53 protein-coding genes and 1 pseudogene (1 of these 54 cut by a window edge) are annotated in these 56,233 nt (G+C 67.6%); 37 read left to right on the top strand and 17 right to left on the bottom strand.

All coding sequences use genetic code 11. The annotated features are described in order from the left end of the window. Positions 1-478 carry the 3' portion of a malonic semialdehyde reductase gene (locus tag AC5RWD_RS16745; RefSeq protein ID WP_494021088.1) on the top strand. 128 nt of this gene lie to the left of the window's left edge, so 478 of the gene's 606 nt are visible here — the last part of the coding sequence; the start codon falls outside the window, past its left edge; the stop codon is at positions 476-478. Between the two features lie 267 nt (positions 479-745). On the opposite strand, the gene pgm is transcribed toward AC5RWD_RS16745, so the two are convergent. Beyond that, on the bottom strand, positions 746-2,407 hold the full coding sequence (pgm, locus tag AC5RWD_RS16740; RefSeq protein ID WP_494021087.1) for a phosphoglucomutase (alpha-D-glucose-1,6-bisphosphate-dependent): 1,662 nt from the start codon (positions 2,405-2,407) through the stop codon (positions 746-748). A gap of 404 nt (positions 2,408-2,811) precedes the next feature. On the opposite strand from pgm, the gene AC5RWD_RS16735 reads away from it, so the two are divergent. Beyond that, a complete protein-coding gene (locus AC5RWD_RS16735; protein ID WP_494021086.1) occupies positions 2,812-3,699 on the top strand; it encodes an NERD domain-containing protein in 888 nt (295 codons plus the stop codon). Between the two features lie 88 nt (positions 3,700-3,787). Then, positions 3,788-4,336, top strand: a complete 549-nt coding sequence (locus AC5RWD_RS16730) for a DUF4190 domain-containing protein (protein WP_494021085.1) — start codon at positions 3,788-3,790, stop codon at positions 4,334-4,336. Positions 4,337-4,351: 15 nt separating this feature from the next. Here AC5RWD_RS16730 and AC5RWD_RS16725 read toward each other — a convergent pair whose 3' ends face one another. Continuing rightward, a complete protein-coding gene (locus AC5RWD_RS16725; RefSeq protein ID WP_494021113.1) occupies positions 4,352-5,782 on the bottom strand; it encodes an amidase in 1,431 nt (476 codons plus the stop codon). Between the two features lie 139 nt (positions 5,783-5,921). On the opposite strand from AC5RWD_RS16725, the gene AC5RWD_RS16720 reads away from it, so the two are divergent. From AC5RWD_RS16720 to AC5RWD_RS16710, 3 genes are all read left to right on the top strand, one after another. Continuing rightward, positions 5,922-6,248, top strand: coding sequence for a rhodanese-like domain-containing protein (locus AC5RWD_RS16720; protein ID WP_494021084.1), 327 nt, complete (start codon positions 5,922-5,924; stop codon positions 6,246-6,248). A gap of 71 nt (positions 6,249-6,319) precedes the next feature. Beyond that, positions 6,320-7,300 carry a prephenate dehydratase gene (pheA, locus tag AC5RWD_RS16715; protein WP_494021083.1) on the top strand — a complete coding sequence of 327 codons (981 nt, stop codon included), beginning with the start codon at positions 6,320-6,322 and terminating at the stop codon, positions 7,298-7,300. A gap of 92 nt (positions 7,301-7,392) precedes the next feature. Continuing rightward, on the top strand, positions 7,393-7,617 hold the full coding sequence (locus tag AC5RWD_RS16710) for a hypothetical protein (protein WP_494021082.1): 225 nt from the start codon (positions 7,393-7,395) through the stop codon (positions 7,615-7,617). Between the two features lie 36 nt (positions 7,618-7,653). On the opposite strand, the pseudogene AC5RWD_RS16705 reads toward AC5RWD_RS16710, so the two are convergent. Then, a pseudogene (locus AC5RWD_RS16705) lies at positions 7,654-8,676 on the bottom strand (diacylglycerol/lipid kinase family protein); the annotation flags it as partial. A gap of 55 nt (positions 8,677-8,731) precedes the next feature. Between AC5RWD_RS16705 and serS the strand changes: the two are divergent. Together serS and AC5RWD_RS16695 are read left to right on the top strand one after the other, a co-directional pair. Further along, on the top strand, positions 8,732-10,012 hold the full coding sequence (serS, locus tag AC5RWD_RS16700) for a serine--tRNA ligase (RefSeq protein WP_494021081.1): 1,281 nt from the start codon (positions 8,732-8,734) through the stop codon (positions 10,010-10,012). Between the two features lie 123 nt (positions 10,013-10,135). After that, entirely contained in the window at positions 10,136-10,981 is an 846-nt protein-coding gene (locus tag AC5RWD_RS16695; protein ID WP_494021080.1) for an HAD family hydrolase, read from the top strand. A gap of 27 nt (positions 10,982-11,008) precedes the next feature. Here AC5RWD_RS16695 and AC5RWD_RS16690 read toward each other — a convergent pair whose 3' ends face one another. Continuing rightward, positions 11,009-11,608: a hypothetical protein gene (locus AC5RWD_RS16690; RefSeq protein WP_306926627.1), complete on the bottom strand. Its 600-nt coding sequence runs from the start codon at positions 11,606-11,608 to the stop codon at positions 11,009-11,011. 217 nt (positions 11,609-11,825) lie between these two features. Continuing rightward, a complete protein-coding gene (locus AC5RWD_RS16685) occupies positions 11,826-12,314 on the bottom strand; it encodes an inorganic diphosphatase (protein WP_494021079.1) in 489 nt (162 codons plus the stop codon). Between the two features lie 154 nt (positions 12,315-12,468). On the opposite strand from AC5RWD_RS16685, the gene dacB reads away from it, so the two are divergent. From dacB to AC5RWD_RS16610, 15 genes are all read left to right on the top strand, one after another. After that, the gene (dacB, locus tag AC5RWD_RS16680) at positions 12,469-13,977 is read left to right on the top strand and encodes a D-alanyl-D-alanine carboxypeptidase/D-alanyl-D-alanine endopeptidase (protein WP_494021078.1); all 1,509 of its coding nucleotides are present in this window, start codon (positions 12,469-12,471) and stop codon (positions 13,975-13,977) included. A 92-nt stretch (positions 13,978-14,069) separates the two neighbouring features. Beyond that, positions 14,070-15,188: a zinc-dependent metalloprotease gene (locus tag AC5RWD_RS16675; protein ID WP_494021077.1), complete on the top strand. Its 1,119-nt coding sequence runs from the start codon at positions 14,070-14,072 to the stop codon at positions 15,186-15,188. A gap of 145 nt (positions 15,189-15,333) precedes the next feature. Next, positions 15,334-16,383 carry a tRNA lysidine(34) synthetase TilS gene (gene tilS, locus AC5RWD_RS16670; protein ID WP_494021112.1) on the top strand — a complete coding sequence of 350 codons (1,050 nt, stop codon included), beginning with the start codon at positions 15,334-15,336 and terminating at the stop codon, positions 16,381-16,383. Positions 16,384-16,412: 29 nt separating this feature from the next. Continuing rightward, positions 16,413-16,964, top strand: a complete 552-nt coding sequence (gene hpt / locus AC5RWD_RS16665) for a hypoxanthine phosphoribosyltransferase (protein ID WP_111903204.1) — start codon at positions 16,413-16,415, stop codon at positions 16,962-16,964. A gap of 281 nt (positions 16,965-17,245) precedes the next feature. After that, positions 17,246-19,312 carry an ATP-dependent zinc metalloprotease FtsH gene (gene ftsH / locus AC5RWD_RS16660; protein ID WP_494021076.1) on the top strand — a complete coding sequence of 689 codons (2,067 nt, stop codon included), beginning with the start codon at positions 17,246-17,248 and terminating at the stop codon, positions 19,310-19,312. 10 nt (positions 19,313-19,322) lie between these two features. Beyond that, a complete protein-coding gene (gene folE, locus AC5RWD_RS16655) occupies positions 19,323-19,961 on the top strand; it encodes a GTP cyclohydrolase I FolE (RefSeq protein ID WP_494021075.1) in 639 nt (212 codons plus the stop codon). A gap of 10 nt (positions 19,962-19,971) precedes the next feature. After that, complete coding sequence (gene folP / locus AC5RWD_RS16650) at positions 19,972-20,892, top strand: dihydropteroate synthase (RefSeq protein WP_494021074.1); 921 nt, start codon at positions 19,972-19,974, stop codon at positions 20,890-20,892. A 24-nt stretch (positions 20,893-20,916) separates the two neighbouring features. Further along, entirely contained in the window at positions 20,917-21,276 is a 360-nt protein-coding gene (gene folB, locus AC5RWD_RS16645) for a dihydroneopterin aldolase (RefSeq protein WP_494021073.1), read from the top strand. 44 nt (positions 21,277-21,320) lie between these two features. After that, a complete protein-coding gene (gene folK, locus AC5RWD_RS16640) occupies positions 21,321-21,887 on the top strand; it encodes a 2-amino-4-hydroxy-6-hydroxymethyldihydropteridine diphosphokinase (protein WP_494021111.1) in 567 nt (188 codons plus the stop codon). Then, positions 21,884-22,411 carry a DUF3180 domain-containing protein gene (locus AC5RWD_RS16635; RefSeq protein WP_494021072.1) on the top strand — a complete coding sequence of 176 codons (528 nt, stop codon included), beginning with the start codon at positions 21,884-21,886 and terminating at the stop codon, positions 22,409-22,411. The genes folK and AC5RWD_RS16635 overlap by 4 nt, the downstream gene beginning before the upstream one ends. Continuing rightward, positions 22,392-22,904 (top strand): PH domain-containing protein, encoded by a 513-nt coding sequence (locus tag AC5RWD_RS16630; RefSeq protein WP_494021071.1) that lies wholly within the window; start codon positions 22,392-22,394, stop codon positions 22,902-22,904. Before AC5RWD_RS16635 ends, AC5RWD_RS16630 begins: the two co-directional genes overlap by 20 nt. Beyond that, positions 22,901-24,451: a PH domain-containing protein gene (locus AC5RWD_RS16625; RefSeq protein WP_494021070.1), complete on the top strand. Its 1,551-nt coding sequence runs from the start codon at positions 22,901-22,903 to the stop codon at positions 24,449-24,451. The genes AC5RWD_RS16630 and AC5RWD_RS16625 overlap by 4 nt, the downstream gene beginning before the upstream one ends. Beyond that, a complete protein-coding gene (locus AC5RWD_RS16620; protein ID WP_494021069.1) occupies positions 24,444-25,370 on the top strand; it encodes a Rossmann-like and DUF2520 domain-containing protein in 927 nt (308 codons plus the stop codon). The genes AC5RWD_RS16625 and AC5RWD_RS16620 overlap by 8 nt, the downstream gene beginning before the upstream one ends. Positions 25,371-25,403: 33 nt before the next feature. Beyond that, positions 25,404-26,333 carry a 4-phosphopantoate--beta-alanine ligase gene (locus AC5RWD_RS16615; RefSeq protein WP_494021068.1) on the top strand — a complete coding sequence of 310 codons (930 nt, stop codon included), beginning with the start codon at positions 25,404-25,406 and terminating at the stop codon, positions 26,331-26,333. Positions 26,334-26,460: 127 nt separating this feature from the next. Continuing rightward, positions 26,461-27,993 carry an MDR family MFS transporter gene (locus AC5RWD_RS16610; RefSeq protein WP_494021067.1) on the top strand — a complete coding sequence of 511 codons (1,533 nt, stop codon included), beginning with the start codon at positions 26,461-26,463 and terminating at the stop codon, positions 27,991-27,993. A gap of 35 nt (positions 27,994-28,028) precedes the next feature. Here the strand turns inward: AC5RWD_RS16610 and AC5RWD_RS16605 are convergent, their stop codons facing one another. Together AC5RWD_RS16605 and AC5RWD_RS16600 are read right to left on the bottom strand one after the other, a co-directional pair. Then, the gene (locus AC5RWD_RS16605) at positions 28,029-28,865 is read right to left on the bottom strand and encodes an alpha/beta fold hydrolase (RefSeq protein WP_494021066.1); all 837 of its coding nucleotides are present in this window, start codon (positions 28,863-28,865) and stop codon (positions 28,029-28,031) included. A gap of 43 nt (positions 28,866-28,908) precedes the next feature. Next, positions 28,909-29,838 carry an alpha/beta fold hydrolase gene (locus tag AC5RWD_RS16600; RefSeq protein ID WP_494021065.1) on the bottom strand — a complete coding sequence of 310 codons (930 nt, stop codon included), beginning with the start codon at positions 29,836-29,838 and terminating at the stop codon, positions 28,909-28,911. Between the two features lie 140 nt (positions 29,839-29,978). Here AC5RWD_RS16600 and lysS point away from each other — a divergent pair, with 140 nt between their 5' ends. The 6 genes from lysS to AC5RWD_RS16570 all read left to right on the top strand — a co-directional run bounded on the left by lysS (position 29,979) and on the right by AC5RWD_RS16570 (position 38,004). Next, the gene (gene lysS / locus AC5RWD_RS16595) at positions 29,979-31,517 is read left to right on the top strand and encodes a lysine--tRNA ligase (protein ID WP_494021064.1); all 1,539 of its coding nucleotides are present in this window, start codon (positions 29,979-29,981) and stop codon (positions 31,515-31,517) included. Positions 31,518-31,519: 2 nt separating this feature from the next. Further along, positions 31,520-31,705 carry a hypothetical protein gene (locus AC5RWD_RS16590; protein ID WP_494021063.1) on the top strand — a complete coding sequence of 62 codons (186 nt, stop codon included), beginning with the start codon at positions 31,520-31,522 and terminating at the stop codon, positions 31,703-31,705. A gap of 137 nt (positions 31,706-31,842) precedes the next feature. Next, a complete protein-coding gene (locus AC5RWD_RS16585) occupies positions 31,843-32,169 on the top strand; it encodes a histone-like nucleoid-structuring protein Lsr2 (protein ID WP_307099115.1) in 327 nt (108 codons plus the stop codon). 488 nt (positions 32,170-32,657) lie between these two features. Further along, on the top strand, positions 32,658-35,150 hold the full coding sequence (locus AC5RWD_RS16580; RefSeq protein WP_331570872.1) for an ATP-dependent Clp protease ATP-binding subunit: 2,493 nt from the start codon (positions 32,658-32,660) through the stop codon (positions 35,148-35,150). Between the two features lie 189 nt (positions 35,151-35,339). Beyond that, positions 35,340-37,460: a prolyl oligopeptidase family serine peptidase gene (locus AC5RWD_RS16575; protein WP_494021062.1), complete on the top strand. Its 2,121-nt coding sequence runs from the start codon at positions 35,340-35,342 to the stop codon at positions 37,458-37,460. Between the two features lie 34 nt (positions 37,461-37,494). Further along, positions 37,495-38,004 carry an amino-acid N-acetyltransferase gene (locus AC5RWD_RS16570; RefSeq protein WP_003799763.1) on the top strand — a complete coding sequence of 170 codons (510 nt, stop codon included), beginning with the start codon at positions 37,495-37,497 and terminating at the stop codon, positions 38,002-38,004. Between the two features lie 257 nt (positions 38,005-38,261). Here the strand turns inward: AC5RWD_RS16570 and AC5RWD_RS16565 are convergent, their stop codons facing one another. After that, positions 38,262-39,593: a glycosyltransferase family 2 protein gene (locus tag AC5RWD_RS16565; protein ID WP_494021061.1), complete on the bottom strand. Its 1,332-nt coding sequence runs from the start codon at positions 39,591-39,593 to the stop codon at positions 38,262-38,264. 415 nt (positions 39,594-40,008) lie between these two features. On the opposite strand from AC5RWD_RS16565, the gene dhaK reads away from it, so the two are divergent. Genes dhaK through dhaM form a run of 3 tightly spaced genes read left to right on the top strand, consistent with a single transcriptional unit; the run spans position 40,009 to position 42,376 of the window. Continuing rightward, on the top strand, positions 40,009-41,010 hold the full coding sequence (dhaK, locus tag AC5RWD_RS16560; protein ID WP_494021060.1) for a dihydroxyacetone kinase subunit DhaK: 1,002 nt from the start codon (positions 40,009-40,011) through the stop codon (positions 41,008-41,010). Positions 41,011-41,012: 2 nt separating this feature from the next. Beyond that, positions 41,013-41,639, top strand: coding sequence for a dihydroxyacetone kinase subunit DhaL (gene dhaL / locus AC5RWD_RS16555; protein ID WP_494021059.1), 627 nt, complete (start codon positions 41,013-41,015; stop codon positions 41,637-41,639). Then, positions 41,636-42,376, top strand: a complete 741-nt coding sequence (dhaM, locus tag AC5RWD_RS16550; protein WP_494021058.1) for a dihydroxyacetone kinase phosphoryl donor subunit DhaM — start codon at positions 41,636-41,638, stop codon at positions 42,374-42,376. The genes dhaL and dhaM overlap by 4 nt, the downstream gene beginning before the upstream one ends. 16 nt (positions 42,377-42,392) lie before the next feature. Here the strand turns inward: dhaM and AC5RWD_RS16545 are convergent, their stop codons facing one another. The 3 genes from AC5RWD_RS16545 to AC5RWD_RS16535 all read right to left on the bottom strand — a co-directional run bounded on the left by AC5RWD_RS16545 (position 42,393) and on the right by AC5RWD_RS16535 (position 44,543). Further along, positions 42,393-42,869 carry a hypothetical protein gene (locus tag AC5RWD_RS16545; protein ID WP_494021057.1) on the bottom strand — a complete coding sequence of 159 codons (477 nt, stop codon included), beginning with the start codon at positions 42,867-42,869 and terminating at the stop codon, positions 42,393-42,395. Positions 42,870-43,033: 164 nt separating this feature from the next. Continuing rightward, positions 43,034-43,870: an HhH-GPD family protein gene (locus AC5RWD_RS16540; protein ID WP_494021110.1), complete on the bottom strand. Its 837-nt coding sequence runs from the start codon at positions 43,868-43,870 to the stop codon at positions 43,034-43,036. A gap of 226 nt (positions 43,871-44,096) precedes the next feature. Next, positions 44,097-44,543: a hypothetical protein gene (locus AC5RWD_RS16535; RefSeq protein WP_494021056.1), complete on the bottom strand. Its 447-nt coding sequence runs from the start codon at positions 44,541-44,543 to the stop codon at positions 44,097-44,099. Between the two features lie 161 nt (positions 44,544-44,704). Between AC5RWD_RS16535 and AC5RWD_RS16530 the strand changes: the two genes are divergently transcribed. Next, positions 44,705-45,469 carry a hypothetical protein gene (locus AC5RWD_RS16530; protein ID WP_494021055.1) on the top strand — a complete coding sequence of 255 codons (765 nt, stop codon included), beginning with the start codon at positions 44,705-44,707 and terminating at the stop codon, positions 45,467-45,469. Between the two features lie 71 nt (positions 45,470-45,540). Here AC5RWD_RS16530 and disA read toward each other — a convergent pair whose 3' ends face one another. Continuing rightward, a complete protein-coding gene (disA, locus tag AC5RWD_RS16525) occupies positions 45,541-46,617 on the bottom strand; it encodes a DNA integrity scanning diadenylate cyclase DisA (protein WP_306920444.1) in 1,077 nt (358 codons plus the stop codon). 329 nt (positions 46,618-46,946) lie between these two features. Between disA and AC5RWD_RS16520 the strand changes: the two genes are divergently transcribed. Together AC5RWD_RS16520 and AC5RWD_RS16515 are read left to right on the top strand one after the other, a co-directional pair. Then, positions 46,947-48,560, top strand: a complete 1,614-nt coding sequence (locus AC5RWD_RS16520; protein WP_494021054.1) for a peptide chain release factor 3 — start codon at positions 46,947-46,949, stop codon at positions 48,558-48,560. A gap of 129 nt (positions 48,561-48,689) precedes the next feature. Next, a complete protein-coding gene (locus AC5RWD_RS16515; RefSeq protein ID WP_494021109.1) occupies positions 48,690-49,874 on the top strand; it encodes a beta-ketoacyl-[acyl-carrier-protein] synthase family protein in 1,185 nt (394 codons plus the stop codon). Positions 49,875-49,876: 2 nt separating this feature from the next. Here the strand turns inward: AC5RWD_RS16515 and AC5RWD_RS16510 are convergent, their stop codons facing one another. Both AC5RWD_RS16510 and AC5RWD_RS16505 read right to left on the bottom strand, forming a co-directional pair. Then, a complete protein-coding gene (locus AC5RWD_RS16510) occupies positions 49,877-50,641 on the bottom strand; it encodes a YcnI family copper-binding membrane protein (protein WP_494021053.1) in 765 nt (254 codons plus the stop codon). 113 nt (positions 50,642-50,754) lie between these two features. Then, positions 50,755-51,423, bottom strand: a complete 669-nt coding sequence (locus tag AC5RWD_RS16505) for a hypothetical protein (protein ID WP_494021052.1) — start codon at positions 51,421-51,423, stop codon at positions 50,755-50,757. A gap of 209 nt (positions 51,424-51,632) precedes the next feature. Between AC5RWD_RS16505 and AC5RWD_RS16500 the strand changes: the two genes are divergently transcribed. Next, positions 51,633-52,253: a hypothetical protein gene (locus AC5RWD_RS16500; RefSeq protein WP_494021051.1), complete on the top strand. Its 621-nt coding sequence runs from the start codon at positions 51,633-51,635 to the stop codon at positions 52,251-52,253. Positions 52,254-52,396: 143 nt separating this feature from the next. Beyond that, complete coding sequence (locus tag AC5RWD_RS16495) at positions 52,397-53,176, top strand: YcnI family copper-binding membrane protein (RefSeq protein ID WP_494021050.1); 780 nt, start codon at positions 52,397-52,399, stop codon at positions 53,174-53,176. A 90-nt stretch (positions 53,177-53,266) separates the two neighbouring features. On the opposite strand, the gene radA is transcribed toward AC5RWD_RS16495, so the two are convergent. From radA to AC5RWD_RS16480, 3 genes are all read right to left on the bottom strand, one after another. Next, positions 53,267-54,646, bottom strand: a complete 1,380-nt coding sequence (gene radA / locus AC5RWD_RS16490; RefSeq protein WP_494021049.1) for a DNA repair protein RadA — start codon at positions 54,644-54,646, stop codon at positions 53,267-53,269. Positions 54,647-54,748: 102 nt separating this feature from the next. Further along, a complete protein-coding gene (locus AC5RWD_RS16485) occupies positions 54,749-55,873 on the bottom strand; it encodes an FUSC family protein (RefSeq protein ID WP_494021048.1) in 1,125 nt (374 codons plus the stop codon). A gap of 144 nt (positions 55,874-56,017) precedes the next feature. Continuing rightward, on the bottom strand, positions 56,018-56,233 hold a 216-nt coding region (locus AC5RWD_RS16480; protein WP_494021047.1), incomplete at its 5' end, for an aldehyde dehydrogenase family protein.

Raw genomic sequence — 56,233 nt, 5'->3', positions numbered from 1 at the left:
GACCAAGTTCGGCCCCACGGCCTTCAACTCCCAGCCGCTGCGGGTCACCTATGTGCGCTCGGAGGAAGCCCGCGCCAAGCTCGTGGCCGCGCTGTCCTCGGGCAACCGGGCCAAGACGGCCTCGGCACCCCTGGTGGCAATCCTTAGCTACGACACCGCCTGGCAGGAGCAGTGGGACAACTTCCTCCCCGGCTACAACGCCCCCAAGGCCATGTACGACGCCTCCCCGGACCTGGCCACCTCCACGGGCAACAACAACGCCCACCTGCAGGCCGGCTACTTCATCCTGGCCGTCCGCTCGCTCGGCTTCGCGGCCGGCCCGATGACCGGAGCGGACTTCAACGCCATCGATGCGGAGTTCTTCCCGGCAGGCGACCAGAAGAGCTTCCTGGTGGTGAACATCGGCCAGCCAGGCCCCGAGGCCTGGGGTGAAGCCAAGCCCAAGTTCGCTTACGAAGACGTCGTCCGCACGGTCTAAGCGTCTCGGGTATCGCGCGTCGCCGGTACTACCCTGCTAATTGCCGCGGACACGGAATGCCTCCGGCAATATGGGGGACATTCCGGAGGCATTCGGGACAGTATTTTTGCAGTTCAGAACCGCAAGGCATGCATCCGGGCCACTTCCAATATTAGTCCTGTTTGGACCTGTTGGCCCGTCCGACCTGAGGCAACATGCGGCTCGGACAGCAGCAGAAAAGCGCCAGATGGCTGAGGCCATCCGGCGCTTTTCCGGTCCCTGGCGGGGTTAGGAGATGACCCCGTCCACCAGCGCCTTGGCTTCGGCCTGGACCTGCTTGAGGTGGTCGGCGCCCTTGAAGGACTCCGCGTAGATCTTGTAGACGTCCTCGGTGCCGGAGGGGCGGGCCGCGAACCACGCGTTCTCGGTGACCACCTTCAGGCCGCCGATCGAGGCGCCGTTGCCCGGCGCCTTGGTCAGCTTCGCCGTGATGGTCTCGCCGGCCAGCTCAGTGGCAGTGACGTCCTCCGGCGACAGCTTGCCCAGCGCGGCCTTCTGGTCCCGCGTGGCGGCGGCATCGATCCGCGCATAGACGGGCGCGCCGAACTGGTCGGTGAGCCCCTTGTAGAGCTGGGACGGCGACTTGCCGGTGACAGCAGTGATCTCCGAGGCCAGCAGCGCCAGCAGGATGCCGTCCTTGTCCGTGGTCCACACGCTGCCGTCGCGCTTGTTGAACGAGGCGCCGGCCGATTCCTCGCCGCCGAACGCACCTTCGCCCGAGAGCAGGCCGGGGACAAACCACTTGAAGCCCACGGGCACCTCCACGAGCTTGCGGCCCAGGCCGCCCGCCACGCGGTCGATGATCGAGGAGGAAACGAGGGTCTTGCCCACGACGGAGTTCGGGTTCCAGCCGCTGCGGTTGCGGTACAGGTAGTCGATGGCCACAGCGAGGTAGTGGTTGGGGTTCATCAGGCCGCCGTCAGGGGTAACGATGCCGTGCCGGTCGGCGTCGGCGTCATTCCCGGTGGCGACGTCGAAGGCGGCGGAGCCGTCCGCACCAACAGACATCCGGTTGATGAGCGAGGCCATGGCCGACGGGGAGGAGCAATCCATCCGGATCTTCTCGTCCCAGTCCAGGGTCATGAAGGCCCACTGCGGGTCCACCGTGGGGTTGACCACCGTGAGGTTCAGCTGGTGGCGTTCACCGATCTCGCCCCAGTAGTCCACGGACGCGCCGCCCATGGGGTCGGCCCCGATCCGCACTCCTGCGTCGCGGATGGCGTCCAGGTTCAGGACGGAGGGCAGGTCGTCCACGTAGCTGCTCAGGAAATCGAATTTTCCGGTGGTTTCGGCCTCGAGGGCCTGGGCGAGCGGAATCCGCTTCACGCCGCGCAGGCCGTTCTCCAGCAGTTCGTTGGCGCGGTTGGCGATCCAACCTGTCGCGTCGGTGTCGGCCGGGCCGCCGTGCGGAGGGTTGTACTTGAAGCCGCCGTCGGCCGGCGGGTTGTGGCTCGGCGTAACAACAATGCCGTCAGCCTGTGGGGCTCCGGCCGGGGCGTTGCGGTTGTATGTGAGGATGGCGTGGCTCAGTGCCGGGGTGGGGGTGTAACCGTGCCGCGCGTCGATGAGGACGTTAACGCCGTTGGCGGCCAGCACCTCAAGGGCGGAGTTCTGCGCCGGTTCGCTCAGCCCGTGGGTGTCCTTGGCCAGGAACAGTGGCCCGGTGATGCCCTGTCCGGCGCGGTACTCCACGATCGCCTGCGTGATCGCCACGATATGCCCTTCGTTGAAGGACGCTTTCAGGCTTGATCCGCGGTGCCCGGAGGTACCGAAGGCCACGCGTTGGCCGGGATCCGCCAGGTCAGGCTTGACGTCGTAGTACGCGTCGAGCAGTGCGGTCAGGTCGACAAGGTCTTGGGGTTGGGCAACTGTGCCCGCTCGGCTAGCCATGGCACCAGCATGCCAGACGACGGCGGGGGGCAACACGGAGTGTCCGGATTCCGGCCCCTGTGACGCAGAATGTCATCAATTTCCGGGACTACTTGCATTTAGCTGGACAAAAAACTGAGTAGTGCCGGAAAAGTACTTATATACCCGCCCCTGAGGGGGCTGTTACGTTCAAACGGCAGGAACCCGGCCGGTGCCATGTACGACGCCGGGCGGCCGGACCAGCGGAAACGTCCCGGAAGCCTGTGGCTGAATTTCAGCCGAACCATCAGTTGGCCGGAAATTCGGCCCGTTTGGACGGGCAATTTTGTCCGGCTTTCCGGGCCGGGCATTTACGGCCGCATGATTTGGCCCGGTTGAATTGCGCCGGTCATTTGGAAGACGAGCGAGCTATGCAGAGGTGAACAATGGGGGCTGGAGATGCAGCATTCGAACGGACGAGGCTCGCCTCTGAACGGATCGCGCGGCTGAAGCGTGACCTCGCGCCCATCGGCGGCGGCTCCGTTGACGGCTCTGGCCACGCTGGCAGGGGCGGCCCTGGCCACGGTGCCGGAACTTCCGGTACGGATCCCGTCGGTGCGGAGCAGAGCAGCCATCTTGTGGCCGAGAGGCTTGCCCAGCTTGGGCCTCACGGCTGGTTCCTCCTGCACGATGTCCATTGGCCCGGCCGCCCGCTGGCCCGGCTTGAGCATGTCCTGGTGGGCCCCGGCGGAGTGGTGGTGGTCAGCGCCAAGAACTGGTCCGGCCGCGTCGACGTCGTTGACGGCGTCCTTCGGCAGAACGGTCATGACCGGTTCCCGGCGGTGGAGACGGCGCTGTCGCAGGCAGCCGCGGTGGCTGCGGTCCTTCCGGCGCAATGGCGGAGGCTGGTCCGCTCCCTGATCTGCCTCACGGCCCAGCCGGAACTGCGGGGCACCACCGGTTCGGGCATCGAGGTGCGGGGGATCGACTGCATCGCGGCCGCCGTGGCCGACTTGCCGGACACACTGGACGCACCCGCGGTTCTGTTGCTCTATGCCCAGCTTGGGCAACTCCTCACCCGCCCGCAGGTGCCGGAGGCCGGCACCGTCCGGAACCCTGCGTACCGCCCCGACGCGGGGAGCCCAGCCCCGGGTCACCCGATTCACAGGAACCCAGTCCACAGGCGTCCCGTTCCACCGCACTACCTGTACGGCCGGGACCGGCGGCCAGGCACCGTGCTGCGTGTGGTGGGAAGGTCCCTCGTCGCGGGCGTCGTTTCCGCGGCGTTGCTGGCGCCGCCTCTGTGGCTGCTGTGGGAGCTGCTTCCCAAGTGAGCCGGGCAACCCAAATGATCCGCCTTCCCGGACCATTGCCCTGGTGGCGGCGGTAATGTTCTGTTGAGGACCACATGAGGGGATTTCCATGACAGAGCAGCGTCCCGGACCCGGCGACGAGCCGACACCGGACACCCGCCACCATTCGCCGTACGGTACCCAGGGCCCGGACATCCCGGCTCCGCCACTGTACGATCCAGCCCAGTACACCAAGCCGCTGAATGCGCCGCCCGGCCAGCAATATGGCGGCCAGTATGACGATGCCGGCCAGCAATACAACCAGCCAGCCAGCCCCTATGGCCAGCAGTACGGCTACCAGTATGGCCAGCAATACAGTCAGGCGTATGCCAGCCCCTACGGCCAGCCGTCGTACTACGGCGCACCGCCGCAGCCGAAGGGCCTGAGCATTGCCAGCCTGTGCTGCGGGATCGCTGTCTACCTGGGCTTTGGATTCTTCATCCTGCCGCAGTTGGCCGCAGTGATCCTTGGCCACCTGGCCCTGCGGCGTGAACCGTCAGGGCGAGGCTTCGCCATTGCCGGCCTGGTGATGGGGTACCTGGGTTTGGTCTTGACCGTCCTCGCCATCGTGGGGATCACCATCCTGGCGAGCGTCGCCAGCACGTCCAGCACGATCTGAGCGGCCAGTACTGACCTAGAACCCCAGCTGGGCTGCCACCTGCAGGAGCAGTGCCTCCGAGCCGGGCCGCCCAATCAGCTGGATGCCCATCGGCAGTCCAGCTCCGGGGCTGCCGCCGGTCCAGTGCACAGGGATGCTGACGGCCGGCAGGCCGCACACATTGACCATGGACGACCACGGTGCGAACTCGCACTGCCTCCGGTAGTCGCCGTCGGCGTCGCCTGCCCATTCCGGGGACGGCCACCTGGCGTCCCCGTGGCCCGACCCGGTGAACCAGCCCACCGGGCGCGGTGTCTGGGCCAGTGCCGGAGTCAGGATCAGGTCCCACGCCGAATACTGCGCCAGTGTGTCGCGCTCAAACTGCCGCAGGAACGCGAGGCATTCATTGAGTTTGGCCGCGCTCCGCTGCTGCGCGCGCCGCCGGAAGGTGCGGGTCAGCGGCGTCAGCAGGGCCTCGCGGTGAGGTGGGATGCGGGCCGCGCCCACGCCCGCGGTCCAGGCGGTGGTGAACGCGTCGGGGTAACGGTTGTCGTACCGGATGTCAGCCTCGGCCACGTGGTGGCCCGCCTCGGTGAGCAGCCGGATGCCGGCCTGCAGCGCGTCCAGTGCCTGCGGATCCGGGGTGAACGGGAAGATCGCGCCCCACGGGCTGTCCAGGCTGACGCCGATCCGCAGCGAAGCAGGCGCGCGGCCAACGGCATCCAGGTAGCCCGCCCCGTCCTGTTGTCCTGGGCCGTTGGTGGCCAGGACATCGAGCAGCAGTGCGGCGTCAGCCGAGGTGCGCGCCAGTGGTCCGGCCACCACCAGGCCGGCGGGATCCCCGCTGCTTTCCCCTGCCGGGACCACGCCCCTGCCGGGCTTCAGGCCCAGCAGGCCGCATGCTGCTGCCGGGATCCGGATCGAGCCGCCGCCGTCGGTCCCGGGCGCGAACGGCACCAGCCCCGCCGCCACGGCAGCGGCGCTGCCGCCGGAGGAACCGCCCGACCCCCGGCTCAGGGCATATGGATTGCGCGACGGCGGTGCGATGCGGTTTTCGCTGTAGGCCGTCAGCCCGAACTCAGGTACCTGCGTCTTGCCGAGGGAGATGGCGCCGGCGCTCCTGAGCGCTGCCGCGAGGGCGCCGTCGGTCGGTGCGGGACGCCGGTCCAGCGCTGCGCTGCCGTGGGTGGTGACCACGCCGGCAACATCGGTGAGGTCCTTGAACGCTACCGGCATCCCGTGCAGCGTAGGCAGCGGCTGGTCCGCACGACGCCGGGCGAAGAGGGCGTCTGCGGCAGCAGCCTCGGCCATCGCCCTCGGCCCGGTGACGGTAATGAAGGCGCCCAGCCTCGGGTTAGATTCTTCGATCCGCGCCAGGAAATGAGCGGTGACTTCGCGGGCGGAGACCTCGCCGGAACGCAGCGCTGCCCTCAGCTGCACCGCCGGCAGGCGGTGGATGTCAGCCAGGTGGTGTGGGGCGGACACTGTGCTCCTTTGCGGCGGCTCGCAGGCTTCGGACCAGCGTAACCTGTGCCGGCGAGGGGTGCGGCGTGCTGCGCTGGCGATACGCTGGAGCTAAGAGCTTGAGGCCAAGGAGAGGACTCCCATGAGCGATTTCGATACTGTCACCGTGAAGGACGTCCCCGCGGACGCCACCATTTTGGACGTGCGGGAGGACTACGAATGGGCGGCAGGTCACGCTGAGGGCGCCCTGCACATCCCGCTGGACCAGCTGCCCGGGCGCCTGGACGATCTGGACCCGGACCAGGACCTGTACGTCATCTGCCGGACCGGCGGGCGCTCCTTCCGGGCAGCGCAGTGGCTGGTGGGCCAGGGCTACTCCGCGGTGAACGTGGCCGGCGGCATGGACCAGTGGCTGGAATCCGGCAAGCCGCTGGTGTCCGACAACGGCCTCAAGCCGGTGATCCTGTAGCAGTTTCCCGCCGAGGCCGTTCCGCCGGCCAGCGTTAGCTCTGCCCGTCCCGTACCCGCAAAGGAATATCCATGCCGTCCGCCCGCCGCACCTACACCTTCCTCGGCCCGGAGGGCACGTTTACGGAGGCGGCGCTCCTGCAGGTTCCGGATGCTGCCGAATCCGTTCGGATCCCCTCCTCCAACGTCAACACGGCCCTGGACAGGGTGCGGGACGGATCGGCTTACGCAGCAATGGTGCCCATCGAAAACTCGGTGGAGGGCGGCGTCACGGCCACCCTGGATGCCATTGCCACGGGAGCGGAACTGAGGATCATCCGCGAGGCCCTCGTGCCCATCAGCTTCGTGCTGGTGGCGCGGCCCGGCGTCGAGCTTTCCCGGATCCTTCGGATCTCCACGCACGGACACGCCTGGGCGCAGTGCCGCCTGTGGGTGGACGAGCATATTCCCAACGCCGAATACATCCCCGGTTCGTCCACGGCAGCTGCCGCGATGGGGCTGCTGGAGGACGACGCGCACTACGATGCCGCCATCTGCGCGCCAATAGTCGCCGCGGAGCAGCCGGGGCTGCACGTGCTGGCCGAGAACATCGGTGACAACCCCGGTGCCGTCACCCGGTTCATCCTGGTCAGCCGCCCGGGCGTCCTGCCGGCCCGGACCGGCGCGGACAAGACAACGGTGGTGGTACCCCTTCCCGAGGACCGGCCGGGTGCCCTGATGGAAATCCTGGACCAGTTCGCCACCCGCGGCGTGAACCTGAGCCGCATCGAGTCCCGGCCCACCGGGCAGTACCTGGGGCACTACTTCTTCAGCATCGACGCCGACGGCCACGTAGGCGATGCGCGGGTGGCCGACGCCCTTGCCGGCCTGCACCGGATCAGCCCCGCCACGCGGTTCCTTGGTTCGTACGGACGCGCCGATGCGCAGGCTCCCGTGGTCCCGGACCACACGTCCGACGAGGCATTCCAAGCGGCGCATGCATGGGTCGAGGGGATACTCGCCGGCAACTCTCTGGACTCGGAGGCACCGGTGGAAGCTTCGCCGTCAGCGTAGATAAATGCCCCGGGGGGCACTTCCCTGCCCCTGTTGCTGTGCGTATGCTTGCATGATCAATAAAGGGATGGCCCCAACGAGAGGAGCGGGTCATGTCGGACAAGAATGACAATGACGGCCAGGGAATGATCGTCAATCCCAAACCCACAGCTGAGAACCAGGACTGGGACGGGGACGATGCCGACCGTGCGGACCGGCTGCGTTTCGAAGAGGAACAGGCCATGATCCGCGAACAGTCCGAAGCCCGGGCAGCCGCCAAAGCCGCTGCCGAATCCGCCAAGGCTGCCGAATCCGCGAAGCACGCACGGTCAGCCTAAGCGAGCGGCTTCTTCCCTGACCCGCACCAGCAGCGATCTCGGCTCCACCTGGACTGTCACCTTTGTGGCGTCACCCGACGTGTCGCCGTCGAGCTGGGTGGGCATCGGTTCGGGGCACTTGATAACCACCTTGCCGGAGCGGTACACGCTCATGACGGGCAGATGCCGCTTGTGCTTGAACAGGATCTTGGCGTACATCGCCAGCCAGCCCACGGCGCTGCGGGGGCTCATGACCACCACGTCCAGCATGCCGTCGTCGATCATGGCCTGCGGGATGAAGTCGATCCCGCCCGGAACCAGGCCGCAGTTGGCAAACAGGACGCTGCGGATCTTCCTGGACTGGTCCGGCTGGTCATCCAGTGAGATGGCCACCTTTTTCCTGCGCCCGGGAAGGTGGCGGACGCCTGCCTCCGTGTAGGCAAGCCAGCCGACGAAGCGCTTGAGCTCATCGTTCGTGTCGCCCACCACCTCGGCGTCCATGCCGATGCCGGCGATGACGAGGAACAAGTGGCTCGAGGAGTGGCCAGTGCGGGAGTTTTCGATTTCCATCCGCGCCGTGTCGATGAAGCGCTGGTGGCCAAAGAGCGCAATCTGGATGCTGCCGTACAGGTCGTAGACGTCCAGGTCCACGTTGCGGGCCAGCAGGTTCCCGGTGCCGAGGGGGATCAGGCCCATCGCCACCCCGCTGTGGGCGAGGGCTTCGGCCGCCACGCGCACGGTCCCGTCGCCGCCGCCCACCAGAACGACGTCGGCCCCGTACTCCAGCGCCGCCCGGACCTGCGTGTGGCCCGGGTCCTCCGGCGTTGTTTCGAAGAAGCGGGGCTCCTCCCAGCCAGCGGCAAGGCAGGCGCGCTGGATGGTGGCGCGGGCTTCACCGGCCTTGGCCTTGATGGGGTTGAGGATGACGGCGACGCGCTGGCGTTCCAGGCCGTGTTCGTGGGCCTCTTCCCGCACCGCGCTGCGGACGTGCAGGGCCTTCAGCCGGCGCACGCCCCACCAGCTGGAGACGGCGAAGGCCAGTGCTACAGCGATCAGGACGTAAAGAAGCAGGTCGCTCATGGTGCTCCCACACTATCCCGCCCGGAGTGCCCCGCAGATTCGATACCCTTGTCTGGTGATCGACGTAAAAGACCTCAGCGAAAATCCGGAGAAGTTCCGCGCCAGCCAGCGCGCCCGCGGTGCGGACGAAACCCTGGTGGACGCGATCATCGACGCCGACGCCGCGCGCCGCACGGCACTGATCAGCTTCGAGAACCTCCGCGCCGAACAGAACGCGTTCGGCAAGAAGGTGGCGCAGGCCAAGGGCGAGGAAAAGCAGGCGCTGCTCGCCGAGGTCCGCGAACTGGCGGGTGCTGTGAAGGCTGCCTCGGCCGAGGCCGACGCCGCCCAGGCCAAGCAGGAAGAACTGCTGCGCACCATTCCCAACCTCATTGAAGAGGGCGTTCCGCCCGGCGGTGAGGACGACTACGTTGTGGTCAAGACCGTGGGCACGCCCCGCGAATTCCCGGACTTCGAGCCGCGTGACCACCTCGAGATCGGCGAGCTGATCGGTGCGATCGACATGGAGCGCGGCGCCAAGGTCTCCGGCGCGCGCTTCTACTTCCTCCGCGGCGTGGGCGCCCGGCTGGAAATGGCCTTGCTGCAGATGGCCATGGAGCAGGCCATCGAGGCCGGCTTCATCCCCATGATCACCCCAACGCTCGTCCGCCCGGAGACCATGCAGGGCACCGGGTTCGATGTAAAGCACGACGCCGAGATCTACCGTCTCGCCGAGGACGACCTTTACCTGGTGGGCACCTCGGAGGTGCCGCTTGCGGGATACCACGCGGACGAGATCCTGGACCTCTCCGCCGGGCCCATCCGTTTCGCCGGCCAGAGCTCCTGCTACCGCCGCGAGGCCGGTTCGCACGGCAAGGACACCCGCGGGATCATCCGCGTCCACCAGTTCAACAAGGTGGAGATGTTCATCTACACCACGGTGGAAGAGGCTGCGGCAGAGCATGAGCGCCTGCTGGCATGGGAAGAGCAGATGCTGGCCAAGTGCGAGCTCCCGTACCGCGTGATCGACACCGCCGCGGGGGACCTCGGCATGTCCGCGGCCCGCAAGTTCGACTGCGAAGCCTGGGTCCCCACCCAGGGCGCGTACCGCGAGCTGACGTCCACCTCCAACTGCACCACCTTCCAGGCGCGCCGCCTGAACATCCGTGAGCGGGTGTTCAGCGAGGACGGCAGCCCGAAGGGGACCCGTGCGGTGGCCACGCTCAACGGCACGCTGGCAACAACCCGCTGGATCGTGGCCCTCCTGGAACACCACCAGAACGCTGACGGCTCAGTCAACGTACCGGCGGCCCTGCAGAAGTACCTCGGCGGGCTTGAGGTCCTTCCGGTTCTCTAAGCGATTCCATCCACCGGGTAAATACTCACACCGGGGACAATCTGTGAGTATTTACCCGGTGTTCACACGCTGCTGTGCTCTGCGTCCTAGCTGGTGTCAGGGGCATCTGCTCTACTAGGAGGCATGACTACACTGACTGAATCCTCAGCAGCCGGCATCGAAGACCGGCGAGAAGCACAACAGAAACTCATGATCGCCCTGGACGTGGACGGCACCCTCGTGGACCACGACGGCCATATGTCCGCTCCGGTCCGCGACGCCGCACAGGCTGTGGTGGCGGCCGGGCACGAGGTTATGATCGCCACCGGACGTTCACTCAACGCCACGCTGCCCATCATCGAACAGATCGGCCTGGACCGCGGTTACACCGTCTGCTGCAACGGCGGCGTGACGCTGCGCCTGGATCCCGGACTGCCCAACGGCTACGACATCATCCACAAGGCCACCTTCGATCCCGGCCCGGCGCTCCGCGCCCTCCGCAAGCGCCTGCCGGCAGCCAAGTACGCGCTGGAGGATGAGGACGGGAACTTCCTCTCCACCGAACGCTTCCAGGATGCGAGCTTCGGCGTCGAGGCCATCGGCGTGGACTTCCAGACGATGCTTGAGGCCACGGCCGTGCGCGTCGTCGTCTTCAGCGCGGAGAACACGCCGGAGGAGTTCAACGAGGCCATCGAGCATATCGGCCTTGCCGGTGTGACTTATTCCGTCGGCTGGACCGCGTGGCTGGACATCGCGGCGGCCGGGGTCACCAAGGCCAGTGCACTGGAGAGCCTCCGCAGCCGCCTTGGCGTTGATCCGGCCGCCACGGTTGCCATCGGGGACGGCCGCAACGACATCGAGATGCTCGCCTGGGCGGGCCGCGGGGTGGCCATGGGGCAGGCCCCGGAGGAAGTGGTCGCCGCCGCGGACGAGGTCACCAAGTCGGTTTACGACGACGGCGCCGCCCACGTGCTGCGCGGCCTCCTCTAGCGGGCGGCCGCACGGCATGGGCCGGGGCTAGCGTACGTCGAGAATCAGCGCGAGCAGCCTGGCCGCCGCAGGCCGGGCTGAGTGCTCCTCATTCCACTGCGACCTCGCCACGGCCTTGCTGACAGCCTGGGAGGTGATGCCGAGTTCGGCGGCCACGGCCTTTTGCTGGCCGCGCACTCCGGGGGTCATCAGGTCAAGCACGCGCCACTCGGCCTCGCTCCTGTCCCGGACTATGTGGCCCAGCAGGCGCAGCACAGACTCCGACTCGGCTGCCACGTCCGCCAGGGGACCCTCCACGGCCACCGGGATGCGCTCTTTGCTGTTGCGGAGGCGGTCCACCGCCCGGCGGGCGTAGATGAGGCCATGCCCGCTGGCGTCCTTGATCTGGTTCGGCAGCGGCTCATTGACCGGACCTACCCCGATCCCCACGTACCAGCTTCCGCAGCGGAGCGCGATCAGGGCGGCATCCACCGCCTGGTGCGGGCAATCCACGATCCCTTGCACCTCGTCCTCAACGGAGCGGTCGAAGTCCAGTCGCGCCGGGATATGCCGTAGGTCCTTGAGGAGATGCGGGACCCGGTCGCCGTCGCGCCGGCTGTCTGTTTGATTGATAGTCAGCGTGAACATGGTGGAAATCAGACTACCGGGTGCCCGTGGCGAGGCAAGCCGGGAGCCTACGCGACGTTACGGATCTCACGGCCGGTGAACAACAGGAGAATACGACGGCGGCCGGTGCGGTTCGTTGTGAACTGCACCGGCCGCCCCACCGCCGCCCTAACCTCGCTGCGCTCGGCCAGGGAACCCTGGCGGCGTGGGCCCAGTCGAAGCCATGCGCCGGGCTGTGTCAGTGCGCTGCGGGCACGTAACGCTTGATTGATGCCTCAAGTTCGGCTTCGGCAGCAGCGCGGTCGGCCCAGCCTTCGGCCTTGACCCACTTGCCCGGCTCCAGGTCCTTGTAGCGGGTGAAGAAGTGCTCGATTTCCTTGATCAGGAATTCGTTGACGTCGCTGACTTCCTGGATGTGGTCGAACCGCGGGTCGGCCGGGACGCAGAGGACCTTGGCGTCTCCGCCGCCGTCGTCGGTCATGTTGAAGACGCCGATGGGGCGGGCTTCGACGATCACGCCCGGGACCAGGTCGAAGTCCTGCAGGAGCACCAGTGCGTCCAGCGGGTCACCGTCTTCGCCGAGGGTGTTCTCGAAAAAGCCGTAGTGGGTGGGGTACTGCATGGAAGTGAAGAGGACACGGTCCAGGCGGACTCGGCCGGTCTCATGGTCGACTTCGTACTTGACGCGCGATCCCTTGGGGATCTCGATGGTCACGTCATGCTTCATGGAATGCTCCTCGACGATTGCTTGGTGTTCGCGGCACACGCGATGATCAACCAAAAATGGACTGTCGGTGCCGCCGACTACTATTGAGGATATAGCGAGAGGCCCAGGTTTCAGGAACTAATGGGGTAATTTCAGGACTTTGAGGACCAGCAGCATGAGCGGCACCAGGGGCACGGCGAGCGGCCGCGGCAGGCTTTCCACTGTGGTCCGCAGCTGGCCAACCCTCCTGATCACAGTGCTCCTACTCGCCCTGGCCCTGCCCGCCGGGATGCTCATTGCCCCCGCGCTCACCGGTCCGGGCCGGTCCACGGCCGAACCCGCCCGGACCCCGGCCTGGCAGCTGGTCCCGGAACGCCTGTCCGTCCCGCAGGGCATCGATCCGCTCAGCAGTGCCGCGCCGGTGCCGGTTCCCGCCAATGTTGCGGCCCGGCTGGACCCCGTGCTCAAGACCGACGGCGGGGGCTCCTTCACGGCCGTTGTCCAGGATGCCCTCACCGGCAAGGTCCTCTATGACCGGGAAGGCGCCGCCAACAGAATCCCGGCCTCCAACATGAAGCTCCTCACGGCCGTGGCCGCGCTGCGGGGGATCGGCCCCGAGGAACGGTTCAGCACCAAGGTGGTCGCCGGCGCAGTTGTCGCAACGCCTGGAGCAGCTACGGCGGCCGCCACGAGGTCAGTCGTGCTGGTGGGTGGCGGCGACGTGCTGCTCGGCGCCGGCGACTCCGCCGAGTCCAAGGTCCTCGGCCATGCCGGGCTCGCCACGCTGGCCAAACAGACTGTGGAGTCACTGCGGAAAGGCGGTTTCAAGGGGCAGGTCCAGGTGCTGGTGGATGACTCCCTTTTCACCGGTCCGGCGCTGAACCCGGCCTGGAACCCGGCTGACGTTGCGGCCGGGGAGACGGCCCCGCTGTTCCCGCTGGCCCTGAACTCGGCGCGGTTTGACCCCGCAGACACCACGGCTCCGCGGCCCCAGGACTCCGCCATCGCCTCGGGGGAGGCGTTCGCCGCCGGCCTTGAAGCGGCAGGTACCGCCGCCGGCATCCAGGTGGCACCCGCCGTCGTACGTCTTGACGGAAAGCCGGCGGCGGACGCCAAAGTCCTCGCCGAGGTGCAGTCCGCCACCGTCAGCCAGCAGGTGGACCTGATGCTTCAGACCTCGGACAACTACCTCGCGGAAACCCTTGGCCGCCTGACAGCTGTGGCGGGCGGCCAGCCGGGAACGAACGAGTCGGCCAAGGCTGCCGTCCTTGAGCAGCTCTCCGGGCTGGGAATTCCCACGGATGGCATGGTCGCCGCGGATGTCTCCGGGCTGGCCCTGGCCAACCAGGTTTCCGCCCGCCAGTTCTCGGAGGTGGTTCGCGCCATCACCAACGGCAAGGACACCCGGCTCAGGGCTGCCCTGGCGGGGTTCCCCGTGGCGGGGCTGACGGGCACGCTCGGCGACAGATACATCGACGAATCCACGGCCGAGGGCGCCGGCCTGGTGCGGGCCAAAACAGGAACCCTGAACACGGTCATTGCGCTGAGCGGGTATGTGGTGGACGCCGACGGCAGGCTCCTGGTGTTCTCCTTCATCGGCAACGGCCTGACGCCGGGAGCCGAGGGCAACAAGCCTGCCCTGGACGCAGCGGCCACGGCGCTGGCCGGCTGCGGCTGCGGCTAGGGCTGTCGCCGGCTTCGCGTGCGGTGCCCTGCAGGTTCGCCGGTCAGCGAACTTAAGGCGCGCTGCAGGGCACGTATGTTCTGATGGAGCGTATGGAGTCCACTGCAAGCCAGTCATCCGCACCTGAGCAGACCCTCATCAACTGGGACCTTGCCGCGTCCGCCGCAGCACGGCTGGCTCCCCCCGGTCCGTCGCTGACTGCCGCCGAGATCGGCGACGCCGTCTCCCAGCTGCGGGAGCTGGCAGATGCCTCCGTTCCGTACGTCCATCAGATCACCGGGCTGGAGGCTGCACGGGATCTCCGTGACTCCTCCGTCCTCGTTGTGGACCGTGCCTCGTGGGCGAAGGCCAACACGCAGAGCTTCGCGGTGATGCTGAAGCCCGCCATCGAAAAGATGCTGGAGAACCGCCGCGGCACCATCAGCCCCGGAGCCGCGACGGTCAGCGGTGCCATCACCGGCAGCCAGCTCGGCGCCGTGCTCGCGTTCCTCTCCAGCAAGGTCCTGGGCCAGTATGACCCCTTTGCCGCGCTCGCCGAAGGATCGCAGGCGCCGTCGGGCGGGCGCCTGCTGCTCGTGGCGCCCAACATCATCGCCGTGGAGCGCGAGCTGAATGTGACCCCCACGGATTTCCGGCTCTGGGTATGCCTGCACGAGCAGACGCACCGGGTGCAGTTCGCTGCGGCACCGTGGCTCCGGCACCACATGCTGAATGAGATCGACAACCTCAGCGGGCACCTGCTGGGCAACGTGGACTCCCTCATGGAACGCGCCTCGGCGGCAGCACGCTCGCTCAAGGACCGTGCCGCCTCCGGTTCCACCCCGGGCCGCGGCGCCATCCTCGATCTCCTGCAGGATCCCGAGGAGAAGGCCTCGCTGTCCCACCTCACGGCGGTCATGAGCCTGCTCGAAGGCCACGCCAATGTGGTGATGGATGCCGTGGACGCCAGCATCGTCCCCTCTGTGAAGACCATCCGGCAGCGGTTCAACGCCCGCGGCAAGGACAGGGGTGTCATCGAGAAGTTCATCCGCAGCATGCTGGGCCTGGACGCCAAGATGAAGCAGTACAGCGACGGCGCCAAGTTTGTCCGCGCCGTGGTGGACGTGGCCGGGATGGACGGGTTCAACCGCGTCTGGGAGGCGCCGGCGAACCTGCCCACCGAAGAGGAAATCCACAACGCCAGGATCTGGCTCGACAGGATGGGTTTCTAGGTTTTTCGTGCAGCACCTCCCCAACACTGCAGCCGGCTCTGTGACCGGCGGTGCCGTTCCCGGCGGACCTCTTCCCAGCGGATCTCTTCCCAGTGGAAGGCGGCGGCCGGGCCGGCTGGCGCCGGTGCTCGGCACGGCACGGAAAATGCTGCAGGATGCGCTGGCCGAAGCCGGCTATCCCGAACGCGTCCTGGTGGCCTGCAGCGGCGGCCCCGACTCCCTGGCCCTGGCAGCGGTGGCCGCCTACTTTGCGCGCCGCGGCCATGTGGACGGCCGGCCGGTGACCGTGGGCGCCGTGATAGTAGACCATCAGCTGCAGCCCGGCTCCGCCGATGTTGCGGCGAAAACCGCTGGGACCCTCCGGGACCTGGGCCTGGACCCGGTGCAGATACGGACCGTCAATGTCGCCTCCACCGGTTTCGGGCCGGAGGCAGCAGCCCGCGATGCCCGCCATGCCGCACTTGAGGCGGCGGCAGGGGAGTGGGACGCCGGCGCCATCCTCCTGGGGCACACACTCGATGACCAGGCCGAGCAGGTGCTGCTGGGCCTGGCCCGCGGCTCGGGCACGCGGTCCCTGGCGGGGATGCGCCCTGCCAGGGGAAAGCTGCTCCGGCCGTTCCTTGGCCTGCGCCGGGCGGACACCCTGGAGATTTGCCGTGCAGAGGAGCTTGAGCCCTGGCACGATCCCAGCAACGGCGACCCCTCCTTCGCACGTTCGCGGACCAGGGTGGAGGTCATGCCGGTGCTGGAGGAAAAGCTCGGCCCGGGTGTTGCCGAGTCCCTTGCGCGCACCGCCGCCATCCTGCAGTTGGATGCCGACTATCTGGAGGACGTGGCCAACAGCACTTACAAGTCACTCGCTGAGCACGACGGCCCGGACATCAGCCTCCCGGAGGCTGCCCTGGCTGACCTGGCCCCGGCCATCAGGTTCCGGGTGATCGCAAAGGCCGCCGCCGGCGTCGGCGGTCAACAGCCCAGCTACCAGCGCCTTCTGGCGGCGGAAGCACTGCTGCGGCGGAAAGGCTCTGCCGGTCCGGTGGAACTGCCTGGCGGGGTCAGCGTATACCGCCTCTCGCTTGCCGAGCTGCAGGACCGGGAGCGTGCCCGCGGGCTGGGCGGGGCAGAAGGCGTTCCCCGCGAGGCCGCCCGCTGTGGGAAGCTTGTATTCCGGCTTCACAAACCGTCCCGCAAATAGTCGCACCCGCATCTACACAGGAGCAATTGGTGGATTCATCCGACGTCCAGGCAGACCTCAAGCACGTTCTCTACACCAAGGAACAGATCCAGCAGCGCATCACCGAGCTCGCGGCCCAGATCGACAAGGACTACGAAGGGCGCGACCTGCTCATCGTCGGTGTGCTGAAGGGCGCTGTCATGGTTATGGCCGACCTCGCGCGGGCACTCCACAGCCACGTCTCCATGGACTGGATGGCTGTCTCCTCCTACGGCTCCGGCACGCAGTCCTCCGGCGTGGTGCGGATCCTCAAGGACCTCGACACGGACCTGATGGGCAAGGACGTGCTCATCGTCGAGGACATCATCGACTCCGGCCTCACCCTGTCCTGGCTGAAGACCAACCTCGAATCCCGCGGCACCGCCTCGGTGGAAATCTGCACCGCGTTCCGCAAGCCGACCGCCGCCAAGGTGGAGATCGACGTCAAATACGTCGGCTATGACATCCCGAACGAGTTCGTGGTGGGCTACGGCCTGGACTACGCCGAGAAGTACCGCAACCTGGACTTCGTGGGCACCCTGGCCCCGCACGTCTACGAGTAAACGCCTCCGCCGAAGCTGGCCCGCATTTTTGCGCCGCTTTCGCCGGCCGCGCCGCGGTCGAACCTGACAACACGGGTTCGACGGCGGCGCGCGCTGGTTAAGAGGGGCCGAAAGTGTCCGTTCGCGCTCCCACCAGCCACTACGCCCTGAGGGAACTTTTGTATTACACCGTGCGTGAATTAGTCCTGACGGTGTATAGCTAGAAACGACGCAGCACCACACGCGCGCAGTCCTCGCGCCGTGCAGCACTACCAGGAGGGACGGGGCCAGCCCCCGAACAGATGAAAGCTAAGAGTTTCTTCAAGGGCCCGGGCATTTGGATCATTGTTGTGGTCGGCATGCTTCTGCTGGCCTTTGCAACATTGGCTCCGGGCGGCTCGACGCGCATCGACACACAGCCGGGCCTCGAGCTCCTCGCCGAGAGCGGCAAGGTGGAACAGGCCAAGATTTTCGACGGCGAAAACCGCGTCGACCTGGTGCTGAAAGACAACCTCGTCATCGACGGCCAGGACAAGGGCAAGAACGTCCAGTTCTTCTTCGTCAATGACCGCGGCCCGGACGTCGTAAAGGCCGTGACTGCTGCGAACCCCTCCAAGGGCTACACGGACCAGCCGGTGGAGAGCAACTGGCTCTCGGGACTCTTCTCGCTGCTGGTGCCTGTGCTGCTGCTGGGTGTCCTGTTCTGGTTCCTGCTCTCCCGCATGCAGGGCGGCGGCTCCAAGGTGATGCAGTTCGGCAAGTCCAAGGCCAAGATGGTCAGCAAGGACATGCCGCAGGTGACGTTCGCTGACGTTGCCGGTGCTGATGAGGCCGTCGAGGAGCTCCAGGAAATCAAGGAGTTCCTCGCAGAGCCTGCCAAGTTCCAGGCCGTGGGTGCCAAGATCCCCAAGGGCGTGCTGCTGTACGGCCCTCCGGGTACCGGCAAGACCCTGCTGGCCCGCGCCGTCGCAGGCGAGGCGGGCGTGCCGTTCTTCTCCATCTCGGGCTCGGACTTCGTCGAAATGTTTGTCGGCGTCGGCGCCTCCCGCGTACGTGACCTGTTCGAGCAGGCCAAGTCCAACGCGCCCGCCATCATTTTCGTCGACGAAATCGACGCCGTCGGCCGCCACCGCGGTGCCGGCATCGGCGGCGGCAACGACGAACGCGAGCAGACCCTCAACCAGCTGCTCGTCGAAATGGACGGGTTCGATGTCAAGACCAACGTCATCCTGATCGCCGCCACCAACCGGCCCGACGTCCTGGACCCGGCACTGCTCCGCCCCGGCCGCTTCGACCGCCAGGTCTCCGTGGAAGCCCCTGACCTCGTGGGCCGCGACCAGATCCTCCAGGTCCACGCCAAGGGCAAGCCGATCGCCCAGGGCGTCGACCTCAAGGCCGTCGCCAAGAAGACCCCCGGCTACACGGGTGCAGACCTGGCCAACGTGCTCAACGAGGCCGCGCTGCTGACCGCCCGCTCCAACGCCAACCTCATTGATGACCGCGCACTGGACGAAGCCATCGACCGCGTCATGGCCGGGCCGCAGAAGCGCAGCCGCGTCATGAAGGAGCACGAACGCAAGATCACCGCGTACCACGAAGGCGGTCACGCCCTCGTCGCCGCCGCGCTGCGGAACTCCGCGCCGGTCACCAAGATCACCATCCTGCCCCGCGGCCGCGCCCTGGGCTACACCATGGTGGTCCCGGAAAACGACAAGTACTCCGTCACCCGCAACGAGCTGCTGGACCAGATGGCCTACGCCATGGGCGGCCGCGTGGCCGAGGAAATCGTCTTCCATGACCCGTCCACCGGCGCCTCGAACGACATCGAAAAGGCCACCGCCACGGCCCGCCAGATGGTCACCCAGTACGGCATGAGTGAGCGCGTGGGCGCTGTGCGCCTTGGCCAGGGCGGCGGTGAGCCGTTCCTCGGCCGCGACGCCAGCCACGAACGGAACTACTCCGACCAGATCGCCTACATCGTGGATGAGGAGGTCCGCCGCCTCATCGACCAGGCCCACGACGAGGCCTACGCCATCCTCACCGAAAACCGGGACGTCCTGGACCGCCTGGCCCTGGAACTTCTGGAACGCGAAACCCTGAACCAGGCCGAAATCGCCGACGTCTTCCGGGACATCCGCAAGCGCGACTTCCGCGAGATCTGGCTGTCCAAGGAAACCCGGCCCGTCCAGATGGCCGGCCCGGTGGAGTCGCGGCAGGAGCGTGCGGAACGCGAAGCCCAGGAAGAAGCCAAGGAAGCCCGCCTCGAGGAACCGCTGGACGCGATTCCGCCGCACCCCCAGGGTGTTCCGGAGGACGCCTCCTTCCAGGGCGGAGTAACGGAAGCGGGACCAGACGGCCACCACGGCTAAGCTCTTTGGTGTGACTCACTTCGACGACGACGACCTCACCGCCCCCGCCGACCATTCGGCGGTGGACGGAGCGGGCCACCACCACAAGGTGGACAAGCCCCGGATTGAAGCAGCTGTACGGGAAATCCTGCTGGCCATAGGCGAGGACCCCGACCGCGGCGGCCTGCAGGACACACCCAAGCGCGTGGCCAAAGCCTACGCCGAGGTGTTTGCCGGCCTGCACCAGAATCCGGGCAGCGTGCTCGGCACCACCTTCGACCTCGACCACGAGGAACTGGTGCTGGTGAAGGACATCCCCTTCTACTCCACCTGCGAGCACCATCTGGTGCCCTTCCACGGCGTCGCGCACGTGGGGTACATCCCCTCGCACGACGGCAGGGTGACGGGCCTGAGCAAGCTGGCCCGCCTGGTGGACATCTACGCCCGCCGCCCGCAGGTGCAGGAGCGCCTGACCACGCAGATCGTTGAAGCGCTGGTCACATTCCTCAAGCCGCGCGGAGCCATCGTGGTGGTGGAATGCGAACACATGTGCATGTCCATGCGCGGCATCCGCAAGCCCGGAGCCAAAACCGTCACAAGCGCGGTTCGCGGGCAACTTCATGACCCGGCCACCCGTGCCGAAGCCATGAGCCTCATACTCGGAAGGTAAAAAACAGACTATGGATTCCCTAGCTGCAGCACCTGGAACCGGCCCCGCAACCTCACCCCTGCCCATCCTGCGCAAACCGCGGCCGGCAGCCAAGTTCGACGACCTGCCCACAGACCGCACGCTCGTAATGGGCATCCTCAACGTCACCCCCGATTCGTTCAGCGACGGCGGCAAACACGCGACGGCGGACACCGCCATCGCCGCCGGCCTCCGGATGTTCTACGCCGGGGCCGACATCATCGACGTCGGCGGTGAATCCACCCGCCCCGGCGCCGATGAAGTCAGCCCGGAGGAAGAGCAGCGCCGGGTGGTGCCTGTCATCGAAGCCCTCGTGAAGGCCGGCGCGCTGGTCAGCATCGACACCACCCACGTCTCCACCGCGGAGGCCGCGCTGAACGCCGGCGCCGCCATCATCAACGACATCTCCGGCCTCACCATCGAACCCGGCATGGCCGAGCTCGTGGCGAAGTCCAAGGTGCCCTACGTCCTGACGCACCGCCGCGGCGATGCCAAGACAATGACCTCCCTGACTGATTACGAGGACGTCGCTAACGACGTCGTCTCCGAACTGAACGGCGTCCGCGACAAGCTGTATGCGGCCGGCGTCCTGCCCGAGCAGATCATTGTGGACCCGGGCATCGGGTTCTCGAAGACGGACGTGCAGAACTGGGAGCTGCTGCGGAACCTGGACCGGCTCGATGCCATGGGCCACAAAGTGCTTGTGGGCGCGTCCCGCAAGCGCTTCCTGGGTACGCTCCTGACGGTCGCCGGCAAGGCTGCGCTCCCTGAAGAGCGCGACGCCGCCACGGCCGCCATCACCGCCATCAGCGCCGCCCGCGGCGCCTGGGCTGTGCGAGTGCACGACGTCGGACCCAGCCTTGACGCCGTCAAGGTGGCCGCCCGCATGGCGGCCCCGGACCACGGCCGCTGACCAGGAAGGCCTAGCAGAACAGCCATGGACAGGATCTCGCTGACCGGTGTCACCGCCACCGGCTACCACGGGGTGTTCGATTTTGAGCGCCGCGAAGGGCAGCCGTTTGTGGTGGACGCAGTGCTGCACCTGGATTTCAGCCAGGCCGCGGAGTCGGACGACGTCCGCGACACCGCCCACTACGGTGAGGTGGCCGGTCGGATCACGGAATGGATCACCGGCGAGCCCCTGAACCTGATCGAGGGACTGGCTGTGCGGATGGCCGAGGGCCTGCTCAAGGAATTCAGGATCCAGGCCGTGGAGATCACGGTGCACAAGCCGAAGGCGCCCATCGAGGTGCCCTTCGGCGACGTCGCTGTCAGCGTCTACCGGGAGCGGACGTGAATCCGGCACCCGCACTGGATGAGAAGCCGGTGCACGAGCAGCAGGTGGATGAGAAGCCGGCACCGGCCAAGACCGGCTACACGCGCGCGGTGCTGGCACTGGGCAGCAACCTCGGGGCACGGAACGAGACGCTGTCCGAGGCTGTGGCGGACCTTGTGGACCGCCCGGAGGTGCGGCTCCTGGCCGTCTCGCCGATAGTGCAGACCAAGGCCGTCGGCGGCCCCGCCGGGCAGCCGGACTTCCTCAACATGGTGATTTCGGTCGAGACATCGCTGGAACCGCTCGAGCTTCTCAAACACTGCCAGTCGGTGGAGAACAAGCACCACCGTGTGCGCGAGGTCCACTGGGGTCCGCGCACGCTTGACGTCGACGTCATTGTCTACGGGGACCTCGAGAGTTCCGATCCGGTGCTCACCCTGCCCCACCCGTTTGCGGCAGTGCGGGCCTTCGTGCTCTACCCCTGGGCCCAGATGGACCCCTCCGCGACCCTGAACGGGCAGCCGGTGGGGGAGCTGGCCGCCAGGGCCGCCGACTTCCCGGACCTGAAACCGTTCGACGGTTTCGGGGAATTCGACGGCGTTCCCGACGGCGGGGCGGTGGAACAGCCGTGAAGCCCGTGAGTCCGCTGGTGCTCGCAGTCGTGGGCATTGCCCTGGCCGTCGCCGGCTGGTCCGCTGCCGTCCTGACCGTCCGGTACGGGATGGCCACGCCGGTCCTGCCGGCCACAGCGCTGGTCACCATGGGCGTGATTGTGGCCCTGACCCTGGTGCTGGGCATCCGGGTGCTACGCTGGCGGAACGGCAAGAAGAAGAAAATGCTGAACCCCATCCTGGCGGCGTGGACGCTGGTCCTCGCCCAGGCCTGCGCCTACACCGGCGCGATGCTCCTGGGCTGGCACGCCGGGATCTTCCTGGACCAGCTCCGGTTTTGGAGCATCCGCAGCGGGCTGGACGTCACCTGGCTCGCCCTCGGAATGGCCGGCGGCGGGCTGGTCATGATCGTGGTGGGGCTCGTCGTCGAACGCTTCTGCAAGATCCCGCCGGAGGACGGCGAGACTGACGCCAGCGAAGGCCTGCCGGGCCACGGCCGGGGCAAGGCCAAGGGAGAAGGCGAGTATGCCTACCGCGGCGATTGATCCTCCCGGGATCACCTGGCTGCGCGTGTCCCCGAAATACGTCACGGTCCGGCTTGTGGAGTGGGCCCTCGGCAACCTGCTCATGGTGGCCGTGCTCAGCCTTCCGCTGGTGTTCGTCCGGCTCGGCTGGTGGCGGTGGCCGCCGCTGTGGCTCGCCATCGGGGTTCCCGCTTTCATGCTGCTGCTGGCCCTGTGGCGCCTGGTCCTGATCCCGCGGCAGGTGCGCGCCATCGGCTACGCCGAGCGCGACGACGACCTCCTCATCCGCGGCGGCATCTTCTTCCAGCGCGTCATGGTGGTGCCGTACGGCCGCATGCAGTACGTGGACATCAGCGCGGGCCCGGTGGAACGCGGGCTGGGGCTCTGCACCCTGAAGCTGCACACCGCGTCCGCCGGAACCAATGCCGGCATTCCCGGACTTCCCGCCGAGGAAGGCGCCCGGCTCAGGGAACAGCTCTCGGCGCGCGGCGAAGCCAGGCTGGCCGGGCTGTGAGCGCCGGCGGCCTCGCTTCCGGAAAGCCCGACGGCGAGTGGCTGCGTGTGCACCCGGCGACACCTTTCGTGCGTGGCTGGGTTGCGCTGGCGGCCATCGGCTACTTCTTTGGGCGTGACAGCTTTGAACGGATGCTCCAGGGCCAGCCGCTGATCGATGACCGCATCGCCGGGCGCGCACCGTGGCTCCTGGGCGGCGGTGCGCTGATGCTGGTGCTGGCGGTCCTGGGCTTCATCCTCTCCTGGTACTTCACCCGGTACCAGGTGGCGGAGGGCTACGTCCGGGTCAACACGGGCTTCCTGTTCAAGCAGCAGCGGCAGGCGCGGCTGGACCGCGTCCAGGCCATCGACATCGTCCAGCCGCTGCTTGCCAGGATCTTCGGCCTCGCGGAACTCAAGTTCGAAGTTGCCGACGCCGGCGAATCCGCCGTCCGGCTGGCCTACCTGCGCATCGGCGACGCCCGCCAGCTGCGTGCCACCATCCTCGCCCGCGCGTCGGGAATCCGGCTGGACCCGGCACACCCCGAGGTGCCTGCCCCCGAGGCGCCCGAGCAGCAGGTGCTGCAGGTCCCGCCGTCGCGCCTGGTCGGTTCGCTCCTGCTCAGCGAGCAGAGCGTCTTTGTGGTTCTGGGTGCCGGGGCATCCGTGATGTTGTCCGCGCTCACCGAGAACAGGGCCTTTTTCCTGTACCTCATTCCGGCGGCCCTCGGCCTCATTGCCGCGTACTGGACCTCGTTCACCAGGGGCTACAACTTCACGGCGGCAATCTCCCCGGACGGCATCCGGCTCCGCTACGGGCTGCTCGACACCCAGGCGCAGACCCTGCCGCCGGGCCGGATCCAGGCGCTGAAGGTGGCCCAGCCGCCGCTGTGGCGCCTCTTCGGCTGGTACCGGATGCAGGTCAACGCCGCCGGATACGGGGCCGGAGCGGACAACGGCGAGGGCGGGTCACGCACCACGCTGCTGCCGGTGGGAAAGATGGTCGACGTCCTGAACATGCTGGCCCTCGTGCTGCCCGATCCGGGGACGACCGATCCGCTGCGCGTATTCCACCAGGGCGTGAACGGGCTGGATTCCGACGCCGGATTCGTCACCACGCCGCGCCGGGCGCGGCTGCTGGCGCCGCTGGGCTGGCGGCGCAACGCCTTCGCGGCAACGGACACCGCATTGCTCATGCGGTCGGGCCGCTGGTGGCGGCAGCTTGTGGTGGTGCCGCACCAGCGGACGCAGTCGATTGCGCTGCAGCAGGGACCCCTCGCGCGCCGGTTCGGCCTGGCTGACCTCGTGCTGCATACCACCGCGGGGCCGGTGGCGCCACGCGTTATCCAGGCGGACATCCGGGAGGCGCAGGCCCTCTTCGACGCCCAGGCCGCCCGGGCCCGTGCCGCCCGCCGCCGCCAGACGAGTGAACAGTGGCTGGCCCAGGTCGCTCCGGCCGGGCTGGCTGAGCCGGCGCCGCTGGTTGAGCCTATCGAAACCCGGGATCTCGACAAGCTCGATCAACGACCCACCCCAGCACCCGAACAGGAAGGCCAGCAACGTGGCTAAGCCAGGACGCCTCGGCGTCGGAATAATCGGTGCCGGGAAGGTGGGCGCCGTTCTCGGTGCGGCGCTCCGCGCGGCCGAGCACGCCGTCGTCGGGGTTTCCGCCGTGTCCGACGCGAGCCGGGAGCGGGCAGAAACCCTGCTGCCCGGCGTTCCCGTCCTGGAGATCCAGGACATCGTGGAACGCGCGGAGCTGGTGCTGCTGGCCGTTCCGGACGATGCCCTCGGCGGGCTCGTGGAGGGCCTTGCCAAGCTCCGGGCGTGGCAGCCCGGGCAGCTCGTGGCACACACGTCGGGCCGCTTCGGGGTCGGCGTGCTGCATCCGGTCCGTGCGGCCGGTGCCGTGCCGCTGGCGCTGCACCCCGCCATGACCTTCACCGGCATGAGCCTGGACCTGACCCGGCTGCTGGACTGCACGTTCGGGGTCACGGCGGACGCCGCCATGCTCCCCATCGCCCAGGCACTCGTCGTCGAAATGGGCGCCGAACCGGTGGTCATCGCCGAGGGCGACCGCATCATCTACCACGCGGCACTTGCCCACGGTTCGAACCACCTGGTCACGCTGGTGGCGCAGGCCTCGCAGCTGCTCGCCGAGGTGGGCGTGGAGGCGCCGGACCGCATGCTCGGGCCGCTGCTGCGGGCCACGCTGGAGAACGCGCTCGCCTCCGGCGAGACGGCGCTGACCGGCCCGGTGGCGCGGGGGGACGCCGGCACGGTGGAGGCGCATGCCCGCGCGCTGCGCGAGCACGACGGCGGGACCGGCGGCGACATCCTCGCGGCGTACCTGGCCATGGCGCGGGCCACCGCCAGACGTGCCGAAGCGCGGGGCCTGCTGAAGCCGGATCAGGCGGACAATATTCGTACCGCACTTGAGGGCACGGATGACGATGGCACAGACGACGATGGCCCCGGCCGCCGATGAAAACGGCCGCAGGGCCCAAGGGAGGACACTGACATGGCAATCCGACTCGTAACCACGGCCGACTCCCTCCGGGCACAAAGCCGTTTGCTGCTGACGCAGAAGAACGGCTCGTCCCTGGGGCTCGTTCCCACCATGGGCGCCCTGCATGCGGGCCACGGGCAGCTGGCGCGTGCCGCCGTCCAACAGAACGACGTCGTGGTGGCCTCCATCTTTGTGAACCCGCTGCAGTTTGGCGAGGCGCAGGACCTGGACCGGTACCCGCGGACCCTCGAAGCGGACATGGCGCTGCTGGAGGAACAGGGCGTCGACCTGGTCTTTGCGCCGGGCGTGGAGGAGATGTACCCGGGCGGACAGCCGATGGTGCGGATCACCTCCGGTCCGCTGGGGGAGAAGTGGGAGGGTGCGTCACGTCCCGGCCACTTCGACGGCGCACTGACCGTGGTGGCCAAGCTGCTGCACCTGGGCATCCCCGGCACTGGGCTTCCCGGCGGCAACGCCTTCGTTGCCGGTTCCGGCGGCGGACTCCCGGCGTACCGCGCCTATTTCGGGCAGAAGGATGCGCAGCAGCTCGCCCTGGTGCGCCGGATGGTGGCGGACCTGAACTTTCCCGTGGAGATCGTGGCCGTGCCAACCGCCCGCGCCGCCGACGGCCTGGCGCTGTCCAGCCGGAACCGCTTCCTCTCGGATGAGGAGCGGGAGGCCGCTCTGGTCCTGTCCCGCGCGCTGCGCCTCATCGAGGAGCGGGCGAACGCCAATGAGCCGCTTGATGTCGACTCGGCGAGGGCCCTGATCGAGTCCCAGCCGCTGGTCCAGCTCGATTACCTCGACGTCGTGGATCCCGTCACGCTGGAGCCGCTCGCCGAGAACTGCCGCGAGACGCCCTTCCGCGGTGAAGGGCTGGCGCTGGTTGCCGCGAAGGTGGGCGCCGTGCGGCTGATCGACAACGTGCCGCTCAGTTCCTGACCAGTGGTGACCTGCGTCGCAGGTGGCTCAAACCCCCTGTGCGGGGAATGTGTCCGGCCACTACACTGTTGGAGTCTGCAGCGGCGCTGACCGCCAGCCACCACTCCAACTCCCTGAGGGCCTCGCCATGTCTACCAAAGTCACGTCCAATTCGTCTGGCGAACCTGCCCAGTCTGGCGAACCCGCCCAGGAGCCGGCCGCTCCCGCTGCATCCCCAGCCGCAGCACCTGTAACCCAGGCGGCTGCGCCGCCGTCGGACAGGATGTCCCGCGAGTCCGTGACGGTGATCGTCACGCTGCTGGTGGCCACCTTCGTGGTGATCCTGAACGAAACCATCATGAACGTTGCCCTGCAGCGGCTGATGGTGGACCTGCGCGTGGATGCCCCCACCGTCCAGTGGCTCTCCACCGGGTTCATGCTGACCATGGCCGTGGTGATTCCGATCACCGGCTTCATCCTCCAGCGGCTGTCCACCCGGTCCGTCTTCCTCCTCGCGATGGGCCTGTTCGCCGGCGGCACGGCGCTCGCCGCCGCGGCGCCGGGCTTTGAAATCCTCCTGCTGGCGCGGATCGTCCAGGCGGGCGGCACCGCCATCATGCTTCCGCTGCTGATGACCACCATTCTCACACTGGTGCCGCTGGCCCGGCGCGGCGCCGTGATGGGCAACGTCAGCATCGCCATATCTGTTGCACCGGCCATGGGACCCACGGTTTCCGGTTTCATCCTGCAGCACTTCTCCTGGCGCTTCATGTTCATCTTTGTCCTGCCCATTGCCCTCGCGGCACTGGCAATCGGTGCCAAGTACCTGACCAACGTCGGCGAGACCGAAAAGTCCAGGTTCGACTTCCTCTCCGTGGTGCTGACCGTCCCCGCCTTCGGCGGCCTCGTCTACGGCCTCAGCCAGATCGGCGGCGGCCACGGCGGCGGCAGCGGCCCGAGCACGCTGGCCGTGGTGGCGCTGGTTGTTGGCGTGGCCGGCCTGGCCGCGTTCACGTTCCGGCAGCTCCGGCTGCAGAAGTCCGAGTCCCCGCTGCTGGACCTGCGGGCCTTCAACTTCCGGATGTTCACGGTGTCCGTGCTGCTGATGGTGGTGTCCATGGTGGCCCTGTTCGGTGCCGTAATTCTGCTGCCGCTGTACCTCCAGGAGATCCGCGGCCTGCAGTCGCTTGAGACCGGCCTGGCCCTGCTGCCCGGCGGCCTGGCCATGGGCCTGCTCGGCCCGGTGATCGGACGCCTGTTCGACAAGGTCGGTCCTCTGCCGCTGACGGTCACCGGATCCTTGCTCATGGTTCTGACGCTCTGGCAGTTCGCAATGCTCGACGCCGGCACTCCGGTCTGGTGGATCGTCACCCTGCACGTGGGGCTCAGCTTTGGGCTCGCGCTGCTCTTCACCCCGGCCTTCACCACCGGCCTGAACCCGCTGCCGCCGCACCTGTACTCGCACGGCTCGGCCATCATGAGCACCCTGCAGCAGGTGGCCGGCGCGGCGGGAACGGCACTGCTCGTGTCCATCTTCGCCTTCGTTTCCGCGGGCTCCGGCCTCGTTGCGGGCATGAATGCCGCATTCCTGACGGCAACCGTGATAGCCGTTGCCGCCGTCGTACTCTCCACCATGATGCGGAAGACGGCAGGCGCCGAAGGCACACCCGCCGCCCACTAACCCCTGCCCACTGTGGTTTTTTTTGGGGGGGGGGGTTAGCCGGCGAAGAACTCGCTGAGCTCGGTGATGAGCTTGTCCGGCGCGCGGTTGACGCCGTCGTGCCCGAAGCCCGGCAGGATGGTGTAGCTGGAGCCGGAGAGGACGTCGTGGATCTGGCCGCACGCGACGCCGAAGTAGGCCGGGCTCTTCTCGCCCACGATGATGAGTGTCTCCAGCGGCAGCGCCAGGAACGGTTCGGCTGGCATGTCCGCGGCGATGATCGCCTTGATCTCCCGGACGCCGGTGCGCATCATTTCGCGCATCTGCTTGCCCACAGTCGTTCCCGCCGTGAGCTTGTTGGCGAGGGTCATCATGGACAGCGGCATGCGTGAGGAGAAGGCGCTCTCGGCCTCGAGCCCGCGGAGCAGGACCGCGAGGGCGCGGTCGTCGTCTCCGGCCGCCGTCGCCCGTTCATATTCGGTGGTCCAGTCGGCCGTGACGCTGTGGTTGACGGAGACAGCGGGATCGTAGACGGCCAGCCGTTCCACCGGGAGGGTCCGCGCCGCGTGGAGGGCAACGGCGCCGCCGAAGCTGTGGCCGAAGACGTCGGTGCTGGACGTGTGCTTCATGACGGTGTCGAGGTCGCGGATGTCGACGTCCAGGGTGTAGTCCCCGGCCTGTTCGGAGGAGGCGCCCCGGCCGCGGCGGTTGAACGTGTGCACCGGCCGGCCAAGGGAAGCGCTGAGCTTCTGCGCGAAGCGGGTGTAGTCCGCTGCCGTCACCATGGAGGCCGTAACCACAACCACGCCGGAGCCGGCCGTGGCCAACTCAGCGCCCGTGCTGAACAGCTCGAGCTTGCCGCCGTCGGGTGTGCTGATGATCTCGCGAGTCATGGTCCGAGCCTATCGGAGGCAGGCCTGTGCTGACAGCCAGCGGCTACCGGCGCCGGCCTTTCCTGCTCAGCGGCCGGATGGTTCCGTCGGTGCCGTTCAGGAAGCGCGCGATCCGGACGGCCAGGCGCTTGCCAGGCCGGATCGGCCCCTCGTGCAGCTGGCCCGGAACCACCGCGAAGTCGATCGCCGGCACGGCCGCCGCCAACTGCCGGCCGGTGTCGGCAAAGTATCCCGGACTCCAGCCGCCGCTGAGCATCAGCGTGGGGGTGGCCACCTCCTCGAAATCCGCGAGCTCGGCGTCGGCGTCGAGCACCGCCCGCATCTCCTTAACCGCCGTCGGCAGCAACTCCCGCATTTCCGCGCCGACGTTGGTCCGGGCCGACATGATGCTCAGCATCCGCAGCGCGCCGAGGGGCAGGTACGACAACGGCCCGGCCGTGGCCAGCCCCTGCACCAGATGCGCCCAGGCATGGTTGAGCTGCCCATCCGTCACGGCCTGCTCCAGTTCGGGCCGCCAGCGGTGGTTCAGGTTGCCGGAAAGGGACACCGCGGCGTCGTAGGTGACGAGCCGGCGCAGCGGCATGCCGCGCGCCGCCTGGAGCGCCACGAAGCCGCCGAAGCTGTGCGCCACGACGTCCTCCGACCCCGTCGCCTTCATCACGGCGGCCAGGTCCCGGATCTCGGTCTGCACTGAATAGTCGTCCGGCTGGGGGGCGGAACGGCCGCGGCCGCGGCGGTTGTAGCAGTGCACCGGCCGGCTCAGCAGGAGGCTCAGTTTGCGGGCGAACGGCCGGTACAGCGCGTCGGTCACCAGTGTTCCGTGGATAACGACGACGCCGGGTGCCGTCACCGGCGCCGGATCACCTTCCGCGGCGGTGCTGCCACCGTTGGCGGGGGTGAGTGCGGCGGGCCTGAAGGAGTGCACCTCAAGCCTGCTGCCGTCGTCGTCCGCCTCAACTGTCCACGTCTCCACAGCCCGAGTCTATGCCCCGCCCCCTCCAGGAGTTTTTGTCCGGATATCGCGCCCAAAGGGCGCCGGAAGTCCGAATATCTGGACAAAAACTCCTAGGTGGGGGCTCCCGAACTCCGATGCGGGAAGTCCCGGTAAACTTGATGACTGTGACTTCCCAAAACACCCCCGCCCCCAAGAACGCCCCAGAACCGCTCGACGCCAGCGAACAGATGCGCATCCGCATGGACAAGCGTGCCAAGCTGATCGAACGCGGGTCGGAGGCGTACCCGGTGGGTGTTGAGCGCACACATTCGCTCAGCGAGATCCGCGAAAAGTACGCCCACCTGCAGGCCGACGAGACCACCGGGGACGTCGTCGGCGTCACCGGACGCGTGGTGTTCGTCCGGAACACGGGCAAGCTGTGCTTCGCCACTCTGCAGGAAGGCGGCACGGACGGCAAGGGCACCCGGCTGCAGGCCATGCTCAGCCTGGCGAACGTGGGCGAAGAGGCCCTCGCGGACTGGAAGGCCCTGGTTGACCTGGGTGACCACGTCTTCATCAAGGGCGAAGTCATCTCCTCCCGCCGCGGGGAGCTTTCCGTCATGGCCGACTCCTGGTCCATGGCCTCCAAGGCGCTGCGCCCCCTGCCTGTGCTGCACGCCGAACTTAATGAGGAAACCCGCGTTCGCCAGCGCTACGTGGATCTGATGGTCCGCGACGAGGCCCGCGAAATGGTCTACACCCGCGCCGCCATCACCCGCTCGATCCGCGAGACTCTGTTCCGCCACGCCTACGTCGAGGTGGAGACGCCCATTCTGCAGCTGGTCCATGGCGGCGCCCTGGCCCGGCCGTTCGAAACGCACATGAACGCGTTCGACCAGAAGATGACGCTGCGCATCGCCACCGAGCTGTACCTCAAGCGCGCCGTGGTGGGCGGCATCGACCGTGTCTACGACATGGGCCGCGTGTTCCGAAACGAGGGCGTGGACTCGACCCACAGCCCGGAGTTCACCACGCTTGAGTGCTACGAGGCGTGGGCCGACCAGTTCGTGATGGCCGAGCGCATCAAGGAGATCATCCTGGACGCCGCGGACGCCGTGGGGGCCGGACGCACGCTGCATACCGAGGCCGGGGAGATCAACCTCGACGGCGACTGGGCCTGGGTGGCCGTGTACCCGGGACTTTCCGAAGCAGTGGGCCAGGAGATCACCCCGGACACCACACTCGAGGAACTGCGCGCCGTGGCCGAGAAGCACGACGTCAAGGTGGACCCCAAGTGGGACGCCGAGAAGCTGGCCGTGGAACTCTTCGGCGAAATCGTGGAACCCACCCTGCTTAACCCCACGTTTGTCTATGACTACCCGCCGTCCGCCCAGCCGCTGGCCCGCCCGCACCGCGAGGACGGCCGGCTGATCGAGGCCTGGGACCTGATCATCGGCGGCATGGAGCGGGGCACCGCCTTCTCCGAACTCATTGACCCGGTCATCCAGCGCGAACGCCTTACCGAACAGTCCATGCACGCAGCAGCCGGCGACGTCGAGGCCATGCAGCTGGACGAGGACTTCCTCCGCGCCCTGGAATACGGCGCACCGCCCATGGGCGGCATCGGCCTGGGCATCGACCGCCTGGTCATGCTCTTCACCGGCGCCGGCATCCGCGAAACCATTCTCTTCCCCCTGCTCAAGCCCGAAGGCCACTGATGATGGACTACGTCGCCGTACTGCTGCCGTCGCTGGTAGTTGGGTTGATTTTCTGGTTTGCCATGAAGTCGATCTTTAACGCGGACAAGGCAGAACGCCAGGCCGAAGCACGTGCGCAGGCCGAAGCTGACGCCCAGGCGGCAGCCGGCGACGATTCCACCGAGCCTCCGAGTAAATCAGACAAATAGCAGGCCACTTTTAATACCCCCGGTTATCCCCAAGGAACCATTGCGCGTTTTGACGCGTTGCCTTAATGGGAGAGATACTTCTGGTGGAAACATCCTGCTTTTCTGATTACACGTCCTTTCCAAAAGAGAGAATTTTGATGGCACAGAAAGTCAATATCGTCCTCGTGGACGATCTGGATGGGGGATCTGCGGACGAAACCGTTCGCTTCGGCCTGGATGGCGTCGGTTATGAAATTGACCTGTCCTCGGCCAATGCTTCAGAACTGCGGTCATCACTGGAACGTTTTGTTTCAGCCGGCCGCAAAACGTCCGGCGGCCGCCCTACCCGCGCCAAGGCACCGGGTGGACGCAGCCAGGACTCTGCCCAGATACGCCAGTGGGCGCGGGACCACGGTTACACCGTTAACGCGCGCGGCCGTATTCAGGCAGAAATCCAGGAAGCCTACCAAAAGGCCAATTCCTAGCCCGCGCCCTGACAACCAGTTAGTGCACAAAACGTTCTGAGCATATGTGCGGCGCCCCCGGTTGGCGGGGGCGCCGCGCTTTAACCGACCGTTGCCGCCCGCATTAATCAGAACCCGCGTTAATCAGAAGTGCCGCCAGGCGGTAATCTGGTGCGCCAGTCACCGGAATCCCGCAATGCCTCACGCAGGAATCATGCCCACGGCAAGCCGCCCGGTTTAACGCCAACGTTGTACAAGCTAATCCGCGGCCCTTTTGGAACAATCCGCGCCGGGTGATTTCCGGCACCCTGTCAAGGGAAACCGAAAATGCCCGCCGGGCAAGGACCGGATGCTATTCAAAGCCCTCTCCGGCATTGCGCCGGCGCGGCTGGTAGGCCAGCTGCGCGGACCTGTGCAAGACGCCCGGTTTCCCCTGTGGCGAACAAGCTCCCCAAGTCAGGGTTCCCCCACGTAGCATCAAAGTACGTCGTAGCTAGGAGTGTGGCGAAATGTTTGAGCGATTTACGGACCGTGCCCGTCGCGTAGTTGTGCTTGCCCAAGAAGAGGCACGCATGCTGAACCACAATTACATTGGTACCGAACACATCCTCTTGGGTCTGATCCACGAGGGTGAGGGCGTTGCCGCCAAAGCTCTTGAGTCCTTGAGCATTTCGCTCGACGGCGTCCGCGAGCAGGTGCAGGAGATCATCGGCCAGGGCCAGCAGGCGCCCTCCGGCCACATCCCCTTCACACCGCGTGCAAAGAAGGTGCTGGAGCTTTCGCTGCGCGAGGCCCTGCAGCTTGGCCACAACTACATCGGCACGGAGCACATCCTGCTGGGACTCATCCGCGAGGGTGAGGGTGTGGCGGCGCAGGTGCTGGTGAAGCTCGGTGCCGACCTCAACCGGGTCCGCCAGCAGGTCATCCAGCTGCTCTCGGGCTACCAGGGCAAGGAAACCACCGGTGCCGGCGTCGGCCAGAGCCAGGCAGAGGGTACCCCCGCCGGCTCGGTTGTGCTGGACCAGTTCGGCCGGAACCTGACCCAGGCTGCACGCGAGAACAAGCTGGACCCTGTGATCGGCCGCGAGCAGGAAATGGAACGCGTCATGCAGGTCCTTTCCCGCCGCACCAAGAACAACCCCGTGCTGATCGGCGAGCCCGGCGTCGGCAAGACCGCCGTCGTCGAGGGCCTCGCCCAGGCGATCGTGCGCGGCGACGTGCCGGAGACCATCAAGGACAAGCAGCTGTACACGCTGGACCTTGGCTCCCTGGTGGCCGGATCCCGCTACCGCGGTGACTTCGAAGAGCGACTGAAGAAGGTCCTCAAGGAAATCCGCACCCGCGGCGACATCATCCTCTTCATCGACGAGATCCACACCCTTGTGGGCGCCGGTGCGGCCGAAGGTGCCATCGACGCAGCCTCGATCCTGAAGCCCATGCTGGCCCGCGGCGAGCTGCAGACGATCGGTGCCACCACGCTGGATGAGTACCGCAAGCACATTGAGAAGGATGCCGCCCTCGAGCGCCGCTTCCAGCCCATCCAGGTCAAGGAGCCCTCGGTTGCGCACGCGATCGAGATCCTCAAGGGCCTGCGGGACCGTTACGAGGCGCACCACCGCGTCACCATCACCGACGGCGCCCTCGCCTCGGCCGCGAACCTTTCCGAGCGCTACATTTCGGACCGGTTCCTGCCGGACAAGGCGATCGACCTCATCGACGAAGCCGGTGCCCGGCTCCGCATCCGCCGCATGACCGCTCCGCCGGAGCTCAAGGAGATGGACGAGCGCATCTCCGAGCTGAAGATGGAGAAGGAGTCCGCGATCGACGCGCAGGACTTCGAAGGAGCTGCCGCGCTGCGTGACAAGGAGCAGAAGCTCATCACCGAGCGCTCCGAGAAGGAACGCCACTGGAAGACCGGCGGCATGGACGACATCTCCGAGGTGGACGAGGACCTGATCGCCGAAGTTCTCGCCAACTCGACGGGCATCCCGGTCTTCAAGCTGACGGAGGAAGAATCCTCGCGCCTGCTGAAGATGGAAGACGAACTGCACAAGCGCGTCGTCGGCCAGGACGAAGCCATCAAGGCACTGTCCCAGGCCATCCGCCGCACGCGTGCCGGCCTGAAGGACCCGAAGCGTCCGGGCGGCTCGTTCATCTTCGCCGGCCCCACCGGCGTCGGCAAGACCGAGCTCGCCAAGGCCCTCGCGGAGTTCCTGTTCGGCGAAGAGGATGCCCTCATCACGCTGGACATGTCCGAATACTCCGAGAAGCACACGGTGTCGCGTCTCTTCGGTGCCCCTCCGGGCTACGTCGGCTACGAAGAGGGCGGGCAGCTGACCGAGAAGGTCCGCCGCCGTCCGTTCTCCGTGGTCCTGTTCGACGAAGTGGAGAAGGCCCACGCGGACCTCTTTAACTCGCTGCTGCAGATCCTGGAAGACGGCCGCCTGACCGACTCCCAGGGCCGCGTGGTGGACTTCAAGAACACCGTGATTATCATGACCACGAACCTCGGAACCCGGGACATCTCCAAGAGCGTCGCCACCGGTTTCCAGTCCGGCACGGACACCCAGACCGGCTACAACCGGATGCGCGCCCGGGTCACGGAGGAGCTCAAGCAGCACTTCCGCCCCGAGTTCCTCAACCGTGTTGACGACGTCGTGGTGTTCCCGCAGCTGACACAGGACGAGATCATCGAGATCGTGGACCTGTTCGTGACCCGCCTGGAGAAGCGGCTCAAGGACAAGGACATGGGCATCGAGCTGACCAAGGCAGCCAAGGTGCTTCTGGCCACCCGCGGCTACGATCCCGCCATGGGTGCCCGGCCGCTGCGCCGCACCATCCAGCGCGAGATCGAGGACCAGCTCTCCGAGAAGATCCTCTTCGGCGAGCTGCACCCCGGCGACATCGTGGTGGTGGATGTGGACGGCGAAGGCGACGACGCGAAGTTCACCTTCGCCGGCAACGCCAAGCCGCGCATCCCGGAAATCGCCCCGAGCGCCTAGTTCCGGCCGCCTGGGTTCCAGGCGCCCGGTTGCCAACCGCACTCCAGCGCCAAGAGGCCCCGCCAGTCCCCGAAAGGGGGCAGGCGGGGCTTCCTGCGTTGGGACGGCAGCCGGACAGTTCTGAAAGTACTGTTTCACTAGTAGTGAACCCTTCTGTGATCCAGGGCACAGGAGGTGTTGAATCAGCACATGTCTTCTGAAGATGCAGAGATCCTGCGTAAGCAACCGGCGACCCCCTTCCACGACCTCGACCACTACCTGGCGATCCCGCGCGTCAGTGGCCTGGCCCTTAGTCCCGACGGCCGGCGGCTGGTGACCACGGTGGCCACGCTCAACAGCAAGGGCACCGAATACGGCACGGCGCTGTGGGAGCTGGACCCGGCGGGCGGGAAGCAGGCCCGCAGGATCACCCGCAGTGCCAAGGGCGAAGCTGGTGCCGCGTTCGCGGCCAACGGCGACGTCTACTTCACGTCCGCCCGGCCGGATCCGGACAAGGAGGCCGACGGCGATCCCGTCAGTGCGCTCTGGGTGCTCCCCGCAGATGGCGGCGAGGCCCGCGTGGTCCTGTCCCGGGCCGGCGGCGTGGACAAGGTCATGACGGCCCGGGACGCAAACGCGGCCTTCGTCACCGCCTCTGTCCTCGCCGGCTCCAGCGACGAGGAGGACGACGCCCAGCGCCGCAAGAGCCGCAAGGAGAACAAGGTGGCGGCCATCCTGCACAGCGAATATCCGGTCCGCTACTGGGACGCTGATCTCGGTCCGGCCCAGCCCCGGCTCTTCGCAGTTGAGCCGGGACCCGAGCAGGAACCCGGCAAACCCGCCACCGTGGACGCCGCCGCGCCCCTCACCCTGCGCAACCTCACCCCGGAGGCAGGGCCCCGCCTCCGGGAGGCCGTTTCGGTGGTCAGCCCGGACGGCAAAACCCTCTACACCAGCATCGTGAAGCCGCTGCCCAGGGCCGACCTGCGGTCCGTCCTGGCCGCCGTCGACGTTGCCACGGGAACCCTCCGGATCCTCCTCGACGCAGAGGGCATGAACTACTTCCCGGGGCCGGTCAGCCCGGACGGCGCCACCCTCGCCGTCCTCAGTGAAAGCGACACAACCCCGCAGCAGGCCCCGCAGGTGAAGCTGCACCTTCTCGACGTGTCCGGGGAGGCCAGCCGGGAAGACCTGCAGCCCCTGGCGCATGACTGGGACCGGTGGGCCCACCCCGAGGCGTGGCTCCCAGACGGCTCCGCCCTCCTGGTCACGGCGGACGACGACGGCGCGTCGCCCGTTTTCAGCGTCAGTGTTGCCCCGGGTGCCGCCCGGGGGAGCATCACCCGGGTGACGCCAGACGCGGCGGCCTACACCGACGTCGTCGTTTCACCCGACGGACGCAGCGCCTACGCGCTTCGAAGCTCGTACGAGTTCCCCGCCGAACCGGTCCGGATCGACCTCGTCACCGGGGACGTGGCCCGGCTGCCGTCCCCGGCGGAACGGCCGCAAACGGAAGGGTCGCTGGAGCGGGTGGAGACGACGGCGGCCGACGGCTCGCGCGTGCCCGCTTACCTGGCCCTGCCCGCCGGTGCCTCCGCCGAGAGCCCTGCGCCGCTGCTGCTGTGGATCCACGGCGGCCCGCTGGGATCCTGGAATGCCTGGACCTGGCGCTGGAACCCCTGGCTGCTCACCGCCCGGGGCTACGCTGTCCTGCTTCCGGATCCCGCTTTGTCTACAGGTTACGGCCAGGAGTACATCCAGCGGGGCTGGGGCGGCTGGGGCAAGGCACCCTATACGGACCTCATGGCCATCACGGATTCGGTGGTGCAGCGGCCGGACATCGACGAAACCCGCACGGCGGCGATGGGCGGGTCCTTCGGGGGCTACATGGCCAACTGGGTGGCCGGGCAGACGGACCGTTTCAAGGCGATTGTCACCCATGCCAGCCTGTGGGCGCTGGACCAGTTCGGGCCCACCACCGACGCGTCGCAGTACTGGCTCAAGGAGATGACGGCCGAAATGGCGCTGGAGAACTCCCCGCACCTGCACGTCGAGAAGATCCGGACGCCCATGCTGGTGATCCACGGCGACAAGGACTACCGGGTGCCCATCGGGGAAGGTCTGCGGCTTTGGTACGAGCTGCTGTCCAAGTCGCAGCTCGCCACCGACGGGAACGGGCAGACCAGCCACCGGTTCCTCTTCTACCCTGACGAGAACCACTGGATCCTGCAGCCGCAGCACGCCAAGGTCTGGTACGGCGTGGTTGAACACTTCCTGGCCAGGAACGTCCTCGGCAATGACATCGGGCTGCCGGCTGACCTGGGCCTCTAGAAGGCCGTAATGGCGCTCCCCGTAAGATGGGGCTGTGACTGACTCCTTCACTGTTCGCCCTGCCCGGACCAGCGATGTGGCTGCCATCAAGAAACTGGTGGCGCCCCTGGCGGAAGAGCGAATACTGATGGCCAAGGAGACGGTGGCCTACTACGAGAGCCTGCAGGAGTTCCTGATTGCCGAGTCGGCGGCCGGTGAGGTCATCGGCTGCGGCGCCCTGCACGTCATGTGGGAGGACCTTGCGGAAGTCCGTACCCTTGCGGCCTCGGATGCGTGGCGTGGCAAGGGCGTGGGACACGTCCTTGTCGAGAGCCTCCTGAAGCAGGCTGAGGCGCTGGGCGTGGCGCGCGTGTTCTGCCTGACCTTCGAGGTGGACTTCTTCAAGCGGCACGGCTTCGAGGTGATGGCGGACCAGTCGGCCGTGGACCCGCAGGTGTACTCCGAACTGCTGCGCTCCCATGACGAAGGCGTGGCGGAGTTCCTTGATCTCGCGCGCGTGAAGCCCAACACGCTGGGCAACACGCGGATGATCAAGGCTCTCTAGAGCCCGCCCCCACCTTCTCGGGCCGATCTTCTCGGGGCTGGCTTCCGGTTCCGGCTGCCCGTCCGGGTAGATGCCGCGGGGCTCGGACCGCTGGCCGCGCCGCCAGTCAGGCGGCTGCAGTTTGGGCAGGACCTTGGCGACGGCCAATGCGGCGTACATCACCGTGTTCACCGCCACGAAGGCCGCCATGACGCGGAACCAGTCAGTGAAAAGCAGTGCCTCCGGCAGAACCACTCCCGCGCGCACTGTTGCTGCGATCATGCGCCACCAGCCTTTGCCAGATGCTTCCAGCTGGCCTCCCGGCCCACCGACATGTCAATGATGCCCTTCACGTAGACCACGTTGAGGAACATGTCGAACACGAGTTCCGGGACGACGGTCAGGGCCAGGAGGCGCGCCCGCCAGCCTCCGCGCCAGACGGTGACCATCCGCTCAAAGGAGAAGAGCAGGCCGAGCCCCAGCCAGAAGGGAAACCAGATCCACGTGTCCAGCGCGAGTACCGTCAGGAGAATCAGCAGCAGGTAGGAACTCAGGGCGATCACGCCGTAACCGAGACCGAACTGCTGGGCCCAGTACCGCGCGGTGGGCGGGGTCAGGCCGTAGGCGCCCAGGTTCTCCAGGGCACCCCGCTGCCACCTCAGGCGCTGGGCCCAGAGAGTCCGCCACGTCGGCATGAGTTCGGTGACCACCGCGCACTCCGACGGGGAGACCATGAGGCCGCCCAATGACTTCAGTGCGATGGTCAGCTCGTTGTCTTCGGTGAGGGCCCAGGTGTCGTAGACGTCCCCTGCTACGCCGGGCAGTGCCGTGCCGCGGTTCTCCGCCACAGCCCGCAGCGCCGCCGGACGGAACACCGAGGCGGTTCCCGTCAGCACGAAGACCCGGCCCCGCCGGCGCCTCATGTCCCGCGCGTACCTGATGTATTCGTTGCGCTGGAACTGGCCGAGCAGCCCGTGGCCCTGCTCGCCGTAGAAGAGCCCGCCGACGGCCATGAGGGCCCTGTCCCGCGTGAAATATTCGACGGCGCAGGCCAGGAACCCGTCGTCGAGCAAAGTATCGGCGTCCATCACCATGACCAGATCATTGTCGCCCTGCCCGGGTAGCACTTGCCTTAGCGCCTGGTTCAGGGCGCCGGCCTTCTTCTGGCTGTTGCGCACCGTCTCCAAAACCTCGACGCCGGCCGCGCGCGCAATCTCCGCTGTCGCATCGGTGCAGTTGTCCGCCACCACGATGATCCGCTGCGGCGGGCGTGACTGGGCGAGAAGCGACGCAAGCGTGGAGGGCAGTGATGCCGCTTCGTTGTGCGCCGGAATGAGGACAGTGAGAGTGACCGGCCCGGCGTAAACGCCCCTGGTCTTCGCCATCACGATGCGGGGAGCCAGCGGCTGGGCCGGGTTTGCCGACCGCCGCGCTTTCGTGGAGATATACCGGTCGGCCAGTGCGATTCCGGCGATGAGGAGGGAGGCGACGGCGATCGCCGTCGCCAGCAGCCACGGCGCCGGGGCTTCGGCCACGTAGAGCACACCCCAGGTCCCCAGCAGCCTGCCCCTGCTCGGGGCGGCGACCGCCGGCGGCACAGTCGCCGTCACGGCCAGCCACAACAGTGCGGCTGTGCCGGTCGCCGCCAGCGCGATGATTGCCCCGGCGGTCTTTTGTAGGGTGCGTGGCGGTTTTATGGCTACTCCATTCGGTGGATCGACGCGGTCCTTCGATCTGACCCGGGTGATCTTTCCAGGGCCGTCTCGGTTTTGACGCGGGAACAGATCAAGATCCGCTCAAAGTCGCGGCGTCATTATCCTTGGGGTTTATCAATTTGCTGGATAAACTATCGGGGGACCGGAAGGGACAGCATTGGGGGCTGTCCCTTCCGCCGTTCCCGGTGAAATCGTTCGCCGCGGAGAAGCAGCGCGGGCGGCCCGAACTTCCCCGCAGCCGGTGCCGGTAGTAGGGTCAGAGCACATCCTGACCGATGTCAATGAAGCACCGAGAGCCCAGGAGCCGGCCGTGAAAAAGCTCATCAATGACCCCCGCGCAGTAGTCGATGAATCCGTGGAAGGCTTTGGACTGGCCCACGCGGATCTCGTGACCGTCAGTGCCGACCCGAAGTACGTCACCCGCAAGGATGCCCCCGTTGCCGGCAAGGTGGGCCTGGTGTCCGGCGGTGGCAGCGGGCATGAACCGCTCCATGCCGGCTTTGTGGGGCGGGGCATGCTCGACGCCGCTGTGCCCGGCGCCGTTTTTACGTCGCCGACCCCCGACCAGATCATCCCCGCCACGCTCGCCGTGAACTCCGGCGCCGGCGTGGTCCACATCGTCAAGAATTACACCGGCGACGTCCTGAACTTTGAGACGGCGGCGGAGATGGCCCAGGCGGAGGGCGTGGAAGTCCGTACCGTGCTTGTCAACGACGACGTCGCAGTGGAGGATTCGCTGTACACGGCCGGACGCAGGGGAGTGGGGGGCACGGTCCTGGTGGAGAAGATCGCCGGTGCCGCAGCAGAGCGTGGCGACGGCCTCGACGCGGTGGCGGCCATCGGCGACCGCGTCAACCAGAATGTGCGGACCATGGGCGTTGCGCTCTCGGCCTGCACAGTGCCCCACGCCGGTTCCCCGAGCTTTGACCTCGAGGACAACGAGATCGAAATCGGCATCGGGATCCACGGCGAGCCGGGCCGGCACAGGATCGCGATGGAAGGTGCCGACGGCATCACCAACCGCCTGCTGGAACCGATTCTCAGCGACCTCGGAACGGCGCCGGGGGAGAAGGTGTTGCTGTTCGTGAACGGCATGGGCGGAACGCCGCTGAGCGAGCTGTACATCGTCTACCGCCGGGCCGCCCAGATCCTGGCTGAGCGGGGCGTCACGGTGGAGCGTTCCCTGGTGGGGAACTACATCACCTCCCTTGAGATGCAGGGCTGCTCCGTCTCCGTGCTGCGGCTTGACGACGAGATGACGGCCCTCTGGGATGCGCCCGTGCACACGCCCGCCATGCGCTGGGGGGTGTAACAGTGGGGCTGGACGTGAACTGGGCCGTTAAATGGCTGACGCTGTCTGCCCAGGCGATGGCGGAACATCGGGTGGAGCTCATTGAGCTGGACAGGGCCATCGGCGATTCGGACCACGGTGAGAACATGGACCGCGGTTTCCAGGCGGTGCTCGACAAGCTGGCCGAAACCCCTCCCGAAACCCCCGGCGCAGCGCTCAAGCTGACGGCCATGGCACTGATGTCGAAGGTTGGCGGGGCTGCCGGTCCGCTCTACGGAACGGCATTTCTGCGGGCAGCCACCACGCTGGGGGACGCAGCGAATGTGGACGCGGCGGCGCTCGCGGCAGCCCTCACGGCGGCGCGGGACGGCATTGTGGCCCGCGGAAAGGCGGAGCCGGGCGACAAGACGATGGTTGATGCCTGGACCCCGGCCGCTGACGCAGCCGCGGCAGCCGCGGCCAACGGCGACACGCTGGCAGTGCTCATCGCCGCTGCCGAGGCTGCCGAGGCCGGCGCCGTGGCGACGGATCCGCTGGTGGCGCGCAAGGGCAGGGCCAGCTACCTCGGGGAGCGAAGCGCGGGACACCGGGATCCCGGGGCGGCCTCAAGTGCCCTCATTCTTCGCGCCGCTGCGGGAGCCGCCGCATGACGGTGCGGATCGTGGTGGTTTCGCACAGCGACAAGATTGCCGAAGGCGCCGTGGAACTCGCGGCCCAGATGGCGCCGGACGTGATGCTGGTTCCGGCCGGCGGAACGTCTGACGGCCGGATCGGCACCAGCATGGAAAAGGTGCTGGCGGCCCTGGAAACGGCTGCCGGCGCCGACGGCGTCGTGGTGCTGACCGATCTGGGGTCAGCAGTGATGACGGCCGAGTCAGCCATGGAGTTCGCGGAGGGCAGCGCCCCGGTGCTGCTCGCAGACGCCCCGATTGTGGAGGGGCTCGTGGCGGCGGCGGTGGCGGCCCAGGGCGGTGCCAGCGTCCACGCTGTCCGGCGTGCCGCAGAGGCCACGCACGGCTATCCCGCATCCCGTCCCAGGGCCGAGGACCACCTCGCCGCAAGCAGCGTGACTGCAGGCAACCAGGCCGCGTACAGTCCGGCGGCGGGGGAGCCGGCAGCTTCGGCCACCCCGGATGCCAGCGGCGATTTCGAGCTCGTCAACCTTGCAGGCATGCATGCCAGGCCGGCCGCCAAAATAGCCGGCGGGCTGTCGGCGCTGGATGCGGAGGTAACCGTGAACGGAGTGGACGGCGCCTCCATGACCGGGCTGATGACGCTGGCTGCCGGCAAGGGATCGGTGCTCCACGTGGAGGCGTACGGCCCCGACGCCGAGCGGGCCGTGGCATATGTGGCGGGGCTGGTCAGGAACGGTTTCGGGGAACCTTGAGCAGGTTGGTGCCGGGCTACCTGTCCTGACTTAGGCCCGCCGCATCCAGCACCACCGCAGCGGAGACAAACCTTCCGCACTGCTCGCCAAACGGGTAGCTGGCCCGGGGCTCGAAGCGCAGCGTGCGTGTGGGCAGCGGCTTGCCGTTAATGTAGGATCCGCTCGCGGTGACGTCGATTGGGGAGTCGCCAAGGGTGTCCAGTTCCAGCAGTCCGCGCTGGGTGCCGTCCGGCCTGGACGTTGCCGAACACACGCCGTCGGGCCTGGAATCATCAGCACAGCCCAGGTCAACCGGGACGGAGCCCGGCACGAGGTCGATGGTGTCTTCTTTGCACCTGCCGTCCTGGCAGGCCTGCAGGTGCAGCGTTTTCACCTGGGGCGAGTAGCTGGCCGCCACAGTGACGGCCACTCCGGACACCTGGCCGACCGCCGGGCACACCGTCTCGAAAGCATGGCAGCCCGAGATAAGTGCCGTCGTCGTGATTGTGGCCAAAAGTACCCCTGTCTTGCCCATACTTCAGGTTAAGTCCGCCTTCCGGCGGCAGAACCGGCCGGCGCAAACTGGCGCCTTCATCGTTACCCGGGAAGCAGCAGTGGGGGCCAAATTGAGACCAAATCCCCGGCGACGGAGCCGGGGCACATCCGTGCCCGCGGCTGTCAGGCGGGCAGCCGGTAGCCGCCCTGGTGGAGCTCAGCCAGGCCGTCCTCCAGCAGGCCCGCCAGTGCCCGTTCCAGCTGTTCCGGCGCGCAGTTCAGGCGGTGCAGGGCGGCCAGCGGCACGCCGATGCCGGCGGCTTCGAACCCGAGGTCGGCCGGGGCCTGCTGGAACATCTCCGCCGGTACCGGCGCGTCCGCTACCCGGAGCACGGCCATCACGCCGCCGCGGACCTGGCGGTCTGTGCCGTGCCATGCCTGGCCCTTGGGCGTGTACGACGGCGGCGGCTCGCCGGCTGCGAGCCAGGCGCACCGGTCGCGAACCGGGCAGGCCGGGCACTTGGGCGCCCGGGCGGTACACACCAGCGCCCCCAGCTCCATGACCGAGGCGTTCCAGCGGACGGAGCTGCCGGCATCGGAGGGCAGCAGCTGCGCGGCAAGCCGCATCTCCGCGGCCGTCAGGGCGGGGGCGGGCAGGGCCGCTCCCGAAAAGAGCCGCGCGTGGACGCGGCGGATGTTGGTGTCCACCACCGTCTCGCGCCGGCCATAGGCAAAGGCGGCCACTGCTGCCGCGGTGTAGCTGCCCACCCCCGGCAGGCCGAGCAACTCGGTGTACTCCGACGGGACCCGGCCGCCGTGGTCGCTTTCGATGGCGACCGCCGCACTGTGCAGCCGAAGGGCGCGCCGCGGATAGCCGAGCCGGCCCCAGGCGCGGACTGCCTCCCCCGCGGGTTCGCGGGCCAGCGCGGCAGGCTCCGGCCACCGGCGCAGCCACTCTTCCCAGACAGGCAGCACCCGCACTACGGGGGTCTGCTGCAGCATGATCTCACTGACCAGCACGCCCCAGGGCGGGCAGTCGGGCGCGCGCCACGGCAAGTCCCGGCCCTCGGCGTCGAACCAGCAGTCCAGCGAGGAGTGGATGCCGGCCAGGTCCGCTGCAGCGCCCCCGGGGATGGCGGGCGGGGCAGGGTTGGGCACTGCGGGGCTGGGCGTGACGGGGTAAGCGGTTGTGGTTTTGATGCCAACACTCTAGTTGAAAACCCCGACGCCGGTTCCCGCCGTGCCGTCAGCTGGCCTCCTGCTCCGCGGGAGGCAGTCCCTCCCGCCGCGCGGGCAGCCGCCGCACGTGGCCGTGCAGGGTTTCCCCGCCGCGGCCGTTGGGCGCCGGAACCGCAAGAGCCACCACGAAGCTGGCACTGTTCGGGTCCCCGGAGCGTATGGTCAGGCTGCGCGTTCCTTCCGGTATTGAGGGCGCAAAGAACTGCAGCTGACGAGTGCCGACGGTGGCCACCTCGTCCAGCCTGTACTCTGTGCCAAAGTGGTCATGGACAACGATTGCGGGGGTTTGCGGCTCGTCTTCATTGACTGATGCGAGATGCAGGTTCACCACTATGCCGGTGTCCCAGATCTCAACCGCAAGCACCGTGAACTCGGTCCCCTGGCTCTGATGTTTGCCAAACGTCAGCGGCAGCAGGACGCGTTCGAGGTGACCGCCAGAAACGTGATCTACCATCAATCGTCCTCTCCAACTCGGCCCGGTAAGTGGTAACCGGGATTCAATTTTAGTAAGTGTGCTGACAGTTGTCACCCGAATTTTAGTCACGAATTGGACATGGTGGGGCGGCGGCGGCGTGGTGTGGCCGCAGAAAGCCGGCCGTTCCTTAGCCTAGAAGGATGGGCAGGCAAGACACTCCGAACTTCGGCGCGGGCCGGAACGGGTCGCCGAAATCGGCGGCGGAGAAAGCGGCGGCAAAGAAAGCCGGGGCACGGAACAGTGCGGCGGGGAACAACACCTCGCCGAAAAACACGGCGCCCCGCGCCGGCCGCAAGCCGGGCCCCGCCGTGTACCGCCGCCGTCGGCTCTTTGCCGGAGTGGCGCTGCTGCTGGTCCTGGGCCTGATCGCCGGCGGCGTCACAACACTCACCAGCCTCCTTGGTGGCGCCCAGCAGGCCTCTTCCGCCCAGGATTCTTCGACGCAGGGCACCGGCGCCCCGCAGCCGGGGACCACGCCGTCGGCCAGCCCCTCGGCAACCCCGTCCGCTTCGCCCACCTGCGACCAGAAGCTGGTGACCGTCAAGGCAACCACTAACAAGACGTCCTACGCCGCGGACGAAAAGCCGCTGCTGAGCCTGACTGTCACCAACGGCGGAAAGCTGCCGTGCAAGGTGAACATCGGAACGTCGCAGATGGACTTCCTGGTCACCAGCGGCTCGGACCGTGTATTCTCCTCCGCCGACTGCCAAGCCGCCAGCACTGACCTGGTCAAGACAATCGCCCCCGGCAAGAGCGAAACAGCGAACTTCCCCTGGCCGCGCAACCGTTCAGTGCAGGGCTGCGAGAAGGTCCCGGACGGCGCGGTTGCAGGCAGCGGGTACTACGTGTTCATAGCGAAGCTTGGCGCCAAGGTCAGCCCGCCGACGGTCTTCCAGCTCAGTTGATGGGCCTTGCGGAACCCCAGAGCTAGAGGAGCGCGGGGCCGGCTTAACCGCGGGTTTAGAGGAACGCGGGGTTAGAGGAAGCGGTCCAGCAGGCTGGCTTCGGCCATCCGGCTGAGGCCCTCCCGGACCGTGCGGGCACGCTGGTCGCCGATGCCGTCCACGGTCATCAGGTCGTCAATGGTGGCAGCCATGAGGTGCTGCAGCCCGCCAAAGTGGTCCACCAGCCTGTCCGCGACGGCCTTCGGCACGGCCTTGAGCCCCGAGAGAAGCCGGTAGCCCCGCGGCTGGACCACGGCGTCGAGTGTGTCCACGCCGCCGGCAAACCCGATGATCCCGGCAATCTTGCTGAGGTCGATCAGTTCTGTGGGGCCGAGGTTGAGGAGGGCGCTGACCGCGCCATCGATGTCCTCAGGGGATGCATTCGGCCCGGCGTAGTCGCGGATGATGATGTCGCTGCCCGGGCCGCGGCCCACGGTGAGCTCGTCCAGCTGCAGGGACAGGAGCCTGCCGTCCTCGCCCAGCTCCAGCACATACTGTGAAATCTCCTCGGAGATCCGCCGCACCATCTCCTGGCGCTGCAGGGTCACTGCCACATCGCGTACCGTCACCATGGCCTCGATCTCCAGGGCGGAGAGCGAGCTTGTCACCTGGTCCAGGCGGGAACGGTAACGTTCCAGCGTGGCCAAGGCCTGGTTGGCGCGGGCCAGGACCTTTTCCGAGCCCTCGAGCACGTGCCGCAGCCCGTTGACGTACAGGGCGATGATCTGCATGGACTGGCTGACCGAGATCACGGGGACGCCGGTCTGGATGGCGACGCGTTCGGCCGTCCGGTGCCGGGTGCCGGATTCCTGGGTTTCGATGCTGGGGTCCGGCACGAGCTGGACGGCGGCCCGGAGGATGTTGCCGGCGTCCCTGTCGCAGATGATGGCGCCGTCCATCTTGGCCAGTTCGCGGAGCCGGGTGGGGGAGAAGTCGATGCCGATGTCGAAGCCGCCCGAACAGATTGAGTCGATGGTCCGGTCCGAGCCCAGTACGATCAGCGCGCCGGTGCGTCCGCGGAGAATGCGTTCCAGGCCGTCCCGCAACGCGGTTCCCGGGGCCACCCTCCCCAAAGTCGCTTTGAGCGATTCTTCAGGGCTGCGAGCCATAGATATTCCCTTCAAAGGTGCAGGCGGGGCCTGCAGGTTTGCCGGTTTTCAGCAGTCCGCCGGCAGGATCAAAAGTACTCGGTTTCCCGCACGCACCATCCTAGAGGTAGATTACCCCAGCAACCGCACGGGCAAGCCTCAAAGTGCCCCGTTGGAGGCCTGCGGAACAGGCATCCGGAGTGGGTTCGACGGCGGCTGGCCAAGGGGCACTTTAGGCCCGCTTTCGGTGCGGATTCCGCCCCTGCGATAAACTTGAAGCCTTGGCTGGCAGGTTTCGCCGCCACATTTTCCAACCATGATCCCCCGCGGATCGCAGTGAAAGTAGCACCGTGTCCCAAGAAGTGCAGAGCCCCGCCCGAGTGCACGAGATCCACAAGCAGGCCTCCCGGCGCCGGACGTTCGCCGTCATCTCCCACCCGGACGCCGGCAAGTCCACGCTCACCGAGGCCCTGGCCCTGCACGCAAAGGTGATCGGCACCGCGGGCGCTTCCAGCGGCAAGGCCAACCGCAAGGAGACGGTCTCGGACTGGATGCAGATGGAGAAGGACCGCGGTATTTCCATCAGTTCCGCTGCCCTGCAGTTCTCCTACCGGGACACCGTCATCAACCTGCTGGACACCCCCGGCCACGCCGACTTCTCCGAGGACACCTACCGGGTTCTCGCGGCCGTCGACTGCGCCGTGATGCTCGTAGACGCGGCCAAGGGCCTCGAGACGCAGACCATGAAGCTGTTCGAGGTCTGCAAGCAGCGCAACCTCCCCATCATCACGGTCATCAACAAGTGGGACCGCCCTGGCCTGGACGCGCTGGCCCTCATGGACGAGATTACCGAGCGCACCGGGCTGCAGCCCATGCCCCTGACCTGGGCCGTGGGCATCTCCGGTGATTTCCGCGGTGTCTGGGACCTGCGGAACGACAGGTTCGCCCGCTTCCAGCGGAACAACGCCGGCGCCAGCATCGCACTCACCGAATACTTCACCCCCGAAGAGGCCGCCGAAAGCCAGGGCGACGACTGGACCAACGCAGTCGATGAGGCGGGCCTGGTCATCGAGTCCAACCTCGCCTTCGACGTTGAGAGCTTCCACGCCGGCAAGGCCACCCCCATCCTGTTCAGCTCCGCGGCGCTGAACTTCGGCGTCAAGGAACTCCTTGACGCCCTGGTGGACTTCGCCCCGCCAGCCGCGCCCCGGCCGGACATCGAGGGCACCCCGCGTCCCGTCGAATCGCCGTTCTCCGGCTTCGTCTTCAAGGTCCAGGCGGGCATGAACAAGGCACACCGCGACCACGTCGCCTTCATCCGCGTCTGCTCCGGCGTGTTCGAGCGCGGCATGGTGGTTACCCAGACCCGGACCGGCAAGTCCTTCGCCACGAAGTACGCGCAGCAGGTTTTCGGCCGCGAACGCGAGGTCATCGACGAAGCATATCCGGGCGACGTAGTGGGCCTGGTCAACGCGTCCTCGCTGCGCGTGGGTGACAGCCTGTTCCTTGAGGAAGCCGTGGAGTTCCCGGCCATTCCGCTGTTCGCCCCCGAGCACTTCCAGGTTGCCCGCTCCAAGGACCCCAGCCGCTTCAAGCAGTTCCGCCGCGGCATCGAGCAGCTCGAGCACGAGGGCGTCATCCAGGTGCTGCGCTCCGACGTCCGCGGTGACCAGGCGCCGGTGCTTGCCGCCGTCGGTCCGATGCAGTTCGAAGTGGTGGAGGACCGCATGGCACACGACTTCAGCGCGCCCATGCGCCTGGAACGCCTCCCGTACTCCATGGCCAGGATCTCGACGGCGGATGCCATGCCTGCCCTGGCGAACGTCCCTGGCGCCGAGGTGCTGCTGCGGTCCGACGGCGAATACCTGGCCCTCTTCAACGACGTCTGGGCCCTGCGCCGCATCGAGAAGAACCATCCCGACCTCACGCTGGTGCCCATCGGGACGCACAACCCCGCAAAGTAGCCGCGCCAACACGGAGCTCCGGCTCCCGGGCGGTCTCCCCAACCAACAAAGCAAGGTATCGCCGTGTCCACAAACCAGCCGTCTGCAGCAACACCTGCTACCGGTTCCCCCAGCGTCGTCGTGACCGGCATGGGTTCCATGAACCCGCTCGGGGCCACAGTGGCCGAGACCTGGGAAGCGATGCTGGCCGGCCGCTCGGGCATCGCGGCGCTGCAGGACGGCTGGGCTGAAGCGCTGCCGGTGCGCATCGCCGGCCGGGTCACCGCCGACCTTGGCGACTTCCTTGGCACCCGTGAGCTGAAACGGATGGACCGCTGCGGGCAGTTGGCGCTCGTTGCCTCCCGCGAGGCCTGGGAGCAGGCGGGGAAGCCGGACGTCGAACCGGAACGGTTCGCCGTCGTGATCGGCTCGGCCTACGGCGGCATGGACACCGTCCTCGCGCAGGTCAGGGAGCTGGACAACGGCGGCCCGCGCAAGGTTTCCCCGCACACCCTGACCCGGCTCATGGTTAACGGGCCGTCCGCATGGGTTTCCATCGATCTCGGTGCCAAGGGCGGAGCGCGCACCCCCGTCAGCGCCTGTGCGTCCGGGGCCGAGGCAATTGCCCAAGGCGCCGACATGATCAGGTCCGGGGCGGCCGACGTCGTAATTGCCGGCGGTGTTGACGCCTCCGTCAACGACCTGATCATCAGCGGTTTTTCCCAGATCCGGGCCCTTTCCACGCGAAATGACGATCCGGAGCGGGCCTCACGGCCCTTCGACCGGGACCGCGACGGGTTCGTCCTGTCCGAGGGAGCGGGGATCGTGGTGCTGGAGAGCGAGGAGCACGCACGTGCCCGGGGCGCGGAAGTGCTGGGCGGCGTTGCCGGGGCAGCCGTGACCTCGGACGCGAACGACATCGTGGCAGCCGATCCGGACATGCAGGTGCGGGTCATGGAGAAGGCCCTGGCCTCCGCCGGCCTCCACGGAACTGACATCGGCTTCGTGCACGCGCACGCCACCTCGACGCCCGTGGGAGACCGGCTGGAGGCGCAGGCCATCAGGTCCATTGCCGGTGACCAGGTCCCGGTGACCTCCACGAAGTCCCTCACCGGACACCTGCTCGGCGGAGCGGGCGCGCTCGCCGCCATCGCCACGCTGCAGGCACTCCGGACCGGCGACCTGCCTGGCACCTACAACGTGGCTGCCCTTGATCCCGCGGTGGACCTCAACGTCATCACCGGTACCGTCAGCGGCAGCACCGCGACTGCGGCACTCGTCAATGCCTTCGGGTTCGGCGGGCACAGCGCGGCGCTCGTGGTCACCCGCCCCTGACGCTAACGCTTCCTGGTCCGCACCAGGGCCGCCGTCCCGGCGGCCAGGCCGAGCAGGCCTGCGCCCAGCCCGGCGATGCCGAACGTGTTGTCTGGCGCGGCGGCCGTGGTGGTGCTTGACGATGCCCCCGCGGTGTCCGCACTTGCCGTGTCCGCGGCGGGTGCTGCCGATGCAGCCGGTGCCGCATGCGAATGTTCGTCTGCTGCAGCGGTGGTGACGAAGGAGGGAACCGGGTGCTCCGGCTCGGCCTGGCCGGCAGTTTCGGGCTGGTTCCAGTTCACCACCGTTCCGTCGGAGTAGGTCTGTGCCGCAGGCAGGGCCACAGTGGTCCCGGCTTCCGGAAGCCTGCCGACGGAGATGGAGAACGTCTGGTACTCATGCTGCCCGAGCTGGTGGGCCGCATCGGCGGTCCAGGTGACCGTGGCGGCGGCCTTGGTGATCTTGGCCCCTTCCACGGTGACGGGAGCGGGGAGGGCCGCCTCGGTGATCTTCGCCGTCCAGCCGTCCATGGGCTTGACCGAAACGGAGGTGAACGGCGTCGCCGTCGGCAGCGTGACGGTGACCTTCGTGGTCTTGGCGGTTTCGGACTCGTTGGGAACCCTGAAGGTCAGCTGCGAGAAGCCGCCGGCCGAGGTTGAGGCCGGGTCCACGTGGACGTGGGCGGAAGCTGAGCCGATGCCGAGGACCATGAGGCCGGCCGCTGCTGAGAAGACAGCGGCGGTTTTCAGGGCAGGGGACTTCACAGCACGGGTGTTTAGGGTGGTCATGACAGAGCCTTTCGCGGGTGCTGCCGCGCGCGAACCGGGGGCAGCGGGGTGATGGATGGGCAGGCAACTCCCCGGCACCCGTTTCGCAGGCTGGCCAGCCATGCGCAGGAAAGTTACGCAATGGTGCGCGGGAGGTCCGCCCGCGGCGGACCGCGAAGAGTGTCGTGCCGCAGGTTGCGCCGGTGGGCTGCGACGAAAACTGTTGGCCATGCCAGGGGACGGTGGGTGGCGGGCGTGAACCCGGCGGGCCGGGGGAGCCGCATCAGCGGCCGGAGCCACGCCAGGAGCTGCCACAGTGCGGCCTCGCCGCTGCGCATCAGCCAGGCGGTGGCCAGCGTGGCGAGGACATGGCCTGCCAGCATAGCGGGTGAATTGGAGCCATCATCCATGGGCATGGTTTCCATTGCTGCCGTGCAGCTCAGGCCTGCATGCCCGTCGTGCGTTAATCCGCCGGCCAGCGGCGGCAACCTTCCGGGCAACTGGGCCGCGGTCAACCCGGCGAGCGGCAACCGGGGCAGGCAGGAAGCTCCGGGGGAGAAGGCTATGAAGGCGGCGTGCAGGGCGAGCTGGCCGGCGCCGAGCATACCGAACAGGACAGCGAACGACAGTTGCCGCCGCGCGAGCCAGGCGGCCGGGCCCATCAGGAACGCAGCTGTCACGGCAAGTGTCACGGTGTCCGGAAGCTGCCCGCCACCCAGTACGTGGCCAGCCACGGCCAGGGAGACCGCCAGGGAAGCGATCAAGGCTGCGCGGAAGAGAGGCAGGGGACCTCGGAGATCCATCGGTGCCTCCCTCCACCAGGCCCGGGGCTGCTGTGACACCCCGACCGTAAACACGGCAGCGTGGGAAAACCTTGGGCACTGCCGCGGTTTGTTGCAGCTCTGGGCGGCCCGGAATGGTGGTGTGGAAGCTCGAACACGTGGCAGCGCCAGGGGCTGCCCGTAGAATTGCGGTGACTCCCGCTCAGCCGATCTTGTGGAAAGGACCGCTGATGATGCCCCGTGCCTCGTTCCGGCTTTTCCGCACCGGTCTGATCGGTTCCCTCGTTATAGGGTTTGCCGCCGGCGGGCACCTTGCGGGCGGTGGCCAGCTTCCCTCGGCTGCCATTCTGGCGGCGCTGTTCGCCGTGACGCTGGTTCCCGTCGCCGCGCTGACACGGTTCCGGCTCTCCTTCCCCGCCTTGGTCGGTCTGCTCGGTGCCGGCCAGTTCTGGCTGCACTGGGCCCTCGATGCGCTGGGCGGCCCGGGTGCTGCCGCACCGGCGGCCACTGTCCTGATGCCTGGCCATGCCGGTCATGCGGGGGGAGCGCTGCAACCGGCATTCCTAAGCCCCACGGCCGCCGAAAACACCCATTCCGCTGCGTCCGACGGCGTCATGTTCGTTGCCCACGCCGTTGCCACCCTGTGCACCGCCGTCCTGCTGGCCCGCGGGGAACGGGTGCTGGCAACATTGGCCTCGTGGCTGCAGCCGCTTTTCCGCCGGCACGAGTCGGTAGTCAGTCTTCCCGCCCGTGTCCCCGCGCCTTTTCCGGCTCCGGCCGTCCTCCCGCGCACACGCGCCGGCGTGCGCCTGCCAACCCGGCGCGGGCCGCCCGTGCCTTTGGCCGCCTAGCCGGGTTCCTTGCAGAACGGACCGTTCCATGACGAACGGTTCCGCTTTTCAGGCAGGGCCCGACGGCGGCGTGCAGCTACCTGCCCGTGCCGCCTTGAGCGCGCACCGGTCCCTGAGTGATTTTCTGTGAAAGGCATTACCCCGTGAAAACCTCCATTCGCCGTACCCTCAAGACCGCAGCAGCCGCCTCCCTGACGGCAGGATTCCTCGCCGCCGGTGCCGCCGCCGCGTCCGCCCACGTCACTGTCGACCCCTCCGCCACCGCTGAAGGCGGCTTCACCAAGCTGACGTTCAGCGTTCCAAACGAATCCGAGACGGCCAAGACCAACCGGTTGGAGGTCAAGCTGCCTACCGACACTCCGCTCACCTCGGTCTCCGTTAAGCCGATGGACGGCTGGAAGGCGCAGGTAGTCACCGGCACCCTGCCCAAGCCCGTGGAGGTTGCAGGCGCAACAGTCACCAAGGCGCCGACCAGCGTGATCTGGACCGCGGACGCCGCCCACCAGATCGGGCAGAACGAATTCCAGACCTTCACGCTGTCCGTCGGCCGGCTCCCGGCCGCCGGCACCAGGCTGATGCTGCCCGCGGCTCAGGGCTACACGGATGGAACCACCGTCAATTGGGCGGACGCAGCCGAGGCTGACCACGGGCACGCGTCCGCAACTTCCTCGGCCTCGAGGTCATCCGCACCGGCCGCTGAAGCGGAGGAACACCGCCCGGCACCGTCGTTCGTCGTCACGGCGGCAGAGACAGCTGAGGGGTCTGCAACCGCGACGCCGGAGGCCGCACCGGCTGGTTCGGCAACGCAGGCCGGCGCTTCCAACGGCAGCCAGGCCGCGGGCTGGATCGGGCTCGTGGCAGGTCTCCTTGGCCTCGCCGCGGGCGCCACGGCACTGGCCCGCACGCGGGCGGCCAGGAAGTAGCCCAGGAGCGGCTCCCAACAGCAGTGGCCCGAACCGTCACCCTGGAAGAAGGGACGGTGCGGGCCACTTTTGCTGAGGGCTCATCCCTGCTCAGGGCTTGGTGATGAGCAGTTCCAGGACCTCGGTCAGGTGGCCCACTTCCTTCACGGAAAAGCCCGGCGGAACCGGGCCGGGACCGGTGGGGCTGGAGGGAACCACCGCGTGCGTGAAACCCAGCCGGTGCGCCTCATGGATGCGCTGGTTGATTCCTGGGACGGGGCGCACCTCGCCGGCCAGGCCCACTTCGCCGAAGGCGATCAGGCGTTGCGGCAGGGGTTTCTTGTGCTTCGCGGACGCCACTGCCAGCGCCACCGCGAGGTCGGTGGCGGGTTCGCTGAGCTTCACGCCGCCCACTGTGGCCACGTAGGAGTCGTCCTTCTGCAGCTGGCATCCGGCACGCTGCTGCAGCACTGCCAGGAGCATGGCCACCCGGGAACTGTCCAGGCCGCTGGTTGCCCGGCGGGGCTGTGAGTTCTGGGTGTCGGCGAGCAGGGACTGCACCTCGGCCAGCAGCGGCCTGCGGCCCTCCATGGTGACGGTGATGCAGGTGCCCGATACCGGTTCCTTGGTGCGGGTAACGAACAGTCCGCTGGGATCGGCGAGGCCAAGGATGCCGTCCTCGGTGAGGTCGAAGCAGCCCACGTCGTCGGTGGGCCCGTAGCGGTTTTTGACTGCCCGCAGCAGGCGGAGGCGGGAGTGGCGCTCGCCCTCGAACTGGCATACAACGTCCACCAGGTGCTCCAGCAGGCGGGGCCCGGCGATGGAGCCGTCCTTGGTCACATGCCCCACCAGCAGCGTGGTCATGTTCCTGCGCTTGGCTGCCGAAATGATGGAGGCCGCCACCTCGCGGACCTGGGAGACGCCGCCGGAACTGCCCTCCACGTCCGCGCTGCTGAGCGTCTGCACGGAGTCGACCACCAGCAGCTTCGGTTCCACCTTCTCCACCTGGCCCAGCGCCTGGCCGAGGTCGGTCTCCGCGGACAGGTACAGGGTGTCCGCAATCGCGCTGATCCGCTCTGCCCGCAGCTTCACCTGGGCCGCCGATTCCTCACCGGTCACATACAGGACGCTCTGCCCGGTCCGGGCGAACTTGGCGGCGACGTCCAGCAGCAGCGTGGACTTTCCTACTCCGGGCTCGCCAGCGAGCAGGATGACGGCGCCGGGCACCACGCCGCCGCCGAGCACCCGGTCCAGTTCGTCCACCCCGGTGGGCAGGTACGCAGCGGCTGTGGCGTCAACCTCGGCAATGCGGCGGGCTGGCTCCAGAACTGTAGTGGCCGCCGTCGTACGCGCCACCGCCGTGCCGGTTTCCTCAACGGTGCCCCACGCCTGGCACTCACCGCACCGGCCCACCCACTTGACCGTGGTCCAGCCGCATTCCGCGCACTTATAGCCCGGCGCCTTGGAAACGCGGGAAGTCTTTGTAGCCATTGCTCCACACTAACCGGGGGCTGTGACATTCCCCGACCGCACCCTAACCTCGCACGCTCGGCCAGGGAACCCTGCGGCCGTGGGCCCACGCAAGCGGGATGCCTACAGCGGGGGCAGGAGGTCGCGCGCCTCGCGGGAATCGATGCCGCTGGCTTCCAGCAGGTCCACCATAAGCGGCCGGAACAGCATCACCACGGTCTCGCCCTCCAGCTTCTGGACCTTCAGCATCCTGGGGTGCAGCCGCCCGGCGATGTCGCCCAGATCCTGCCTGGCGCTGCGCAGGTGGGCATTGCGGGCGCCTTCCTGCACTTCGGCGAGGCCCAGCGAGAGCTCATCCACGGCCGCCGCTGTTTCCTGCAGGACCTCGGCGATGTTCTCAGTGGCTTCGTCGGACAGGGCGGCGTGGTTGATGGAACTGGTGAGCCGGCGGGCAAAGACGCGGCTGTTGCGCAGGGCAAGGTCGATGTACTCGAGCGACTGCTCCAGCCGGTCCAGCTCGTCCCGGTGCCTGCGGTAGGCGGGCGCCAGCGTGGCCACCTCCCCGGATGCCCGCAGCGAGTGCCGCATGGCGTCCACCAGCGGCTGGCTGTTCCGGCCCCTAACCAGGGCATGCCAGGCCCGGGTGGAGTCGCTGTCCACCAGGGCCGCGGCGCATTCCCGCAGCACCTCCGCCAGTTCATGGAGCAGTTTCTGGACGTCCTTGCGCGGTTCCCGGCGGGGATCCTTGGGCGCCAGGACGGTGACCAGCAGCGCCACCACGCCGCCCACCACGGCGTCGATGCTGCGGGTGAAGGGGCCGCCGGCAGGCGCCGGCAGCAGCACCACCAGCAACGACTGCAGAGCCAGCTGCGTGGTGAAGATGTTGCCGCTGTCCAGGAATCGGGCCAGCAGGATGGAGATCAAAAGCACGACGGCGGCCTGCCAGATCCCGGCACCGAGCCAGTGGACCAGCAGGTCGCCCACGGCAATGCCGATGGTGCAGCCCAGGCCCACCTCCATCACCCTGCGCATGCGCAGATCGCGGGAGAAACCGAGGGCGATCAGGGCGGACGTGGCAGCGAACAGCGGTCCGGTATGGCCCAGGACGTACTCGGCAAAGGCGTAGGCTCCGACGGCGCCGAAGGTCATCTGGATCGCGGGCACCAGCGAATTCCGGCTCCGGACCATCCCTGTCCTGATCCGGCCGCGTAGGAAGCGTCTGCTGGCGGAGAGTCCGGTCTGGGGCATGGCTTCAGTCTATTGCCGGAGCCCGCGCGGACCGGGAACCCAACGCCGCGGTGACAGGGCTCCCGTGAGCCGCGGTCCGGTGGTCAAACAGCAGGGGCCGCCGTCGCGGTTGCGGCGGCGGCCCCTGTTGTTGTGGTGGTTTGGTTAGCCGTTGATGATTTGCGGTACGCCGAGGTGTTTGAGGCCTTCGACGCCGAATTCGAGGCCGTAGCCGGATTGTTTGGCGCCGCCGAAGGGGATGCGGGGGTCTACGGCGCCGTGTCTGTTGATCCAGACGGTGCCGGCCTGGATGCGGTTGGCCACCTCGCGGGCGGCGGGGAGGTTGGGGGACCAGACGGAGGCGCCGAGTCCGACGTCGAG

This window comes from Arthrobacter sp. CMU6 (assembly GCF_059090205.1).
This window is presented reverse-complemented; position numbering and strand designations above follow the sequence as displayed.

Excerpts from the sequence above, each read along its gene's own strand:
- AC5RWD_RS16505 (WP_494021052.1), bottom strand. The coding sequence starts at position 51,423 with ATGGATCTCCGAGGTCCCCTGCCTCTCTTCCGCGCAGCCTTGATCGCT.
- AC5RWD_RS16590 (WP_494021063.1), top strand. The coding sequence starts at position 31,520 with ATGGACTACGTCGCCGTACTGCTGCCGTCGCTGGTAGTTGGGTTGATT.
- AC5RWD_RS16730 (WP_494021085.1), top strand. The coding sequence starts at position 3,788 with ATGACAGAGCAGCGTCCCGGACCCGGCGACGAGCCGACACCGGACACC.
- pgm (WP_494021087.1), bottom strand. The coding sequence starts at position 2,407 with ATGGCTAGCCGAGCGGGCACAGTTGCCCAACCCCAAGACCTTGTCGAC.
- AC5RWD_RS16530 (WP_494021055.1), top strand. The coding sequence starts at position 44,705 with ATGGGCAGGCAAGACACTCCGAACTTCGGCGCGGGCCGGAACGGGTCG.
- dhaM (WP_494021058.1), top strand. The coding sequence starts at position 41,636 with ATGACGGTGCGGATCGTGGTGGTTTCGCACAGCGACAAGATTGCCGAA.
- dacB (WP_494021078.1), top strand. The coding sequence starts at position 12,469 with ATGAGCGGCACCAGGGGCACGGCGAGCGGCCGCGGCAGGCTTTCCACT.
- folB (WP_494021073.1), top strand. The coding sequence starts at position 20,917 with ATGGACAGGATCTCGCTGACCGGTGTCACCGCCACCGGCTACCACGGG.
- AC5RWD_RS16575 (WP_494021062.1), top strand. The coding sequence starts at position 35,340 with ATGTCTTCTGAAGATGCAGAGATCCTGCGTAAGCAACCGGCGACCCCC.
- AC5RWD_RS16615 (WP_494021068.1), top strand. The coding sequence starts at position 25,404 with ATGGCAATCCGACTCGTAACCACGGCCGACTCCCTCCGGGCACAAAGC.
- AC5RWD_RS16675 (WP_494021077.1), top strand. The coding sequence starts at position 14,070 with ATGGAGTCCACTGCAAGCCAGTCATCCGCACCTGAGCAGACCCTCATC.
- AC5RWD_RS16500 (WP_494021051.1), top strand. The coding sequence starts at position 51,633 with ATGATGCCCCGTGCCTCGTTCCGGCTTTTCCGCACCGGTCTGATCGGT.
- AC5RWD_RS16735 (WP_494021086.1), top strand. The coding sequence starts at position 2,812 with ATGGGGGCTGGAGATGCAGCATTCGAACGGACGAGGCTCGCCTCTGAA.
- AC5RWD_RS16685 (WP_494021079.1), bottom strand. The coding sequence starts at position 12,314 with ATGAAGCATGACGTGACCATCGAGATCCCCAAGGGATCGCGCGTCAAG.
- AC5RWD_RS16690 (WP_306926627.1), bottom strand. The coding sequence starts at position 11,608 with ATGTTCACGCTGACTATCAATCAAACAGACAGCCGGCGCGACGGCGAC.
- AC5RWD_RS16710 (WP_494021082.1), top strand. The coding sequence starts at position 7,393 with ATGTCGGACAAGAATGACAATGACGGCCAGGGAATGATCGTCAATCCC.
- pheA (WP_494021083.1), top strand. The coding sequence starts at position 6,320 with ATGCCGTCCGCCCGCCGCACCTACACCTTCCTCGGCCCGGAGGGCACG.
- AC5RWD_RS16510 (WP_494021053.1), bottom strand. The coding sequence starts at position 50,641 with ATGACCACCCTAAACACCCGTGCTGTGAAGTCCCCTGCCCTGAAAACC.
- AC5RWD_RS16515 (WP_494021109.1), top strand. The coding sequence starts at position 48,690 with ATGGGTTCCATGAACCCGCTCGGGGCCACAGTGGCCGAGACCTGGGAA.
- AC5RWD_RS16610 (WP_494021067.1), top strand. The coding sequence starts at position 26,461 with ATGTCTACCAAAGTCACGTCCAATTCGTCTGGCGAACCTGCCCAGTCT.
- AC5RWD_RS16630 (WP_494021071.1), top strand. The coding sequence starts at position 22,392 with ATGCCTACCGCGGCGATTGATCCTCCCGGGATCACCTGGCTGCGCGTG.
- AC5RWD_RS16720 (WP_494021084.1), top strand. The coding sequence starts at position 5,922 with ATGAGCGATTTCGATACTGTCACCGTGAAGGACGTCCCCGCGGACGCC.
- folP (WP_494021074.1), top strand. The coding sequence starts at position 19,972 with ATGGATTCCCTAGCTGCAGCACCTGGAACCGGCCCCGCAACCTCACCC.
- lysS (WP_494021064.1), top strand. The coding sequence starts at position 29,979 with ATGACTGTGACTTCCCAAAACACCCCCGCCCCCAAGAACGCCCCAGAA.
- AC5RWD_RS16605 (WP_494021066.1), bottom strand. The coding sequence starts at position 28,865 with ATGACTCGCGAGATCATCAGCACACCCGACGGCGGCAAGCTCGAGCTG.
- ftsH (WP_494021076.1), top strand. The coding sequence starts at position 17,246 with ATGAAAGCTAAGAGTTTCTTCAAGGGCCCGGGCATTTGGATCATTGTT.
- AC5RWD_RS16585 (WP_307099115.1), top strand. The coding sequence starts at position 31,843 with ATGGCACAGAAAGTCAATATCGTCCTCGTGGACGATCTGGATGGGGGA.
- AC5RWD_RS16695 (WP_494021080.1), top strand. The coding sequence starts at position 10,136 with ATGACTACACTGACTGAATCCTCAGCAGCCGGCATCGAAGACCGGCGA.
- AC5RWD_RS16535 (WP_494021056.1), bottom strand. The coding sequence starts at position 44,543 with ATGGTAGATCACGTTTCTGGCGGTCACCTCGAACGCGTCCTGCTGCCG.
- disA (WP_306920444.1), bottom strand. The coding sequence starts at position 46,617 with ATGGCTCGCAGCCCTGAAGAATCGCTCAAAGCGACTTTGGGGAGGGTG.
- tilS (WP_494021112.1), top strand. The coding sequence starts at position 15,334 with ATGCTGCAGGATGCGCTGGCCGAAGCCGGCTATCCCGAACGCGTCCTG.
- radA (WP_494021049.1), bottom strand. The coding sequence starts at position 54,646 with ATGGCTACAAAGACTTCCCGCGTTTCCAAGGCGCCGGGCTATAAGTGC.
- AC5RWD_RS16485 (WP_494021048.1), bottom strand. The coding sequence starts at position 55,873 with ATGCCCCAGACCGGACTCTCCGCCAGCAGACGCTTCCTACGCGGCCGG.
- AC5RWD_RS16580 (WP_331570872.1), top strand. The coding sequence starts at position 32,658 with ATGTTTGAGCGATTTACGGACCGTGCCCGTCGCGTAGTTGTGCTTGCC.